Origin of the sequence: Streptomyces sp. TG1A-60, assembly GCF_037201975.1 — a bacterium.
Classification (GTDB): Bacteria; Actinomycetota; Actinomycetes; order Streptomycetales; family Streptomycetaceae; genus Streptomyces.
Window position 1 is genome coordinate 7,586,743 of the sequence record NZ_CP147520.1, and the last position, 57,671, is coordinate 7,644,413.

43 protein-coding genes and 4 pseudogenes (2 of these 47 only partly in view) are annotated in these 57,671 nt (G+C 71.6%); 41 read left to right on the forward strand and 6 right to left on the reverse strand.

Annotation, left to right across the window (positions count from 1 at the left end; translation table 11 throughout):
- Positions 1-1,067, forward strand: the 3' portion of a protein-coding gene (locus tag WBG99_RS33460; RefSeq protein ID WP_338899941.1) for an FAD-dependent oxidoreductase. Its footprint begins 160 nt before the window's first position; only the last 1,067 of its 1,227 coding nucleotides appear in the window; its start codon lies beyond the left edge, outside the window; the stop codon is at positions 1,065-1,067.
- Positions 1,068-1,271: 204 nt separating this feature from the next.
- On the opposite strand, the gene WBG99_RS33465 is transcribed toward WBG99_RS33460, so the two are convergent.
- Complete coding sequence (locus tag WBG99_RS33465) at positions 1,272-2,495, reverse strand: IS110 family transposase (RefSeq protein WP_338899330.1); 1,224 nt, start codon at positions 2,493-2,495, stop codon at positions 1,272-1,274.
- A 573-nt stretch (positions 2,496-3,068) separates the two neighbouring features.
- Between WBG99_RS33465 and WBG99_RS33470 the strand changes: the two genes are divergently transcribed.
- From WBG99_RS33470 to WBG99_RS33585, 24 genes are all read left to right on the forward strand, one after another.
- On the forward strand, positions 3,069-3,635 hold the full coding sequence (locus WBG99_RS33470) for a 3-phenylpropionate/cinnamic acid dioxygenase subunit beta (RefSeq protein ID WP_338899942.1): 567 nt from the start codon (positions 3,069-3,071) through the stop codon (positions 3,633-3,635).
- Positions 3,636-3,689: 54 nt separating this feature from the next.
- The gene (locus tag WBG99_RS33475) at positions 3,690-4,556 is read left to right on the forward strand and encodes an alpha/beta fold hydrolase (protein ID WP_338899943.1); all 867 of its coding nucleotides are present in this window, start codon (positions 3,690-3,692) and stop codon (positions 4,554-4,556) included.
- A complete protein-coding gene (locus WBG99_RS33480) occupies positions 4,553-5,416 on the forward strand; it encodes an SDR family NAD(P)-dependent oxidoreductase (RefSeq protein WP_338899944.1) in 864 nt (287 codons plus the stop codon). The genes WBG99_RS33475 and WBG99_RS33480 overlap by 4 nt, the downstream gene beginning before the upstream one ends.
- 49 nt (positions 5,417-5,465) lie before the next feature.
- A complete protein-coding gene (locus WBG99_RS33485; RefSeq protein ID WP_338899946.1) occupies positions 5,466-7,052 on the forward strand; it encodes a long-chain fatty acid--CoA ligase in 1,587 nt (528 codons plus the stop codon).
- Between the two features lie 24 nt (positions 7,053-7,076).
- Positions 7,077-7,610, forward strand: a complete 534-nt coding sequence (locus tag WBG99_RS33490) for a hypothetical protein (RefSeq protein ID WP_338899947.1) — start codon at positions 7,077-7,079, stop codon at positions 7,608-7,610.
- Between the two features lie 178 nt (positions 7,611-7,788).
- Positions 7,789-8,790 (forward strand): zinc-binding dehydrogenase, encoded by a 1,002-nt coding sequence (locus WBG99_RS33495; RefSeq protein WP_338899948.1) that lies wholly within the window; start codon positions 7,789-7,791, stop codon positions 8,788-8,790.
- A 9-nt stretch (positions 8,791-8,799) separates the two neighbouring features.
- Entirely contained in the window at positions 8,800-9,738 is a 939-nt protein-coding gene (locus WBG99_RS33500; RefSeq protein ID WP_338899949.1) for a 3-carboxyethylcatechol 2,3-dioxygenase, read from the forward strand.
- Positions 9,739-9,743: 5 nt separating this feature from the next.
- Entirely contained in the window at positions 9,744-9,893 is a 150-nt protein-coding gene (locus tag WBG99_RS33505) for a hypothetical protein (protein ID WP_338899950.1), read from the forward strand.
- 5 nt (positions 9,894-9,898) lie between these two features.
- Positions 9,899-10,720 (forward strand): fumarylacetoacetate hydrolase family protein, encoded by an 822-nt coding sequence (locus WBG99_RS33510; protein ID WP_338899951.1) that lies wholly within the window; start codon positions 9,899-9,901, stop codon positions 10,718-10,720.
- The gene (locus tag WBG99_RS33515; protein ID WP_338899952.1) at positions 10,717-11,667 is read left to right on the forward strand and encodes an acetaldehyde dehydrogenase (acetylating); all 951 of its coding nucleotides are present in this window, start codon (positions 10,717-10,719) and stop codon (positions 11,665-11,667) included. The genes WBG99_RS33510 and WBG99_RS33515 overlap by 4 nt, the downstream gene beginning before the upstream one ends.
- A complete protein-coding gene (gene dmpG / locus WBG99_RS33520; RefSeq protein WP_338899953.1) occupies positions 11,664-12,686 on the forward strand; it encodes a 4-hydroxy-2-oxovalerate aldolase in 1,023 nt (340 codons plus the stop codon). The genes WBG99_RS33515 and dmpG overlap by 4 nt, the downstream gene beginning before the upstream one ends.
- A gap of 239 nt (positions 12,687-12,925) precedes the next feature.
- The gene (locus tag WBG99_RS33525) at positions 12,926-14,269 is read left to right on the forward strand and encodes an MFS transporter (protein WP_338899954.1); all 1,344 of its coding nucleotides are present in this window, start codon (positions 12,926-12,928) and stop codon (positions 14,267-14,269) included.
- A 774-nt stretch (positions 14,270-15,043) separates the two neighbouring features.
- Positions 15,044-15,838, forward strand: a complete 795-nt coding sequence (locus WBG99_RS33530) for an aminotransferase class IV (RefSeq protein ID WP_338899955.1) — start codon at positions 15,044-15,046, stop codon at positions 15,836-15,838.
- Between the two features lie 106 nt (positions 15,839-15,944).
- The gene (locus WBG99_RS33535) at positions 15,945-17,744 is read left to right on the forward strand and encodes a class I adenylate-forming enzyme family protein (RefSeq protein ID WP_338899956.1); all 1,800 of its coding nucleotides are present in this window, start codon (positions 15,945-15,947) and stop codon (positions 17,742-17,744) included.
- A 107-nt stretch (positions 17,745-17,851) separates the two neighbouring features.
- Positions 17,852-18,541, forward strand: a complete 690-nt coding sequence (locus tag WBG99_RS33540; RefSeq protein ID WP_338899957.1) for a hypothetical protein — start codon at positions 17,852-17,854, stop codon at positions 18,539-18,541.
- Positions 18,542-18,853: 312 nt separating this feature from the next.
- The gene (locus tag WBG99_RS33545; RefSeq protein WP_338899959.1) at positions 18,854-20,230 is read left to right on the forward strand and encodes a nitrate/nitrite transporter; all 1,377 of its coding nucleotides are present in this window, start codon (positions 18,854-18,856) and stop codon (positions 20,228-20,230) included.
- Between the two features lie 45 nt (positions 20,231-20,275).
- Positions 20,276-21,370 (forward strand): phenazine antibiotic biosynthesis protein, encoded by a 1,095-nt coding sequence (locus WBG99_RS33550; RefSeq protein WP_338899961.1) that lies wholly within the window; start codon positions 20,276-20,278, stop codon positions 21,368-21,370.
- A complete protein-coding gene (locus tag WBG99_RS33555) occupies positions 21,370-22,779 on the forward strand; it encodes an aldehyde dehydrogenase family protein (protein WP_338899962.1) in 1,410 nt (469 codons plus the stop codon). Before WBG99_RS33550 ends, WBG99_RS33555 begins: the two co-directional genes overlap by 1 nt.
- Positions 22,776-23,426 (forward strand): NAD(P)H-dependent oxidoreductase, encoded by a 651-nt coding sequence (locus WBG99_RS33560; RefSeq protein WP_338899964.1) that lies wholly within the window; start codon positions 22,776-22,778, stop codon positions 23,424-23,426. Before WBG99_RS33555 ends, WBG99_RS33560 begins: the two co-directional genes overlap by 4 nt.
- Positions 23,427-23,509: 83 nt before the next feature.
- On the forward strand, positions 23,510-24,931 hold the full coding sequence (locus tag WBG99_RS33565; RefSeq protein ID WP_338899966.1) for a 3-deoxy-7-phosphoheptulonate synthase: 1,422 nt from the start codon (positions 23,510-23,512) through the stop codon (positions 24,929-24,931).
- A 73-nt stretch (positions 24,932-25,004) separates the two neighbouring features.
- Entirely contained in the window at positions 25,005-27,188 is a 2,184-nt protein-coding gene (gene pabB / locus WBG99_RS33570; RefSeq protein ID WP_338899968.1) for an aminodeoxychorismate synthase component I, read from the forward strand.
- On the forward strand, positions 27,185-29,335 hold the full coding sequence (locus tag WBG99_RS33575; protein ID WP_338899969.1) for a molybdopterin oxidoreductase family protein: 2,151 nt from the start codon (positions 27,185-27,187) through the stop codon (positions 29,333-29,335). The genes pabB and WBG99_RS33575 overlap by 4 nt, the downstream gene beginning before the upstream one ends.
- 27 nt (positions 29,336-29,362) lie before the next feature.
- On the forward strand, positions 29,363-30,844 hold the full coding sequence (locus tag WBG99_RS33580) for an FAD-dependent oxidoreductase (RefSeq protein ID WP_338899970.1): 1,482 nt from the start codon (positions 29,363-29,365) through the stop codon (positions 30,842-30,844).
- Entirely contained in the window at positions 30,841-32,373 is a 1,533-nt protein-coding gene (locus WBG99_RS33585; protein ID WP_338899971.1) for an FAD-dependent oxidoreductase, read from the forward strand. The genes WBG99_RS33580 and WBG99_RS33585 overlap by 4 nt, the downstream gene beginning before the upstream one ends.
- 289 nt (positions 32,374-32,662) lie before the next feature.
- Here the strand turns inward: WBG99_RS33585 and WBG99_RS33590 are convergent, their stop codons facing one another.
- Entirely contained in the window at positions 32,663-34,153 is a 1,491-nt protein-coding gene (locus WBG99_RS33590) for a PLP-dependent aminotransferase family protein (protein WP_338899972.1), read from the reverse strand.
- Positions 34,154-34,940: 787 nt separating this feature from the next.
- Here WBG99_RS33590 and WBG99_RS33595 point away from each other — a divergent pair.
- Complete coding sequence (locus WBG99_RS33595; RefSeq protein WP_338899974.1) at positions 34,941-35,408, forward strand: integrase core domain-containing protein; 468 nt, start codon at positions 34,941-34,943, stop codon at positions 35,406-35,408.
- 51 nt (positions 35,409-35,459) lie between these two features.
- Here WBG99_RS33595 and WBG99_RS33600 read toward each other — a convergent pair whose 3' ends face one another.
- Complete coding sequence (locus WBG99_RS33600) at positions 35,460-36,869, reverse strand: IS4 family transposase (RefSeq protein WP_338895810.1); 1,410 nt, start codon at positions 36,867-36,869, stop codon at positions 35,460-35,462.
- 114 nt (positions 36,870-36,983) lie between these two features.
- Between WBG99_RS33600 and WBG99_RS33605 the strand changes: the two are divergent.
- From WBG99_RS33605 to WBG99_RS33635, 7 genes and pseudogenes are all read left to right on the forward strand, one after another.
- Positions 36,984-37,187 (forward strand): annotated as a pseudogene (locus WBG99_RS33605) (DUF2236 domain-containing protein); the annotation flags it as partial.
- Positions 37,188-37,248: 61 nt separating this feature from the next.
- Positions 37,249-39,576, forward strand: a complete 2,328-nt coding sequence (locus WBG99_RS33610; RefSeq protein WP_338899975.1) for a tetratricopeptide repeat protein — start codon at positions 37,249-37,251, stop codon at positions 39,574-39,576.
- A 95-nt stretch (positions 39,577-39,671) separates the two neighbouring features.
- Positions 39,672-41,276, forward strand: coding sequence for an NAD(P)/FAD-dependent oxidoreductase (locus tag WBG99_RS33615; protein WP_338899976.1), 1,605 nt, complete (start codon positions 39,672-39,674; stop codon positions 41,274-41,276).
- A 173-nt stretch (positions 41,277-41,449) separates the two neighbouring features.
- Complete coding sequence (locus WBG99_RS33620; RefSeq protein WP_338899977.1) at positions 41,450-42,562, forward strand: nitronate monooxygenase family protein; 1,113 nt, start codon at positions 41,450-41,452, stop codon at positions 42,560-42,562.
- Entirely contained in the window at positions 42,559-44,109 is a 1,551-nt protein-coding gene (locus WBG99_RS33625) for an acyl-CoA synthetase (RefSeq protein ID WP_338899978.1), read from the forward strand. Before WBG99_RS33620 ends, WBG99_RS33625 begins: the two co-directional genes overlap by 4 nt.
- A 388-nt stretch (positions 44,110-44,497) precedes the next feature.
- Positions 44,498-45,997, forward strand: coding sequence for an acyl-CoA synthetase (locus WBG99_RS33630; protein ID WP_338899979.1), 1,500 nt, complete (start codon positions 44,498-44,500; stop codon positions 45,995-45,997).
- Between the two features lie 62 nt (positions 45,998-46,059).
- A pseudogene (locus WBG99_RS33635) lies at positions 46,060-46,586 on the forward strand (alpha/beta fold hydrolase); the annotation flags it as partial.
- Between the two features lie 78 nt (positions 46,587-46,664).
- Here WBG99_RS33635 and WBG99_RS33640 read toward each other — a convergent pair.
- Positions 46,665-48,283, reverse strand: a pseudogene (locus WBG99_RS33640) (acyl-CoA synthetase).
- Positions 48,284-48,496: 213 nt separating this feature from the next.
- On the opposite strand from WBG99_RS33640, the gene WBG99_RS33645 reads away from it, so the two are divergent.
- From WBG99_RS33645 to WBG99_RS33665, 5 genes are all read left to right on the forward strand, one after another.
- A complete protein-coding gene (locus WBG99_RS33645) occupies positions 48,497-49,297 on the forward strand; it encodes a crotonase/enoyl-CoA hydratase family protein (protein ID WP_338899981.1) in 801 nt (266 codons plus the stop codon).
- A gap of 136 nt (positions 49,298-49,433) precedes the next feature.
- Complete coding sequence (locus WBG99_RS33650; RefSeq protein WP_338899982.1) at positions 49,434-50,375, forward strand: OB-fold domain-containing protein; 942 nt, start codon at positions 49,434-49,436, stop codon at positions 50,373-50,375.
- Positions 50,372-51,448 (forward strand): thiolase domain-containing protein, encoded by a 1,077-nt coding sequence (locus WBG99_RS33655; protein ID WP_338899983.1) that lies wholly within the window; start codon positions 50,372-50,374, stop codon positions 51,446-51,448. The genes WBG99_RS33650 and WBG99_RS33655 overlap by 4 nt, the downstream gene beginning before the upstream one ends.
- Entirely contained in the window at positions 51,445-52,611 is a 1,167-nt protein-coding gene (locus tag WBG99_RS33660) for a thiolase domain-containing protein (RefSeq protein WP_338899984.1), read from the forward strand. The genes WBG99_RS33655 and WBG99_RS33660 overlap by 4 nt, the downstream gene beginning before the upstream one ends.
- An 82-nt stretch (positions 52,612-52,693) precedes the next feature.
- Positions 52,694-52,939 carry a DUF397 domain-containing protein gene (locus WBG99_RS33665; protein WP_338899985.1) on the forward strand — a complete coding sequence of 82 codons (246 nt, stop codon included), beginning with the start codon at positions 52,694-52,696 and terminating at the stop codon, positions 52,937-52,939.
- Positions 52,940-53,023: 84 nt separating this feature from the next.
- Here the strand turns inward: WBG99_RS33665 and WBG99_RS33670 are convergent.
- Positions 53,024-53,701, reverse strand: a pseudogene (locus WBG99_RS33670) (transglutaminase-like domain-containing protein); the annotation flags it as partial.
- Positions 53,702-53,704: 3 nt separating this feature from the next.
- On the opposite strand from WBG99_RS33670, the gene WBG99_RS33675 reads away from it, so the two are divergent.
- Positions 53,705-54,193, forward strand: a complete 489-nt coding sequence (locus tag WBG99_RS33675) for a CGNR zinc finger domain-containing protein (RefSeq protein ID WP_338900576.1) — start codon at positions 53,705-53,707, stop codon at positions 54,191-54,193.
- A 336-nt stretch (positions 54,194-54,529) separates the two neighbouring features.
- Complete coding sequence (locus WBG99_RS33680) at positions 54,530-55,027, forward strand: hypothetical protein (RefSeq protein WP_338899986.1); 498 nt, start codon at positions 54,530-54,532, stop codon at positions 55,025-55,027.
- Between the two features lie 285 nt (positions 55,028-55,312).
- Here WBG99_RS33680 and WBG99_RS33685 read toward each other — a convergent pair whose 3' ends face one another.
- Positions 55,313-56,455, reverse strand: coding sequence for an aminoglycoside phosphotransferase family protein (locus WBG99_RS33685; protein ID WP_338899987.1), 1,143 nt, complete (start codon positions 56,453-56,455; stop codon positions 55,313-55,315).
- A 235-nt stretch (positions 56,456-56,690) separates the two neighbouring features.
- Here WBG99_RS33685 and WBG99_RS33690 point away from each other — a divergent pair, with 235 nt between their 5' ends.
- Positions 56,691-57,671, forward strand: partial view of a hypothetical protein gene (locus WBG99_RS33690; RefSeq protein WP_338899988.1) — the 5' portion only. The gene runs 513 nt beyond the window's last position; 981 of the gene's 1,494 nt are visible here — the first part of the coding sequence; the start codon lies at positions 56,691-56,693; the stop codon falls past the right edge of the window.

The window sequence follows — 57,671 nt, forward strand, 5'->3', positions numbered from 1 at the left end:
AGGACGTCCTGCTCGGCAAGGCCCGGCGCGAGGACGTTTTACTGCGGCCCGCACAGTGGTACGAGGAGCGGCGTGTCCAGTTGCGTGAGGGCGCCCGGGTCTGCGCGATCCGCCCCCAGTCGGGCGGCGTGGAACTGGCCGACGGCACGGTCGCCGCAGCCGACCGGGTCGTGCTGGCCACGGGAGGCACGCCGCGCCTGCTCCCGGTGCCGGGCGGCGACGACCCGGCGGTCCGTCTGCTACGTACGTGGGAGGACGCGGAACGCCTCCGGGAACGGCTGCTGCCCGGCACCCGGGTGATCGTCGTCGGCGCCGGACTGATCGGCGCCGAGACCGCCGCCGTCGCCGTGGCCCTGGGCTGCCGGGTCACCCTCGTCGACCCCGTGCCGGTGCCGCTGGCCGCGGCCGTCGGCGGTGACATCGCGGGCGCGCTGCACCGCAGACACACCGCGGAGGGCATCGAGGTGGTCAACGCCGGGGTCGCGAGCGTCGAGCGGAGCCCTGGGGGGCTCCTCGTACGCCTCGCCGGGTACGGCGGCACCCTGGCCGCCGACACGCTGGTGGCTGGCATCGGCATCCACCCGGCCACCGAAGCGGCCGAGGCTGCCGGGTTGCGCGTCGACAACGGCGTCGTCGTCCACTCCGGGCAGCGCACGTCCCACCCGAACGTCTTCGCCGTCGGTGACGTGGCCCGCCCGGACGGCCACCGCGTACGGCACGAGCACTGGGAGGCCGCCCAGCGGGACGGCGAGGCCGCCGCCCTGGGCATCCTGGGCCGTCCGGTGCCGGACGCGGGCGCGCCCTGGTTCTGGTCCGACCGGTACGGCTCGCGCCTGGAGGCGGTCGGCACCATGGCGGACGCCGGGCGGCACGTACTGCGCGGCGACCCGGACAGCGGTGCCTTCACCGCCTTCGGCCTGCTCGGCGACCGCCTGGTCGCGGCAGCCGCCATCGACCGCGCCCGGGACGTCAAGGCCGCCCGGCGTCTCATCGACCGAGGGGTCCCCCTGTCCTCCACGGAACTGACCGACGAGCACACCGACCTACGGGCCCTTCTGAAGCGATGACCCCGGGGGGTGCCCCTATCTGTTTCGTCAACCCCGGTGGGGTCGACTTGTAGGGGGTGATCCTGGTTTTCGGGAACGTCCCGCGAAGCGGGATGTTCCCGGCGGATCGGGTGGCTGATGGGCAGCCCGGTGGCCGGCAGGGCGGGAGTGGCCGTGCCGGTGCGCGGGCGTGATGGGGCCTGGAGGGCAGGGGCGGTGGAGTCGTCAGGCGGCAAGGTCGACGTTGCCCGGGGTGCGTGTTTCGTAGAGGGCCCCGGTGCGGATCATCGCGTGGATGACGTTCACGCGCTGGCGGGCCAGGCGGAGGATCGCCTGGGTGTGGGTCTTGCCGCGTGCGCGTTGACGGTCGTAGTAGATCCGGGAGGACGGGTCGGCTTTGCAGCCGATCGCGGCGAACGCGGCCTGGAACAGGGCGCGTTTGAGGAGCCGGTTGCCGCGTTGGGGTGCGTGCTCGCCGCGGATGGAGGTGCCCGAGGACTTCGTGGCGGGCGCGAGCCCGGCGTAGGAGGCGAGGTGCCCGGCGGTGGGGAAGCCGGTGCCGTCACCGATCGCGACGATCACGGCCGCTGTGGTCCTGACGCCCAGGCCGGGCAGGGAGGTCAGGAGGTGGAAAAGAGGGAGGGCCTCCAGCAGGGCGGCGATCTCCTGCTCGGCCTGGCGGCGCTGGCTGTGGGCGGCGGCGAGCTGGGCGGCGAGTCCCGGCACGATCAGCGCGGATGCCTCGGTGCCCGGAACGACCAGGGTCTGCTCGGCGAGTGCGTCGAAGATCTCTGCGGTCAGGTGGTGGGCCTTGCGCGAACCGTGCACCTTGAGCAGGGCCTCGCAGCGGGCCCGGCCCAGTTTCCTCAGTCTCGCCGGGGAGCCGTGTCGCTGAAGGAGGGCCTGGATGTAGGGGTAGGCCAGGCGGGGGCCGAGGACACGTTCGAGGGAGGGGTGGATCTGGGAGAGCAGGCCGCGCAGCCGGTTGGTGGTGCGGTTGACCTCGCCGGCCAGGTCGTTGTCGTAGCCGGTGAGCATGGTCAGCTCGGCCAGCACCTCGTCGTCGCGGTCCACCGCCCGCAGGGTGTGCGGCATGGTGCGGGCGGTCTCAGCGATCACGTAAGCGTCGCGGGCGTCGGTCTTGGCCTCGCCCGGGTGCAGATCGGCGGCCCGCCGCATCGACAAGCCGGGCAGGTAGGCCACCCGGCAGCCCGCCGCGCGGGCCACCGTCAGCGGCAGCGCACCGATGTTGGCGACCTGGTCCACGATCACCAGGACAGTGCCGAACTTCGCCACCAGCCTGGTGAACAGCTCCAGCAGTTTCGGCTCGGTGTTGGGCAGCCGCTTGTCGTGCACGGTTCTGCCGTCCCCCGTCCGGCCGTGGGCATGGTGGAACTCCTTGCCCAGGTCCAGGCCGAGGAAGAGATCTATCGCGGTCGTGTCGACCATGTGCGCGTGCCCCTCGCCACTCGTCTCCTCAGACTCCCGGCCGTCCCTGCGGCACCACACGCCGGCAACCACGTTACGCAGACATGCCGCCCGTGAAGCGGCCCGGCATTGCGCCGGACCAGGCGGTCGTCAGGCCCCTCATCAGCGGTCAAGCGGTGCCCCGAAGCCCGGCGGCAACACCCCCCAGGTCATCCGCACGACAGGGGGCACACAGCCATACCGGGCCCGGGGGCCAGGCGCCCCATTGCGGGGCCACGAAAAAGGTAACGGGGCACCCTCCTGGCGTCCCCTCACCGAGGGCTGCCCGCCGGGCCCGGACGACCGAGCCGGAGTTTGCCAGGTGGGCTTCGGCGCCTCTGCCGGGGGTTGGCCGACTGGCTTCGGGCGACGTGCTGCGGCTCGTCTGTCGGGCCCCGGCCGACGCGCTGTGGTATGGCCGTTGGGCCTCGGTGTCTGCGCAGGGTTTGTCGGATCACCCCGTGGCCGTGCCGCCCCACGGCACACGCGCTCCCCGTGTCCCGTACTCCGCGCTGGAATGCCTGCAAGCAGCGAGGCCCGCAGGAGGAACCACCGATGAGTGTGCACGCACCGGAGCCGGCGGTCGCCGGGACGGAGACGGTGTCCGATCCCGATATCCGGCTGCATTTCGAAGTGCAGCGGTTGTACGCCCGTGAGGCGCAGTTGCTCGACCGGCACCGCTACGCGGACTGGCTGGAGCTGTTCGCGGAGGATCTGCACTACTGGGCGCCGGTGCGCACCAACCGGCTGCGGCGGCAGCAGGCGCTGGCCGACGGGGCGCCCGGTGAGGTGGCGATCTTCGACGAGACCAAGGCGAGTCTGGCCTGGCGGATCCGCCGCTTCGACTCGGGCATGGCCTGGGCCGAGGACCCGCCGTCCAGGTCCCGGCACCTGATCACCAACGTCATGGTCTGGGCCGCCGAGGAGCCGGGGGAGTACGTCGCCGAGTCGGCCTTCCTCTGCTACCGCAACCGCCTGGAACGAGAGGTCGACCTCTATGCCGGTGGCCGTACCGACCTGCTGCGCCGCGACCCGGACGACGGGCGGCTGCTGATCGCCCGCCGCACGATCCTGCTCGACCAGAACGTCCTGCTCGCCAAGAACATCAGCACTTTCCTCTGACCGGACGGCCGAATGAACCAACGGCCGAACGAACGAACGACCGGGAGACCTCTCGTGACCACAGACCAGACCGAAGAGCCGAAGCTCGTCGAGCACACCGTGCGGACCACGCTCGGGCCCGTCGCGGTCGGCGAGACCGGCGAAGGACCGGCGCTGGTGATGCTGCACGGCGGCGGCCCCGGTGCGAGCGCGATCGCCAACTACCACCAGAACCTGCCCGCCCTCGCCCCCCACTTCCGCGTGGTCCTGCCCGACCAGCCGGGCTTCGGCGGCAGCTACCGGCCCACCAAGGCGGACCTGGACGCCCGCAGCATCACCGAGATCACCGTCGACGCGCTGCTGCAGACCCTGGACGCCCTCGACATCGACCGCTTCCACCTGCTCGGCAACAGCCTCGGCGGCGCCGCCGCCATCGCCACCGCGCTCGAAGTCCCGGAGCGGGTCGAGAAGCTGGTGCTGATGGCACCCGGCGGCGGCTGGCTGCCCTTCGGGCCCACTCCGACCGAGGGGCAGAAGGCCATGTTCCGTTACTACAACGGCGAGGGGCCGACGCCGAAGAAGATGCGGGACTTCATCGGCGTGATGACCGCGGAGCCCAAGCGCTGGGCGGACACCGTCCAGGCCCGCTACGAGGCCTCGCTCGACGAGTCCCACATCGCCTTCTACCACGCCTACAACGCGGCCTTCGCCAAACGGCACGGCATGGACCCGCTCTGGCAGCGCGTCCACCGGATCAAGGCGTCCACCCTCCTGCTCTGGGGCCGGGACGACCGCACCATCACCCTGGACGGCGCACAGCTCATGCTCAAGCAGATCCGTGACGTCCAGCTGCATGTGTTCGGAGGCTGCGGCCACTGGGTACAGCTGGAGCGGCAGGCCGAGTTCGAGCGCCTGGTCACCGACTTCCTCAAGGAGGCATGACCATGGGCAGGGGTTGGCTGGAGAACGAGGTCGCGCTGATCACCGGCGGGGGCTCCGGCATCGGCCGCGCCGTCGCCCTGCGCTACCTCGCCGAGGGCGCGCGCGTCGCGGTCCTCGGCCGTACGGTCGCGCAGCTGGAGGAGGTGGTGAGCGCCGCTGGCGAGCTGGGCGACCGGGTGCTGCCCCTCACCGGCGACGTACGAAGCCCGGACGATCTGCACCGGGCGGTGGAGACCACCGTCGAACGGTTCGGCAAGCTCGACATCCTCGTCCCGAACGCCGGAATCTGGGACTACCACCGCAGTGTGACCCGGCTGTCGGGCAAGGAACTGGCCGAGGCCTTCGACGAGATCTTCGCGATCAACGTCAAGGGGTACGTGCTGGCCGTGGAGGCCGCCTGGCGAGAGCTGGTCGCCACACGCGGCAGCATCGTGATGACCCTGTCGAACGCCTCCCTCCACACCGACGGCGGCGGCTCCCTCTACACCGCCAGCAAGCACGCCTGCCTCGGCCTGCTGCGCCAGTTCGCCTTCGAACTGGCGCCCAGGGTCCGCGTCAACGGCGTCGCCGTCGGCGGCATGCGTACCCAGTTGCGCGGCCCCGAGAGCCTCGGCCTGCACCACCGTACGCTCGCCGCGTCCTTCGCCAGGAACGAGGAGGCCCAGGCCCTCTCCGGCGAGAAACCGCCGCGGCTGATCCCGTTGTACGACTCCAGCGTTGAACCGGAGGACTTCACCGGACCGTACGTACTGCTGGCCTCCCGCACCGACAGCGGCACCGTCACCGGTGCCGTGATCCCCGCCGACGGCGGCATCGCCGTACGCGGTTTCCGCGCACCTGCCGGCGGCGCGGGCCTCTGACCCACACCCACGAGTGCCTCCCCCGACAGCCCTTGAAGGAGCCGCCGTCATGGCCGCCGTCGACATCAGTCCCGCCGCTGCGCTGCACCGCAGAGCTCTGCATCCCACGGCAACCGCCGTCGTCTACGAGGGCCGCGAGATCTCCGCGGCGGAACTCAGCGGCACGGTGGGGGAGTTCGCCGCCGGGCTGTCCGAGCACGGGCTGCGCCGGGGGGACCGGATCGCCTACCTCGGCTTCAACAGCGTGACCTTCCTGGAGGCGCTGTTCGCCGCGGCCCGTCTCGGCGCGGTCTTCGTCCCCCTCAACTTCCGCCTCGCGGCCGACGAGGTCCGCCACATCCTGAACGACTGCGGCGCCCACACCGTCGTCGTCGAGGAGGGCCACCGCGAGCTGGCGGAGTCGATCCTGGCCGACGTACCCGCCCGCTGCCGTCTGCTGGTCGACACCGACCCCGCGTGCCCCGCGACGGACGTGCCCGCGTCCGCCTGGACGCCGCTGTCCGCGCTGCGCGGCCCGCAACGCCCCGTACGGGAACCCGTCGCGCTGTACGACGACGACCTCGCGGCCCTGATGTACACCTCCGGTACCACCGGCCGGCCCAAAGGTGTCATGCTCACCCACGGCAACCTCTGGTGGAACGCGGTCAACGTCGACGCCGTCGTGGACACCCGCGCCGACGACGTGAACCTGGCCCTCGCCCCGCTGTTCCACATCGGCGGGCTCAACGCCCTCACCCTGCGCACCCTGGTGCGCGGCGGCACCGTGGTGCTGCGCCGGGCCTTCGATCCGGCCCAGTGCCTTCAGGACCTCGTCGACCACCGCGTAAACACCTTCTTCGCGGTCCCCGCCATGTACGCGGCCCTCGCCCGGGTGCCCGGCTTCGCGGACGCCGACCTCGGTGCCCTGCGGTCCGCGATCGTCGCGGGAGCTCCCGTACCGCCACAGCTGATCAGGGACTACGGCGAGGCGGGCCTGCTGCTCCAGCAGGCCTGGGGGCTGACCGAGACGGCCCCGTTCGCCACCTATCTGCCGGCCCGGCTGACCCTGGAGAAGACCGGATCGGCCGGCGTCGCGATGCCGTACACCGAGATCCGGTTGACGCACCCGGGCACCGGGGCCGGGATCGACGGACCGGACACCCAGGGCGAGATCTGCGTACGCGGCCCCAACGTGACCTCCGGTTACTGGGACAACCCGGACGCCACCCGGGCCGCCTTCGACGACATGGGCTGGTTCCACACCGGGGACATCGCCTACCGGGACAAGGACGGCTTCTACTACATCGTGGACCGCCTCAAGGAGATGATCATCAGCGGCGGCGAGAACGTGTACCCCGCCGAGGTGGAGCGCGTCCTCGTGGAGTTTCCCGGAATCCTGGAGGCCGCCGTCATCGGCGTACCGGACGCCAAGTGGGGCGAGACCGTCCTGGCCGTCCTGAGCTGCGCGTCCGGTACGGAGCCCACGGTGGAGGAGGTACGGGCGTTCGCGGACCGGTATCTGGCCCGCTACAAGCTCCCCACCGACGTCGTGGTCATCGACCGGCTGCCCCGCAACGCCAGCGGCAAACTGGACAAGATCGAGCTGCGCCGGTGGGTGACGGCGCGGCGGAGTGCGCCGAGCACGCCCACGGCCTGACCCACCATCCAGGGAGCACGAGTCGTGGCCACACTTCCCCACACCGCACCGGAGACCGCCCTCGGGGGTGGCTGGTCCCTGCGGCCGCTCGACGGACCGCTCGGCGCTTCTCGGTCGGCCGCGCGCGGCTACGCGGCCTCGTACGGTGACGGTGACGGGGGTGGACCGGAGGAGTTCCTCGTCCGGGTCCAGCGAGTCCGGCACCACCCGTTGCGGGCCTGTTATCCCTTCGGCGCGCACGACCTCGTCGTATGGCTCGGCGACGACGGCGACGACACCGGTGCCGACTGCGACGACCGTGCGGCGCGCGTGCCTGAGGAGGCCGCCTCGGGCCTGTTGCGCGTGCTCGCCCCCGCGCTCTTCGCCGCCGACGCGCGCTGCCGCCGCGTCATCGCCGCGCCGGACGAACACGACGTCCACGCCCAGCGAATCCTGGCGGCCGGGGGCTTCCGCAGGATCACCGAGGCGGACCTGCCCGACTGCTCCGTCGTCCTGTTCGCCGTCGAACCGCCGGACATCGCCGAGCTGTCCACCGCCCTGGACGACATGCCCCACTGAAAGGGGCGACCGAGCGGGCTCACTTGCGCCGTCGGCCGCGCCGGGGGTCGGGACGATCCCGACCGCGGCGCGGCTGTGGCGTGCTCGCGTACGTATCGCTGGTGGGTACGCGGAACCCCGTGCTGCTCAGCGGCACACGGGCTAGGGCAGGTAGGCCGGTCGGAGCGACCGTGGCCGCGTGCTTGCTGCAACCGCCATTTCCCAGAGCGCCGCCGACCCGCTGTCGGGGCTGGTGCTGCGCGATGTCCCCGAACCCGCCCCTCGCCCGGGGTGGTCACGCGTCCGCGTGATGGCCTCCTCGCTGAACATGCATGACGTGTGGACGCTGAGGGGAGTGGGGCATCCCCCCGACCGGCTGCCGATCACCCTCGGGTGCGACGCGGCCGGCTACGACGAGGACGGCAACGAGGTCATCGTCCATCCGGTGATCGGCGACCCGGACGCGGGCCGGGGCGACGAGACGCTGGACCCCAACCGCGCGCTGCTGTCCGAGCGGCACGACGGGGCGTTCGCGGAGTATCTGACCGTTCCCGCCCGCAATCTGGTCCCGAAGCCGGACTGGCTCTCCTTCGACGAGGCCGCCTGTCTGCCGGTCGCCTGGACCACGGCCTACCGCATGCTGTTCACCCAGGCCGGGATCACCGCCGGCGATCGGGTGCTCGTGCAGGGCGCGGGCGGCGGTGTCGCCTCCGCGGCCATCGGGCTCGCGGTGGCCGCGGGTGCCGTCGTCTACGCCACGAGTCGGAGCGCGGACAAGCGCGCCGAGGCCGTGTCCTGGGGCGCCCGCGCCGCCGTGGCCCCCGGCGAGCGGCTGCCCGAACGGGTGGACGTGGTGATCGAGACGGTCGGTGAAGCGACCTGGTCGCACTCGCTGAAGTCGCTGCGCCCCGGCGGCACGGTCGTCATCGCCGGCGCGACGAGCGGGATGAACCCGCCTGCCGACCTCGGGCGGATCTTCTACCTCCAGCAGCGCGTCCTCGGCTCCACCGGCTGCACCCGCGTCGAACTGGTCGCGATGCTGCGGCTGATGGAAGCCACCGGTGTCCGGCCGGTCATCGACCGGACACTTCCGCTCGCCGAGATCCACAAGGGCTTCCAGCTCATGATCGACGGCGGTCTCACCGGAAAGCTCGTCGTCAACCCGCCGTGCCCGGCCCGCCCCCGCACTTCCCAGCAGTAAGGAACCGCCATGACCGCAGCAGCCGTCGGGCTGTCCCACTCGCCCCTCATCGGCAAGAACGACCCGGACCCCGAGGTCCTGGCCAGGGTCGACCAGGCCGTCGAGGGCGCCCGGGAGTTCATCCGCGCGTACGACCCGGAGCTGGTCGTCCTCTACGCGCCCGACCACTACAACGGCTTCTTCTACAAGGAGATGCCGCCCTTCTGCCTGGCCACCGAGGCCCACGCGGTGGGCGACTTCGGCACGTCGGCGGGCCGGCTGTCGGTCGACACCGCCGCCGCGAAGGCGCTGGCCCGGGGCGTGCTCGACCGGGGCGTCGATCTGACCGTCTCGGCCCGGATGACCGTCGACCACGGCTTCGCGCAGCCCCTGGAGGTGCTCTTCGGCGGGATCGACCGGGTGCCCGTGGTGCCGGTGTTCGTCAACGGCGTGGCCACTCCGCTCGGCCCGGTCGCTCGGGTCCGGGCGCTCGGCACTGCGATCGGGCGGGCCGCGACCGAACTCAACCGGAGGGTGCTGTTCCTGGCCTCCGGCGGCCTCTCCCACGACCCGCCCGTGCCGGTCCTGGACGGGGCACCCCCCAGGGTCGCCGACGCCCTCATCGAGGGCCGCCCGCCCACCCCCGAGCAGCGCGCCAAGGGCGAGCAGCGGGTCGTCCAGGCGGGCCGCGACTACGCCGCCGGCTCGACCGCGATGATCCCGATCAACCCTGCCTGGGACAACCGGCTCCTCGACCGCCTCGAAAACGGCGAGCTGGCGGAGTTCGACACCTGGACCGCCGAGGCCATGGCGAAGGAGGGCGGCAACTCCGCCCACGAGGTCCGCGCCTGGATCGCCGCCTTCGCCTCCCTCGCCGCCACCGGCCCGTACGACCTGACGTCCCGCTTCTACGAGGCCATCCCCGCCTGGATCGCCGGTTTCGCCGTAGCCACGGCGAGGGGGCGGTGACCGGTATGGCGAGGGACAGGTACGAGGCGCCGCGGGCCGCCGCCCGTTTTGCGGGGGCGGTGGACGACGGCCGTCCCGTCGCTCCGGTCCGGGATCCGTTGGGCGCGTGGGGCGTCGTCGGCGTCTGCGCCGTGGCGTTGGCGAAGGGGTGGTGACCGGTATGGCTACCGACATGGACGCGGTGGCGCGAGCCGCCGCGCGGCTGGCGGGTGCGATGGACGACGGGCGTCCTGTCGCCCCGGTTCGCGATCTGCTGGGTGAGCAGGACATCGCTGCCGCCTATGCCGTGCAGCAGGAGCTGACGCGGCGCAGGCTGGCCGGCGGCGCGGTCGTCGTCGGGCGAAAGATCGGGCTCACCTCTCCGGCTGTGCAGAAGCAACTCGGTGTCGACCAGCCAGACTTCGGGGTGCTGTTCGCCGACATGGACGTCTCGGCCGAGCCGGAGGTCCCCTCGGAGCGGCTGCTCCAGCCGAAGGCCGAGGCTGAGATCGCCTTCGTACTGGGAGAGGACATGGTCGACGGAGACCTCGACGCCGCTCGGGTCCGGGGCGCCGTGGAGTACGCCGTCGCGGCCCTCGAGATCGTCGACAGCCGTATCGCCGCCTGGGACATCCGCCTCACCGACACCATCGCGGACAACGCCTCCAGCGGCCTGTTCGTGCTGGCCGAACACCGGGTCACGCTCGACGCGTTCGAGCCGCGCGAGACCATCATGCGAATGTACGCGGAGGACGAGCTGGTCTCGGAGGGCGACGGCGCCGCCTGCCTGGGCGACCCGTTGAACGCGCTCGCCTGGCTGGCCCGTACGGCCCAGGCGTACGGCGAGCCGCTGCGGGCCGGACAGGTCGTCCTGTCGGGGGCCCTGGGCCCGATGGTCCCGGCGCCGTCCGGCACCCGGATCCGGGCCGAGATCGGGCCGCTGGGCACGGTCACCGCCACGTTCTCCGAGAAGTCCGACAAGCACAAGGAGGAGGGGGCGTGAAGACAACTAAGGTCGCCATCATCGGGTCCGGCAACATCGGCACCGACCTGATGATCAAGGTCCTGCGCCTGTCGGACACGCTGGAGATGGGCGCCATGGTCGGCATCGATCCGGCCTCCGACGGGCTCGCCCGCGCCGCCCGGCTGAATGTGCCCACCACCCACGAGGGCGTCGACGGCCTGATCGCGCTGCCCGGCTTCGACGACATCGACATCGTCTTCGACGCCACCTCGGCCAAGGCCCACCTCGCCAACGCCGCCCGGCTGGCGCCGTACGGCAAGCGGCTCATCGACCTCACCCCCGCCGCGATCGGTCCGTTCGTCGTGCCGCCGGTCAACGGGGACACCCAGTTGGACGCCGAGAACGTGAACATGGTGACGTGCGGCGGCCAGGCCACCATCCCCGTGGTCGCGGCGATCTCCGCGGTGACGCCGGTCCACTACGCGGAGATCGTGGCCTCCATCGCCTCAAAGTCGGCGGGGCCGGGCACCCGCGCCAACATCGACGAGTTCACCGAGACCACGTCCCACGCGATCGAGTCCGTCGGCGGCGCCTCCCGGGGTAAGGCGATCATCGTCCTCAACCCGGCGGAACCACCGCTCATCATGCGGGACACGGTGTTCTGCCTCATCGGGGAGGCCGATCACGACGCCCTACGCGCGTCGGTCGCGGCCATGGTCGAGCGGGTCACCCAGTACGTTCCAGGCTACCGCCTCAAGCAGGAGGTGCAGTTCACCCCGGTGGACGGCGCCGAACCGGTGCACACACTGGTACCGCCGGGCGCCGGGCCGGTGACCACCCGGGTGTCGGTGTTCCTCGAAGTCGAGGGCGCCGCCCACTACCTGCCCGCCTACGCCGGAAACCTCGACATCATGACGTCCGCCGCCCTGCGGGTCGCCGAGTCGATTGCCCGGCGCGACGCCGTTCCCGCGGAGGCTCGCCCATGACGCGCAAGCTGTACATCCAGGACGTCACCCTGCGGGACGGCATGCACGCCATCCGGCACCGCATCGAGCCCGACGACGTGGGGCGGATCGTCGCAGCGCTCGACGCCGCCGGGGTCGACGCGATCGAGGTCGCCCACGGCGACGGCCTGGCAGGCGGCTCGCTCAACTACGGGCCGGGCAGCCACACCGACTGGGAGTGGATCGAGGCGGCGGCCGAGCACCTCACCGACGCCGTCCTCACCACCCTCCTCCTCCCCGGCATCGGCACCATCGCCGAACTGGAACGCGCCCACGCCCTCGGCATCCGCTCGGTGCGCGTCGCCACCCACTGCACCGAGGCCGACATCTCCGCGCAGCACATCGCCAAGGCCCGTGGCCTCGGCATGGACGTCGCCGGGTTCCTGATGATGAGTCACATGGCTCCCGCCGCCGAACTCGCTGCCCAGGCAAGACTGATGGAGTCGTACGGGGCGCACTGTGTGTACGTCACCGACTCCGGCGGTCGGCTCACCATGAACGGCGTACGCGAACGGGTCCGCGCCTACCGCGACGCGCTGGACCCGGCCACCGAGATCGGCATCCACGCACACGAGAACCTCTCCCTCTCGGTCGCCAACAGTGTGGTCGCCGTGGAAGAGGGCGTCACCCGGGTCGACGCGTCCCTCGCCGGCCAGGGCGCCGGCGCCGGAAACTGCCCGATCGAGGCGTTCGTCGCGGTCGCGAACCTCCAGGACTGGAAGCACGGCTGCGACCTGTTCGCCCTCCAGGACGCCGCCGACGACCTGGTACGACCGCTGCGGGACCGCCCGGTCCAGGTCGACCGGGAGACGCTCACCCTCGGTTACGCGGGCGCGTACTCCTCGTTCCTGCGCCACGCCGAGGCCGCCGCCACCCGCTACGGGGTCGACGCCCGCGCGCTGCTCCTGGAGGTGGGCCGCCGGGGGCTCGTCGGCGGACAGGAGGACATGATCGTCGACATCGCGCTCGACCTGGCGTCGACCGGGGAAGGGGCCCGCTGACGTCCCCGTCCCGGCGCCTCACCCATTTCACCCATCTCCGAGAGAGGTGGGTGAAATGCCAGGGTGAACATGCATATTGCAGGAGCTCGAACGCGTGTATCGCAGACGGTCGACTGCCGTTCCGCAGGGCGGCACAGGCGTGCGCCAGCAGGTCACCGGCCTCCTACAGTCCACGGCACCAGTCCCCACTGTGGCTCGGATCACTTCATGACCTGGGCCTGTCGGAGGTGAACCGCTCCATGTCCGAGACCAGCAGCGACGCAGCAGCAGTCGGTACCGCCACACAGCCCGCCCCACCGCCCGCGGCCAAGGAGAACGTCTCGCGCGTTGCCGTCGCCAGCCTCGTCGGCACCACGATCGAGTACTACGACTTCGCCGTGTACGGCACGGCAGCCGCGCTCGTCCTGGGCCCGGCCTTCTTCCCGTCCGGCAGCGCCACGGTCTCGACCCTTGCGGCCTTCCTCACCTTCGCCGCCGCGTTCCTCGCCCGCCCCATCGGCGTCGTCCTGTTCGGGACGATCGGCGACCGGCTCGGCCGCAAGCGTGCCCTGGTGACCTCCCTGGTGCTGATGGGCATCGCCACGGTCGGTGTCGGCCTGCTGCCGACGTACGAGACCGTGGGCGTCCTCGCCCCGGTGCTCCTGGTAGCCCTCCGGCTGCTGCAAGGCGTGAGCATGGGCGGCGAGTGGGGCGGCGCGGTGCTGCTGGCCGCCGAGCACGCTCCGCCGGGGCGGCGGGCGGTGTACGCGTCCATTCCCCAGATCGGCGCGCTGCTGGGTTTCCTGTTGTCGAGCGCCGTGATCCTGCCGACGATCGCCGTCGCCGGCCGGGACGGTTTCGCCGACGGGGCATGGCGGGTGCCGTTCCTGCTGAGCACGCTGCTCATCGTCGTCGGGTTCTGGGTGCGTGCCCGGGTCAGCGAGTCACCGGTGTTCAGCAGCCAGTCCCCGGCCGACCGCCCCGCCGCTCCCCGGTTCCCGCTGGGCGCCCTGGTCAAGGAGTACCCGGGACAGCTGCTGCTCGGCATCGGCGCGGCGGCCGGCGGCTCGGCCGTCTACTACCTGACGATCGTCTACAGCCTGTCGTACGGGCCGAAGGCGCTCGGCATCGCGCAGAACACGATGCTGGCCGCGACGAGCGTCGCCGCCGGCGTCACGGCCGCCGCGGTGATACCGGTCGCCCGGCTGGCCGACCGGGTGGGACGACGGCCGGTGATCATAGCCGGGGCGATCGGGTGCGCGGTGTGGGCGCTGCCCATGTTCGGCTCCCTGCAGACCGGCAACGGGCTGGTCATCACCGGGGCGTTCACCGTGGGACTGGTGCTGTTCATTCTGATGTTCGCGCCGATCGCGGCCTTCCTGCCGGAGCTGTTCCCGGCCCGGCTGCGCTACACGGGAGCCTCGGCGACCTTCATCCTGGCCAACACTCTCGGCGGCGGGTTCGCCCCGCTGGTCGCGACCTGGCTGAACTCCCAGTGGAAGTCGCCGCTCGTCCTCGGTGTCTACGCGGGCGGGCTGTGCCTGGTCAGTCTGCTGTGCGTGCTGGCGCTGCCGGAGACGCGTGACCGCGACTTCGCGGCCTGACGCGCCACCGTCGCGCGACTGAGCGCGGTGGCCCCGAACGGGGCCACCGCGCTCAGTCGCGCGAGTCGCACGCACCGGCAGAGGTGCGCCTGGTGCTCGGTGATCTTTACCGTGGACAGGGGGATGTCGCGGACCTGACGCCGCTCGAAGCCGACGCTGTCGCCCTGCTCCAGTGTGTTTCCGCAGCCGGTACAGGCCGCTTGGACATGATCTTCGGTGGCGTCGGGCTTCTCTGTCATGGCCAGACCCGACCCGCCGGTGCCGGGCTGGCGGCCTCGCTTGCGTCCGCTCTGGGGCTTCGGCTTCTTCTCCGGCCTCCCGAAGGCGTCCGAGGAGGGCGGCATCGAGGAGTTGCCCGAGTTCCGGCAAGACGCCGCTCCAGCTCCGCCACCCGAGCGGTCAACCGTTCGTTGGCCACCGCGAGTGCCGCTGCCCGCGCCGCTGCCGCCTCAGCCCGCGCCTCTGCGGCCGCCACCTGCCGCTGGAGCAGCCCGATCAGAGTGAGTAGATCCTCACGCGACGCAGACTCCAGAGCGGACGACATGACCACGGATCCTGCCGAACCCATCCCGCACCCGTCACATCGTCAGGGGGCGGACGCACGACCGACCCTCTGAATGCTTACGTTTCGCATGCGTCTTCGTATCCGTCGGGATTGGCCCCCTCGTTACGGCCCGTACATGGCTCTGTTGCTCCATTCCCGCCTTCATTACCTTCATGGAAAGCGGAACTTCGAAGCCGGAGTTAGCCGCCCGGATGAGGAGGGCAACCGTCATGCGTTCTGAAATCGGCAGCCAGTCCTTTCTCGTATGGAGTTCCAGCGGTGGTTTCACCGCCGAGGGGAATGACCAGGGAATGGTCATAGCCGATTCCTGGCTGGTTCAAGACGGCCGGATTAGGGGTTACGAAATACACTGGGACCGGTTCTCGAACGCCGTCGGCTCCCATGGCGTCGACCGTGCCGAGATCGCGGAGTTCCGCGCCGCGGTCACCGCGGAACTGCCGCGGACCGGAGCCTGGTTCCCCCGGGTCGAACTGCTTGCCGGCCCGTCGCCCAGGCTCGCGCTGCGGCTGCGCCCCGCCCCCCAACTCCAGGACACCGCCCGGGTCTGGGTCTCGGACTGCGTAGACCCGCGCACCCGTCCCATGTACAAGGGCCCCGACTTCGCCGCCCAGGGCAGGCTCCGCAAGCAGGCCAGGCTGCACGGCGCCGACGAGGCGATCCTGCTCGACGAGGACGGCCACGCGGTCGAGGGAGCCTTCAGCAGCCTGCTGTGGTGGGACGGCGGCGACCTGTGCACCGCGCCGGACGACGGCCGGATCCTGCCCGGCGTCACCCGGAGGCTGCTGCTCGACCGAGCCGCCCGCCTCGGGGTGACGGTGCGGCACACGCGGGTCAGCCCCGCCCGCCTCGCGCGGTGTGAGGTGTGGATCACCAGTGCCCTGCACGGCATCCGGGTCGTGACGGGCTGGGAGCCGGGCGGCGAACCGGCGCCGCCCGCCCCCTTCGCCGGCGGCCTGTGGCAGGCCCACCTGGACTCGCTCCTGGCGCCGCTGCCCGCGAGGTGAGAACCCCCGTGGAGCCGCGGGGTCCCCCGGCTCGACGCTTCCGCTCCCAGTTCACCGACGAACCGCGCGCCCCCACCAGTTCAGCACAGAGTCAAGGAGAGTCGAGATGAAGATCCGATCCCTGCAGCGGCATCTGACGTCCGTCCGCCGAATGAAACTGGGCCCTTCGCACCGCGGCCTGCGCGCGCGGCTGGAGCTGGTGTCCGAGCGCTCCCTCGGTGTGGGGACCTTCCTCTGGCACACCCTCGACCGGGCGGCCGACCTGGACGCCCCGCTGCTTTACCACCTGCCGCGCGGAGGTGGCGAGAAGGACCTCCGTGCCTACTCCCTGGCGGATCTGCGGGACGCGACCGAGCATTACGCGCGCTGGTTCCACGCCGCCGGAGTGGGACGTGGTGACCGGGTCGGCATCTACAGCGGCGACGGCATCGCCAACTTCGTCCACTTCATGGCCCTGAACAGCATCGGCGCCATTCCCGCCCCGGTGAATCCGAACATGGCGCCCCAGACCGCGGCGCGCTATCTGAAGCGACTGGAGCCGCGTGGGGTCGTCGCCGACGCCGACCGGCTGGAGGCCCTGCTGGAGGCCGCCGACAGCCCGGAGGGGTTCGGCTTCACGGTCGCGCAGGAGGAAGTGGACTCGGCGGGCCGCATGGGCCCGCTGCCCGTCGGCTATCCGTACATGCACGGTGACCACGACCCGGTGCTGATCGCGCACTCCTCGGGCACCACGGGCATGCCCAAGGCGCCGATCCTCGGTCACCGCCAGTTCTTCGCGGGCAAACGCCCCCGCATCCTCACGATGCCCTCCGGCGTCGACGACAAGAACCTGCTGGTGTTCCCGCCGTCCCACGGCTCCGGCCTCAGTTACATGATGATGGCCACCCTGACCGGGGTGCCCACCCTGGTGATGGAGGAACAGCGGGGACCGGCGGTGGCCGAGGTCATGCGCTGGTGGAAGCCGACGGTGGTCATCGCCTTCCCCGTCACCTTCGGCGAGTTGGCGGCGCTGGGCGTGGAGCCGTCGGCTGCCTCACGGGTGACCACCTGGCTCAGCACGGCCGACGCCTCGCACGAGGCCCACGTCCGTGAGCTGGTACGGCTGGGCAGGCATCGCGCGGGCGGCAAGTGGCGGCAGGGCTCGCGGTACATCGACGGACTCGCCTCGACCGAGGTGGGCATGGCCGTGTTCCAGAACATCCACGGCCCGGACACCGACGCCTACAAGCGGTGCGTGGGCTACCCGGAGCCCATCGTCGAAGAAGCCACCGTCTACGACGAGCACGGCAAACGGCTGGGCCCGAACGAGATCGGGTTCATCGCGGTCAAGACCCCGACCGAGACGCTGGGCTACTGGAACGACCCCGATCTGACGCACCGTTCGAAGCACGACGGCTTCTGGCTCACCGGTGACATCGGGTACTACGACGAGCAGGGGCGCTTCTACCAGTACGACCGTGCCACCGACGTCATCCACACCGCCCGCGGGCCCGTCTACAGCCTGCCCACGGAAGAGATCCTCCTGAAGGCCTGCCGCCAGGCCGTGGACTGTGTCGTGGCCGCCGCCATCAGCCCCGCCGACGAGGAGCTGTCCGAACCGGTCGCCGTGGTCCGGCTGGCCGAGCGCTGCGAACTGACCTCGCGGGAAGTGCTGACGCAGCTCAACGGGGCGCTGCGCAAGGCCGGCATGCACGAGGTCTCCGCGGTCGTGCTGGTCAAGGGCGAGAACGACATCCCGCTCGGCGTGACCGGCAAGGTGCTCAAGCGCGAGGTGCGCACGACCTACGAGAAGGTGCTCCTCTCCGACGACGACCACGGGCTCGACATCGCCCGCACCCGTTCGGCGCGCACCGCGCCGAGCAGCCTGGGACCGACCTCCCGGCGCCGACAGGCCAAGTCCGCCTGACCGTCCCGCCGCCTCCGCGGACGTCCCGGCGCACACCCGTCCGGGACGTCCGCGGGGCGGGGGCGGGACCGGGTGGGTACCAGCACGTGAGAAGGAGCTCCTGACACATGATCAGCGTTCTGCCGGGCACCGTGGCGGTCTACGCGGACCTCGCCTGCCCCTGGGCGCACGTCGCCGTCCAGCGGCTGTGGCGCATCCGCGCCGAGCTGGACCTGGCCGAGGCCGTACGGTTCGACCACCGCGCCGTCCTGCTGGAGGTGGTCAACCGGGGCACACTGCCCAAGCCGATCATCGACGCCGAGATCCCGGTCGCGGCGGAGATGGAGCCCGACGCGGGGTGGCGGCCCTGGGCGGAGCCCGACTGGCGCTGGCCGGTGAGCAGGCTGCTCGCGGCGGAGGCGGTGCAGGCGGCCAAGGAACAGGGTCTGGCGGCGAGCGAAGCCCTCGACCGGGCGCTGCGCAGGGCGTTCTTCGCCGACAGTGCCTGCATCACGATGCGTCATGTGGTGCTCGACGTCGCCGGGTCGGTGCCCGAGGTGGACGCCGGGGCCCTGGGCGAAGCGCTGGACGCCGGTCGCGCGCGTACCGCCACACTCGCCCACGTCGCCGACTTCGCCCCCGGCGGCGCGACCACGAGCCCGCACCTCTTCACTCCGGACGGCGGCTCCTGGCCCAACCCCGGGGTCGACTATCACTGGGCGGGCCCACCCGGCGACAGTGCCGTCGCCCTGAAGTCCGACGACCCCTCGATCTACCGCCAGATCCTGACGAGAGCGGCGGAACCCGCCCAAGGATGAGCGCGGTCACGACACCGCCACGGCTGCGGCTCGACGCGGTCGGCCGGCGGGCGTCGTGCACGGGGGCGCCGACCGGCCGGCGTCACGTACGGGCGGCGTCGGCCGGCGCCGCACCGGGCCGGTGCGAAATCGCTCCGCTTGCTCTGCCGCCGGTGTGTTCCGCCACCCGGCTCGATGCGTCGCCCGGCTCGCTCCACTGCCCCAAGTCCCTCCCTCGCCCAGCCCGTTTCGTCGTTCTGGTCCGCCCGTCCTTCTCTCGTGCGCCGCTCTCTCTCGCGGCGTGGCATGTCCGATTGCTTCAGGAGGTTGTTGATGAGCGCCGTGGTGAAGAGCGGCTCGCGCGGAATTCGGTACTGGGATCCGGAGGACGAGAAGTTCTGGCGGCGTACGGGGCGGCGGGTCGCGATGCGGAATCTGGCGTTCTCGATCCTCGCCGAGCACGTCGGGTTCTCCGTCTGGAGCCTGTGGTCCGTGCTGGTGCTGTTCCTGGGGCCGGAGTACGGGCTGTCCCCGGCGGACAAGTTCCTGCTCGTCTCCACGCCGACGCTGGTCGGAGCCGTACTGCGGATTCCGTACACGCTTGCGGTGGGATGGTTCGGCGGACGTACCTGGACCGTCCTCAGCGCGGCTGTGCTGCTGGTACCCACACTGCTGGCTGCGGTGTACCTGCACCCCGGCACCTCGCTGGGCACGCTGCTGCTGGTGTCCGCCGTGGCCGGTCTCGGTGGCGGCAACTTCGCCTCGTCCATGGCGAACATCAACGCCTTCTTCCCGCAGCGCCACAAGGGCTGGGCGCTCGGCCTGAACGCGGGCGGCGGCAATCTGGGCGTCGCCGTGACACAGTTGGCCGCCCTCGCGGTGCTGGGCACGGTGGGCGCGGCCGAACCCCGGCTGCTGCTGGGGGTCTTCGTCCCGGCGATCGTCGTCGCCGCTGTGTGCGCCGCGCTCTTCATGGACGACCTGCCCGACAACCGCAACGACACCGACGCCCTCGGGGACGTCCTGCGGGACGCCCACTGCTGGGTGATGTCCCTGCTCTACCTCGGCACGTTCGGTTCGTTCATCGGCTACTGCTTCGCGTTCGGCCTGGTGCTGCAGACGCAGTTCGACCGTACGCCGCTCCAGGCCGCGTCGTTCACGTTCCTCGGGCCGCTGCTCGGCTCGCTGACCAGGCCGGGCGGCGGCTGGCTGGCCGACCGGATCGGCGGTGCCAGGGTCACCTTCGCCGTGTTCGTGGCGCTGATGCTCTGCACCGGAGTCGCCGTCGTGGCGTCGCGCACGGACTCGCTCGGTCTGTTCGTCGCCGACTTCATCGTGCTCCTCGCACTGGCCGGGGCGGGCAACGGATCGACGTACAAGATGATCCCGGCGATCTTCCGGGCGAAGGCGCTCCAGGGCGGTGGAGGCGACGAGGGCGGCGCGAGCACGCAGGCCCGACTGTCGCGGGCCCGACGGCTGTCGGGCGCGCTCATCGGGGTCACCGGCGCCCTCGGCGCGCTCGGAGGTGTCCTCATCAACCTGGCGTTCCGCGCGTCCTTCGCCGGCTGGGGCAGCGGGATCCCGGCGTTCACCGGATTCCTGGTCTTCTACGCCGCCTGCGCCGTGGTCACCTGGGCGGTCTACCTCCGGCGCCGCCCCCGCCCACGGACCGCCCACGATTCCCGTCCCGACGTCGTCCTCTCGGTCTGAACCCCGGTCCGTGCTCCGGTCCGCACCCGGTTTGAAGGAGAAAACATGGCAGTCGCCTCCGACCCCGTCCTCACCTTTCCCCTGGACCAGGTCCCCGATCCGGAGGAGTTCATCCAGGCCGCCATGCGGTGGCACTTCAGCCCCGAGACGGGCTCGCCGTACTGGCTCCGGAGGGCGCGGACCCTGGACTTCGACCCGCGTCGGGACGTCCGCACCTTCGACGACCTCCAACTGTTCCCCAACATCGTCAACGAACTGCGCGACGTGCCCGCCCGGGACCTCGTCCCCCGGGGTTACGGCTCGTCGACCGAGGTGATCGGCGTCTACGAGAGCGGCGGCACGACCGGCGCCCCCAAGCGGGTCGCCTACCTCGCCGACTGGATGGACCGGTACGTGACCTGGTCCACCCGGCGGATGGACGAACGCGGTCACCCCCACGGCGCCCACTGGCTGGCCATGATCCCCAGCGGCCCCCATCTGTGGGGTGAGGTCGTGGCCCGGCAGGCGCGGCGACGGGGCGGCTTCACCTCCACCATCGACCTCGATCCGCGCTGGGTGAAGAAATGCATCGCCGAGGGGCGCGGCGACGAGGCCGGCCGCTATGTCGAGCACCTCCTGGCGCAGGGCGAGTTCCTGCTGGAGACCCAGGACATCGGCGTACTGGTCATCACGCCCCCGCTGCTGGAGCGGCTCGCGCAGCACGAACACCTCGTCAAGCTGGTGAACGAGAAGGTCCAGGTCATCATCTGGAGCGGGGCCCACATGGACGCCGACAGCCGGCACCTGTTCCGGACCGAGGTCTTCCCCGACGTCCAGCTGTTCGGGAACTACGGCAGCACCATGATCCTCTGCGGGGCCGTCGAGCGCGCCGGCAGCGAGGACGAGTGCGTCTTCGATCCCTTCGCGCCCCACATCTCATTCTCGGTCGTCGACCCCGAGACGGGGCAGCCGGTTCCCTACGGCGCACGTGGCCAAGTCGTCATGAACCACATCAGCCGCAGCGCCCTGCTCCCCAACAACCTGGAACGCGACGTCGCCACCCGGATCCGCCCCGGGGCCGGCCAACTCGGCGACTCGGTGGCCGATGTCAGCCCCGTCCAGACCTTCGACGACGAGGTCGTCATCGAAGGGGTCTACTGATGGGCGGCCTGACGGGCGGACCGATGGACGCACCGGCGGGCTGTCCGATCCAGCTCGACGCCCTCGGCCCACGCGGTGCCTTCCGGGCGCGGAACCGGCTGACCGTGGCCGATGTCACCGGGCGGCCGGTCGCCGAACTCAGTCAGGTCCCACGGCTGTTCGTCCAGCGCGGCCTGTCCGCGCTGCGCGCCGCCCGCCCGGCGGGCTCCGGTGAACTGGCCGAGGTCATCGCCCGAGCGGGGTACGCGTTCGCGAACGGCACGGTGGGCGGCCTGTCGGCCCCGGACTACCAGCGCCTCGTGAGCCGGGTCTCCGGTGTGCCGGTCGCGGTGGTGAGGTCCGCCACCGCCCGGATCGAGCGCGCGGCGGCCGAGGTGGACCGCACCGTGCGATGCGCCCGCCCCACAGCGACGGTCGACCACTGGCGGGACCCGCTGACTCGGGGCGGCGGCGCGGTCTGGGCCCGGCGAGGTGACGTCTTCGCTGTGCACGCCGCCGGCAACCACCCCGGCGTGCACAGCCTGTGGCTCGAAGCGCTGGCGCTGGGGTACCGGGTCGCGGTACGGCCCTCCGGTCGGGAGCCCTTCACCCCGCACCGGCTGGTGACGGCGTTGCGCGAGGCGGGGATCGGCGACGACCGGCTCCTGCTGCTGCCCACCGACCACCAGGTGGCCGACGACGTCGTCCGGGGCGCCGACCGGTCCCTCGTGTACGGCGGCGACGCGGTGGTGGAGAAGTACCGGGCGCATCCGAGCGTACTGACTCAGGGCCCCGGGCGGTCCAAGATCCTGCTGGCGGACGTGGACACGGGCCTGTCGTCCGCGCTCGACACGATGGTCGCCTCGATCCGGGACGAGGGCGGAGTCGCCTGCGTCAACGCCACCGCCGTCTTCGTGGCCGGCGACCCGGCGCCGGTTGCCGAGGCCATCGCCGAGCGGCTGGCCGGGCTGCCCAGCCTGCCGCCGGAGCACGACAAGGCGGTCCTCCCCGTCCAGCCAACCGCCGACGCGCGCAGGCTGGAGAAGTACCTGCTCGGCCACGCGGACGGCGCGACCCTGCGGCTGGGCGGCGACGGGATCGTCGACGAACTGGGCGACGGCAGCGCCGTACTGCGCCCCGCCGTGATCCAGTTGGACCGGCCGGACGCGCCGCAGCTCGGCACCGAACTCCCCTTCCCCTGTGTCTGGGTGGCCCCCTGGTCACCGGAGGACGGCGTGGGACCGCTGCGGAACACCCTGGTGCTCACCGTGATCGGCCGGGACGAACAGCTCGTCGAGCGGCTGGTCGACGAACCGAGCATCAGCAACGTCCATGTCGGTGACCACCCCACGCACTGGATGGCGCCGGGCGTCCCGCACGACGGCTATCTCGCGGAGTTCCTCATGCGCTCCAAGGCGGTCATCAGGTGAACTCGAACGCACACACGGACGTCACGCGTCTGCTGCACGTCGCCGCCTCGCCCATGGGCGAGCGCTCACAGTCCAGGGCCATCGCCGAGACCCTCGTCGCCGCCTACCGCCATACCCGTCCCGGCGCGACGACCGACGTCCTCGACCTCTGGCGGGATCGGCTTCCCGATTTCGGAGCGGCGGCGGTCGAGGCCAAGCGGGCGGAGGCGTCCGGGGGACGGGCCGAGGGGGAGGGCGCCGGGGCCTGGGAGGCGGTCCGGCGCACCTTCGAGCACTTCGACAGCTACGACAGATATGTGTTCAGTGTCCCCATGTGGAATTTCGGAATTCCCTATGTCCTCAAGCACTTCATCGACGTGGTGAGCCAGGCCGGAATGCTTTTCTCCTTCGACCGGGACTCGGGCTACACCGGTCTGCTCAAGGGAAAGAAAGCGGTGGTCATTTACACCAGCTCGATCTACAAGCCGGGTCTGCCGCCCGCGTTCGGTGACGACCACCAGATGCCGGCTTTCGACGGCTGGTTGCGGTGGGCAGGGGTCACCGACATTTCCACGATCCAGTTGAGATCGCATCAGATCACCGAGGACGCCGATCTCCTGCGCCGCAACGCACATGCCCGGGCACAGGAGCTCGGCAAGAAATTCTGAGCCGCAGGTACACCTCGCACCTCTCCCTGTTTCGCTTCTTCCACGACGCCACGCCGTTCCCGATCCGCAACAGGAGCACCCGCATGCCCGTTCCGCCTCTGCTCGAACCGGTCGGCCCGGCCGACCACGCCCCCGACACCCAGGAAAGTGAGGAGTTCGAGGCAGGTCTCAGTACGCCGTCCTGGCACCCGCCGGCCTGGCGAGGACTGCCGATACGCCAGCAGCCGCAGTGGCCGGATCCCGACGAGGTGGCCGCCGTCACCGACCGTCTCGCCCTGCTGCCGGCCCTCACCACGCCCAGCGACGTCCGCAGCGTTCTCGCGGCCCTGGCCCGGGTGCAGAACCGGGAGGCGTTCGTGCTCCAGGCCGGCGACTGCGCCGAGCCGCTCGGCCCGGCGGCCGTCACCGGTGCCCGGGACAAGCACCGGGTGCTGGGCGCCGTGGCGGAACGCGTCAGCACACGCCTGGACCTGCCCGTGGTCACCGTCGGCCGACTGGCAGGGCAGTTCGCCAAGCCCCGCTCCGCGGCCGTCGAGGAGGTGGCCGGTCGACAGCTGCCGGTGTTCCGGGGGCTCACGGTCAACGGGACGGAGCCGCACGAGGACGACCGCAGGCCCGACCCGTACCGGATGCTGTCCGGCTACTACACGGCGAGGAACGTCCTGCATGAACTTGCCACCCTCGCGCATGAGACGGCGAGTTCGTTCGCCCCGCAGGCCTGGGATCCCGTGGCCGCCCGTGAGGTGCTGTGGAACCGGCGCGAGGAAGCCGCCCCCGACGGCTCACTGCGCTCACTCGTCCAGGGATACGGGCAGACCCGCTGGACCGAAGACGGGGGCTGGCGCCACACCGGGCTGTGGACCAGCCACGAGGCGCTGCTCCTGGACTACGAGAGCCCGCTGATCCGCCAGGATCCCGTCACCGGTGAATGGTATCTGCTGTCCACGCACCTGCCGTGGATCGGCGACCGCACCCGGCACATCGGCGACGCCCATGTGGAGTTCCTGGCGGGCATCGCCAATCCGGTCGCCGTCAAGATCGGCCCCGGCGCGGAGCCTGCCGAGATCGTGCGCCTGTGCGGGCGGCTCGATCCGTACCGCAGGCCGGGCCGGCTCACCCTGATCTGCCGGTTCGGCGCCCGCGAGCTGCGCGGACGGCTCCCGGCTGTCGTCACCGCCGTACGCCGGGCGGGCCACCCCGTGGTCTGGATGTCGGACCCCATGCACGGCAACACCACGGTGACCGGCACCGGCGTCAAGACCCGCCACCTCAAGGACATGCTGGACGAGGTCACGGACTTCTTCGACGTCCTGCGCGGCATCGGCGAGTGGCCCGGCGGGGTGCATCTGGAGGCTGCCGCCGCCGATGTGACCGAGTGCGTGGGCGGTACCCGGGTGACCTGCGAATCCGATCTGGGCGACGCCTACGAGTCGTTGTGCGACCCCCGGCTCAACAACGAGCAGCTCATGGCCATGGCGGACATGGTCGCCAAGCTCGCCGTGTGACCCGCACCTCGAGACAACCCCGGCAGCCGAGCCCTCGGTGAGGGCCGCGTCGTGCCATTCCAAGGAGGTCGCCATGCGAACCCTGCTCGTCGACAACTACGACTCGTACACCTACAACCTCTTCCAGCTGATCGCGCAGGTGAACGGGGTCGAGCCCGTGGTCCTGCACAACGACTCACCGGACTGCGCGAAGCTCGACCTGAACGGCTTCGACAACGTGGTGATCTCTCCCGGGCCGGGCGATCCCACCCGGCCGAAGGACTTCGGCGCCTGCGCGCCGATCGTCGAATCCGCCCGCCTGCCCGTGCTCGGCGTGTGTCTGGGCCACCAGGGCATCGCCGCCGGGTCGGGCGCGGAGATCGTACGGGCGCCCGCGGCCAGGCACGGGCACCTCACCGCCGTGCGCCACGACGGTCGGGAGCTCTTCCACGGCCTTCCGCAGGACTTCACCGCCGTGCGCTACCACTCGCTGTGCGTGCGGGAGCCGCTGCCACCGGAGCTGGAGGCGACCGCGTGGGCGGAGGACGGAGTGCTGATGGGCCTTCGGCACCGTACGCGCCCGCTGTGGGGCGTGCAGTTCCACCCCGAGTCCGTCGCCACGGAGTTCGGGTACGAGCTGCTCGGCAACTTCCGCGACCTCACGGAGCGGTTCCACCAGGAGCGCGGTTCCTCGCGCCGCCGGGCGCCGGTCCGCTCCGGGGCCCACCTGTTACCCGCGGAGACCGGCTCGCAGCCCGTACCCCGGCCCGTCGAGCCACGCCCCTACCGCCTGCACTCCCGGATCATGGAGTCCGCCGTCGAGACCGAGGCCGCCTTCACCCGGCTCTTCGCCGACTCCTCGCACGCCTTCTGGCTCGACAGCTCCCTGATCGACCCGCGGCTGTCCCGCTTCTCCTTCCTCGGCGACGCGTCCGGTCCGCTCTCCGAAATCGTCCGCTACCGCGTCGGCGACGGCGCCGTCGAGGTCACGGCGGCGGGCGGGGAGACCCAACGGGTCGACGGCAACGTCTTCGACTACCTGCAGACAGCGCTGCGGGCCCGCCGCGTCGAGAACCCCGCCCTGCCCGTCGACTTCTCCTGCGGCTACGTCGGCTACTTCGGCTACGAGCTGAAGGCCGACTGTGGTGGCACCGCGAAGCACACCTCGCCCACCCCGGACGCGATCTGGATCTTCGCCGACAGGCTGATTGCGGTCGACCACCAGCAGGGCGCCACCTATCTGCTGGCCCTCAGCGACGGCAGCCCGCGCTCCGACCGCGACGCGACGGTGTGGCTGGAGAAGACCGCCGCCGTGCTCGCCGCGCTGCCCCGCCCCCGGCCGACCCCCGTACCCGACCAGCAGGCCGTCGACAACACGCTGCTGGAAACGGCGCTCGTGCGCGACCGCGCCCAGTACCTCGCCGACATAGACGCCTGCAAACAGGAATTGCTCGCCGGGGAGAGCTACGAGATCTGCCTGACCAACGCCGTCCAGGCCGCCCGCCCCGCCGACGGGCTGCGCTTCTACCAGGCCCTCAGGCGCTCCAACCCCGCCCCGTACGCCGCCTATCTGCGCCTGGACGGGATGGAGATCGCCTGCTCCTCCCCGGAGCGGTTCCTGCGCATCACCCGCGACGGCATGGTCGAGACCAAGCCCATCAAGGGCACCGCCCGGCGCGGCGCGGACGAGGCGGAGGACGCGAGGTTGCGCCGGGAACTGACAACGAGCGCCAAGGTCCGGGCGGAGAACCTCATGATCGTCGACCTGCTCCGCAACGATCTCGGCCGTGTGTGCGAGGTCGGCAGCGTCACCGTTCCCCGGCTGATGCGCACGGAGACCTACGCCACCGTGCACCAGCTCGTGTCCACCATCCGCGGCCGGCTCCGCGCCGAGGTGGACGCCCTGGACTGCGTACGTGCCTGCTTCCCCGGCGGCTCGATGACGGGTGCGCCGAAACTGCGGACGCTGGACATCATCGACTCCCTGGAGACCCGGGCACGCGGCGTCTACTCGGGTGCCATCGGCTTCCTCTCCTGCAACGGCACGGCCGATCTGAACATCGTCATCCGGACCGCCGTACTGGCGGAGGAGGGTCTGCACGCCGGCGCCGGTGGCGCCATCGTGCTCGACTCCGATCTCGTCGAGGAGTACGAGGAGATGCTGCTGAAAGCGGCCACACCGCTGCGGGTGCTGCTCGCGGGCACGTCCGGCCAGGACGCCGCGCCCACGACCGACCGCGTGGTACCGAAGCGGGCTGCGGAGAGCGGGCTCCGATGAGCGAGCCGGCCGGCGACGTCCGTACGCACTGCCCGTACTGCGCCCTGCAGTGCGGGATGGCGCTGCGGCCCGACCAGGGCGGGGCGGCGCCTCTCGCGGTCGTCGGGTGGCCGGAGTTCCCGGTCAGCCAGGGGGCGCTGTGCGGCAAGGGGCAGAACGCCATCGACCTGCTGGGCCCGGTGGCCCGGCTCGGTACACCGCTGGTCCGCGACGGTCGGGGCGCGGCGCTGCGGCCCGCCACCTGGGACGAGGCGCTTCAGCGTGTGGTCTCGGGCATCCGGTCGGCGCAGACCGCGTACGGCCGGGACGCCGTCGGGGTGTTCGGCGGTGGCGGGCTGACCAATGAGAAGGCGTATCTGCTGGGCAAGTTCGCCCGGGTCGCGCTCCGTACGTCGGCGATCGACTACAACGGCCGTTTCTGCATGTCGTCGGCGGCGGCCGCCGTCAACCGGGCCTTCGGCCTCGACCGGGGGCTGCCGTTCCCGCTCGCCGACGTCGCCGGGACCGACTGCGTCCTGCTGGTCGGAAGCAACCCGGCCGACACGATGCCGCCCGCCCTGCGCTACCTCACCCGACTGGCCGACCGCGGTGGGCGGTTGATCGTGGTGGACCCGCGCCGCACCCGCACCGCCGCGCGGGCCGACCTGCACGTGCGCCCCGTGCCCGGCACCGACCTGGCCCTGGCCCTCGGCATGCTGCACATCGCCCTCGCCGAGGGCCATGTCGACGAGGACTTCGTCGCCGCCCGGACCACGGGATTCGAGGCCGTGCGCGCCACCGCGATGGAGTACTGGCCCGCCCGGGTCGAGGGGCTGACCGGTGTGCCCGCCCATCAGATACGCGAAGCCGTACGGATGTTCGCCCAGGCGCCCACCGGAATGGTGCTCACGGCCCGAGGCAGCGAACAGCACAGCAAGGGCACCGACACCGTGCACGGCTGGATCAACCTCTGTCTGGCCCTGGGGAAGGCGGGCCGGCCGTACAGCGGATACGGCTGCCTGACCGGTCAGGGCAACGGGCAGGGCGGACGCGAGCACGGGCAGAAGGCCGACCAGCTGCCCGGCTACCGCAGCCTGACCGACCCGGCGGCGCGGGAACACATCGCCCGCCTCTGGGGCGTCACCCCCGGGGAACTGCCCGGCCCCGGCACCTCGGCCTACGAGATGCTCGACACCGCGGGCACGCCCGACGGCGTCCGGGCCATGCTGGTTCTCGGCTCCAACCCGGTCGTGTCGGCGCCGCACGCGGACCACGTGGAGCGGCGGCTGCGAGCGCTGGACCTGCTGGTGGTCGTGGACGTCGTACGGTCCGAGACGGCCGAACTCGCCGATGTCGTCCTGCCGTCGGCCCAGTGGGCGGAGGAGACCGGCACCCTGACCAATCTGGAGGGCAGGGTGATCCTGCGCCGCAAGGCCGTCGAGCCGCCCGCCCAGGTGCGCACCGATCTGGAGATCCTGTCCGCCCTCGCGGCCCGGCTGGGCCGTACCGAGGGCTTCCCAGCCGATCCGCGCCTGGTCTTCGACGAGCTGCGGGCCGCGTCGGCCGGCGGCCGGGCCGACTACGCGGGGATCAGCTACGAACGGATCAGCGAGGAGAACGGGGTGTTCTGGCCGTGCCCGGCGGACGGACACCCCGGGACGCCCCGACTGTTCCTGGAGTCCTTCGCGACGCCCGACGGCCGGGCCCGCATGGTGCCGGTCCACCACCGACCGGCGGCCGAGACCACCGACGAGCGGTATCCGCTGTACCTGGTCACCGGGCGGGTGCTGGCCCAGTACCAGAGCGGCGCGCAGACCCGTCGGGTGGCCGCGTCACGGGCCGCCGCGCCGGAGCCGTACGTCGAGATCCACCCCTCCACGGCCGGTCGCCTCGGCGTGGTGGACGGCGAGCCGGTGACGGTGACCAGCAGGCGGGGGACGGCTGTCGCCCCGGCCAGGCTGAGCACGGACATCCGCCCGGACGTGGTGTTCATGCCCTTCCACTGGTTCGGGCCGGGACGGGCCAACACGGTCACCAACCCCGCGCTCGACCCGGTCTCGCGCATGCCCGAGTTCAAGGTGTGCGCCGTACGCGTGGCACCGGTGGCCGCGCTCCGTTCCCGCCCGCCGGGGCGGCCGTGTGCGGCGACCGCCGTACAAGCCCTGTGATCGGTCGATCGGTCCCTGGAGGTACCCGTGGGAAGAGAAGACGGCGCCGCGCGCCGCGTTCTCGTGGTCGGCTGCGGTATGGCGGGAGCGCGTTTCGTCCGCCGGCTGACGGCCTTGAATCCCGACGTCCGGATCGTCGTCTTCGACGGCGAACACCGCCCCGCCTACAACCGCCCGCTCCTGACCGGCGTCCTGGCCGGTCACCACCGCCCTGAGGACATCGCCCTGCCGCTGCCGCCCGGCATCGACCTGCGGGCCGGCGTCCGCGTCGTCGCCGTGCGCCGGGCCACCCGCACGGTCATCGACTCCACCGGCACCGAGCACGCCTACGACGCACTGGTCCTGGCGACCGGCAGCCGCGCCCACCACCCCTGGCCACAGACACACCCGGCCTCGGGCGAACACCACCTCCACACCCTCGCCGACTGCCGACACCTGACCGCCGACTGTGCCGACGCCCGCACCCCCGCGGTCATCGGCGGCGGTCTCCTGGGCGTGGAAACCGCCCTCGCCCTCGCCGCCCGCACCCTCCCGGTGACCCTCATCCACCGGGGCCCCCACCTGCTCCACCGCCACCTGGACACGAGGGCCGGAGCCCTGCTCCGCAGCGTCCTGGCGGACGCGGGCATCACGGCAAGGACGGGAACGCCCGCGTTGGGCCTGGTCGACGGTCACGGGGGCGGGGCCCGGGCGGCAGCGGCTCGGGCCGGAGGCCCGCGGGATGCCGGGGTGTCCGCGCCGGGTTCGGCAGGTGGTTCGCGAAGCGAGGCACCTGCGGCAGCGGCTCATGCCGTTTCATCCGCAGGCCCTGGGGCGGCCCCGGACGGGCCAACCGGGTTGCCCGGGCGTGCTGATGAGTCTGCGTCGGGTTTGGCCGGAGGGCCCGGGGACGCTGAGGTGCCGGGGTCTGCCGGGCGTCACGAGGGCCGTGGGGTGCTGCTCGGAGACGGGGACGTGGTCGGCGCCGATCTTGTCGTGGTCGCGTGCGGTACGAGGCCGCGGGTCGGGCTCGCGCGGGCGGCGGGGCTCCTGGTGAAGGCGGGAGTAGTGGTCGATGACACGTTGGCCAGTGTCGGCGATCCGGAGGTGTACGCCATCGGGGACTGTGCGGAGCATCGCGGGGTCGTGCACGACACGGCCGTGTCGGCCTGGCAGCAGGCCGAGGTGCTCGCGGCAAGGCTGTCCGGGCACGATCGGCACGCGCGGTTCACGGAGGCCCGCACGCTCACCCGGCTCATCGCGGGGGAGGTCGACCTGGCGGTGTTCGGCGAGGCCACCACCGGTGTCGGGAGTGGCGTCCGGGGCGGGGCCAGGACCGATGTGCTCTCTGTCTCGGACGACCGGCGGCGCGTCTACAAAAAGATCGTCACCCGTGACGACCGCGTGGTGGGCGGCATCCTGCTCGGCGACCTGTCCACCGTCGACACGGTGCGCCGGGCCTACGAGGCGACCGAACCGCTGCCACCGGACCGCCTCCACCTGGTCTCGGCACTCGGAGGGGACGGATGAGCGGCCGCCTGGTCCTGGTCGGCTACGGAATGGTCGGCCACGCCCTGCTGACGGCCTTGGACGCCCGGGGCGCGCTGCGGGACTGGCAGGTCACGGTGGTCGCCGAGGAGGACGTACCGCCCTACGACCGCATCCACCTGTCCCGGTACTTCCAGGAGTCCGAGCCGGAGGGCCGGCTGTTCCGACGGACCGGACCGGCGGGCCTGCTCCTCGGCGAGCCCGGCTTCGGCGACCGTACGGGCATCCGGGCCCGCCTCGGGGACCCGGCCGTTGCGGTCGACCGTCGGCGCCGCCGGGTGACCACGGCCGCCGGCCGCGTCATCGACTACGACGTCCTGGCCCTCGCCACCGGCGCGCGCTCCTTCGTCCCGCCCGTACCCGGAGCCGACGCCACCGGCTGCTTCGCCTACCGGACGGCCCAGGACGTACGGGCCATCCGGGCGCACTGCGAAGCGGGCGGTGCGGGCGGTGCGGGCGCGGGCGTGGGCGCGGTGATCGGCGGCGGGCTGCTGGGCCTGGAGGCTGCGGGCGCGCTACGGGCCCTCGGGCTGACGATCCATGTCGTCGAATTCTCCCCCTGGCTGATGCCACGTCAGCTGGATGAGTACGGAGGCTGGACGCTGCGCCGCCACATCGAGGACCTGGACATCGTCGTACACACGGGCACCCGCCTCACCGCCGTCGAGACCGACGCGCGCCACCGGGCCACCGGCGTGCGGCTCCAGCCGCCCGACGGCGCGCAGCCCGTCCACGTCGGCGCCGACGTGGTCGTGTTCGCAGCGGGGGTACGCCCCCGCGACGAACTCGCCCGGTCCTGCGGGATCGCCGTGGGGGAGCGGGGCGGCATCGTCGTCGACGAGACCTGCCGCACGGAGGACGAGCACGTCTACGCGATCGGGGACTGCGCACTCACCCCCGACGGACGCACGCACGGACTGCTGGCCCCGGGCAACGCCATGGCCCAGGTGGTCGCCGACCGACTGGCCGGCGGCACGGAGACCTTCACCGGCTGGGACACAGCGACCCGGCTGAAGCTGCTCGGCGTGGTGGTCGCCTGCTTCGGCGACCAGCCGGAGGCGGCGCCTGGCGCATTCGAGGCGACCCACCTCGACACCCGGGCCGGGGTGTACCGCAGCCTGCGCGTCTCGGGCGAGGGGGGGCTGCTCGGCGGGATGTTCGTGGGGGACACGTCCGGCTACGCGGCGCTGCGCCCCCTCGTGAGCAGCGGTCGGCCGCTGCCCGCCCCCGTCGAGGAGCTCGTCGTGCCCGGACCGCTGCCGGGGCGGACGACGGCCGTCGGACCACTGCCGGACGAGACGACGATCTGCCACTGCCACAACGTCCCGGCGGGCACGGTCCGCTCCGCCGTCCGGGGCGGCTGCGCCGACCTGGCGGCGGTACGGCACCGCACCCGCGCCGGCAGCGGGTGCGGTAGCTGCGCGGAGACCGTGGCCGCACTGCTCGACGAAGGGCTCTCCGCCCCCGGCATCGGCACGGCCGCGACAACGGTGACAGGGAGCCCCGTATGACTACCGTGCAGGCGCTGTCCGCGGCCCTGTCCACCGGCGCCCCCGACCCTGGACCAGGTCCGTGGCCTCTCTTCGATCGTCATGGTTCCCGCATCGGTGTCGCCCCGGACCAGCGTGGGCGTGCCGGAGGGGCCCGCCGCCCCGCGGTCCCTCGCCGCCGCAGCCCTGCGGCTCGGGGTCGACCCACACCGCCGGCGGCGCAGGTGCCGACGGGATGGGAGAGGCTGTTCAGCACGGGCCGGGCGAGCCGCAGGATGGCGCGCATCGGCATGGCAGGGTCATGGGACGGTCATTCCGCCGCGCGGGTGGACTGCTCGAACGCGGCAGCGATCCGGCGCACACCGAGGACCGCCTGCTCGGGTGGGGTGGCGCCATAGCCGAGGACAAGCGCCGGAACGGGGCTCGTGCCGATGGAGTGGTAGGAGGCGAGCGGGTAGATGACGGCCCCCGAACGGCCGCTGAGCCGGGCCAGCCGGTGCTCGTCCGTACCCGGCGGGAACCTGGCGACCAGATGCGTGCCGGCCGTCGCAGGCATGATCCGCACCAGGCTGCCGAACTGGTCGTACAGCGCGTGGACGCAGGCCTCCCGCCGCTCCTGGTAGGCCTGGCGCATCCGGCGGATGTGGCGGGCGAAGTGATGGTCCGCCATGAAGTCGCGCACGACCGCCTGTTCGAGCACCGGTGGCGCCCCGTACGCGAAGTGCTGGGCGGCGGCGACGACGTCGACGAGATCGGGCGGGACCACGGCGTAGGCGAGCCGCAGCGCGGGGAACAGCACCTTGTTCAGGGTGCCCAGGTAGATGACCCGGTCCGAGGTGTCCATCTGCTGGAGCGGCGGGAACGGACTGCCCAAGGAGAACTCCCCGTCGTAGTCGTCCTCGATGACCCAGCCGTCCGACCGCGCAGCCCAGTCGAGCAGTCGGCCGCGCCTGAAATCCGTCATACGGCAGCCCGTCGGGAACTGGTTGTTGGGGGTCACGAGAGCCATGCGTGCCGAGGGGTAACGGTTCTCGCCCGAGGAGATGCACAACCCCTCGTGATCGACGTCCACCGGGCATGGGACGACACCGGCGGCCACGAGCGCGGCCCGGGCACCGGGAAACCCCGGGTTCTCGACCAGCACCTGCTCCCCGGGCTCCAGCAGGACGCGGGCCAGCAGATGAGTCATGGTCCGCGTACTGCTCGTGATCACCACCTGTTCCGCCGTGCAGGACACCCCGCGCGCCAGGCCCAGATAGGTGGCCAGCTCCTTGCGTAAGGGCCAGTAGCCGAGCGCGTCCTGAGCGTGCATCAGGGAGTTCGGCAGCCGGGCGGCACGGCGCGAGACGACGCGGGACCAGAGTTTGGCCGGGAAGAGGTCCAGTGCCGGCACGCCGAGGACGAAGGGCTGCGCGGCGGCGGTCTGCGAGGCCGGGTACCGTCCGTCGAACGTGCGTGTGGCCTGGAGCATCAGCCGTGCGGTCCCGGAAATCCGGGACGTCCGCCCCGGCTCCTCGGGCGGAGTCGTTGGCCGGCGCACCCTCGGCGTCCCCCCGTTCCCCCGTCCCTCACCGTTGTGGACGGCCACATGGGTGCCCGACCCCACCTGTCCGGTGGCGAACCGTTCGGTGACGAGTCGTTCGTAGGCGACCAGCACGGTGTTCCTGGAAACCTGGAGTTCCCGGGCGAGCGTCCGGGTGGCGGGCAGCCGTACACCGGGTCGGAGTTGCCCGCTGCAGATCGAGTCCCTGAGCCTTTCGTAGAAGCTGCTGGTAGAGAGGCTCGGGCAGGTTGCGGTCAAGGGCGAATCCGCCTGGCGGCAGCGCTGTGGACTCTCTCGGCACGGCCCGTGCACCTCCTGGATCGCGTGGGAAGGGCTGGTGGCGCTGTACCTGGTCGGGACCACCATCTGGAGCGGCGGGTTCCACGCCAGGAGACGTGAGCACGGACGGAGCGTGCCAGTTACCGTTCCGGAGTGCGGGACACGTGAGCCGGGGCCGCGTGAGAAAGCGTCGATGGCAGGCCTGAAGAGCCGTGCCGGCTCGGCCCTTCGGCGCATGGCGTGTGAGAGGACGAGGCGGGAGGTGGCGTTGAGTTCGCGGTAGGGGTCTCGACTGCGCGGGGGCTGGGGGAGTGAACCGCAACGCCCACCACAAACGCCGGCAGGCACCCTCGGCCCGCACCGTCCGCGACACCGAGCTGAAGATCCTGATTCAGGAGGCATACGACGCCAACTACCGTGTCTACGGCGCGAGGAACATCTGGCGGCACCCGAACCGCCAGGGCCAGACCGTGGCCCGCTGCACCGTCGAACGTCTCATGCGCGAGCTGGGGATCACCGGCGCAGTCCGCGGCAGGAAGGTGATCACCACAATCCCTGACCCCACCGCGCCACGGGCACCGGACCTGGTCGACCGCGACCTCGTCGCCGCGGCCCCCAATCGGTGCTGGGTCGCCGATTTCACTCACGTCGCCACGTTCTCGGGCGTCGTCTACGTCGCCTTCGTCGTGGACCCTTCTCCCGCCGGATCGTTGGCTGGTCCGCCTCGGCCGCGAAGCAGACCCGGCTCGTCCCGGACGCCCTGGACATGGGACTGTGGCAACGCGACCGTGACCAACGCCCGCCCCTGCCGGGGGAGTTGGTCCACCACTCGGACGCGGGCTCGCAATATACGTCCTTTGCGCCGGCCGAGCACTTGGAGAAGGCCGGCATCGCCGCCTCGATCGGATCGGTCGGCGACGCGTATGACAACGCGCTGATGGAGTCCACGATCGGCCTCCTCGAAACCGAGGTGATCAAGCCGCAGAGGCCCTGGCGATCCCTCGCCCAGGTCGAGCTGGCCACTGCCGAATGGGCCGACTGGTACAACCACACCCGGCTCCACGAGATCGGCACCCGCTTCTGGCCCGACCGCGCGACCGCCCGCGCCGGCATCTTCGACTTCATCGAGGCCTTCTACAACAGACGCCGCCTGCGCAAGCACGTCCGCTGGGGCTACCTCACACCCCACGAGACACGCCTGCGCTACCAGCAGGACCAGGCCCTCGCGGCGTAACGACGACGTGTCCAAGATCACGGGGAGACTTCACTGCCAACGCCGTTGCGTTTATGTCCGTGAGCGGTTCGCAAGTCCGTGCTCGAAGAACGTGATGGCGGTTCGGATGGTGTAGTTCTGGCTGGTCGTGGGCTGTTGTCCGGCGTTCGGTCCGTACTTGCTGGTGGGGTTCTTGCGGGTGCGGGCCTTGACGCGGTGCTGGTGGCGGGCGGGGTGCAGGGCGTCGAGGACGGTCCGGCCGATGGTGCCGAGGAGTTCGGCGGGTCCCGCCGGGGGCAGGATTCCGGTCGCGGTGGTGACGGTGTCGGCAGCGGTGGTCTGCAGGACGGTGAAGCTGATGCGGTCCATGTCCAGGCCGGGCCGGGTGCAGGCGGTGTCGGCGGCGGCGCGGATCAGGGCCTGGTAGGTGGTGAGCAGGGCGTAGACCTCCTGGTCGAGGCCGGTCAGGCTGCGGGAGCGCAGGACGCGGCCATCCAGCATGGTCGCCTTGATCGAGAAGTACGTCGTCTCCGACTGCCACCGCTCGTGGTAGAGATCCACGAGTCCGGCGGCCGGGTGGGCGGCCGGGTCGAGGAGGCTGGTGAGCAGGCGCCACTGCTCGGTGCGGACGGTGCCGTCGGCCAGCGTGACGGTCACGGATGCCTCGATGACGCGGACGGTCAGCAGGACGGGCAGGACGCCGTAGCCGATCCGGGCCAGGTAGGAGCCGTCGCCCAGGCGCCGGAAGGGGGTGGGTATCCGGCGGGCGGAGGAGCGCACCAGGAACTGGGCGCCGGTGGCCTGGACGTCCCGGGCGAACTCGGCTCCATCGAAGCCGGCATCGGCCAGCAGGAGCATCGTGCGGTCCAGCACACTCAACAGGCGGCCTGCGTAGGTGAGTTCGCCGTCACTCTCGGGACCGAACGCGGCGGCCAACACGGCACGGGTGCCACACTCGACCAGGACCACGAGTCGCAGCAGCGGGTAGCCGAACTCCACGCTCTCGCCCGCTCGCTTGGGATAGCGCCAGGTGAGCGCCTCCTCATCGGGCACGTGCAGCAGGGTGCCGTCCACGGCCACGGTCCGCAGCCCTCGATAGAACGAACCGGCCTGCCCGATGTGGGCGACGGGCCCGGCGATGATCTCGAACAGCCGTCGCAGCGGTGCTGCTCCTATTCGCCGTCGGGCCCTGGACAGCGAGGAGACCGCCGGACGCACCAACGGCAGTCCCTCCAGCCCTGCCGTCAGCTTGCCCCACACGCCCCGATAGGAGCAGTCCTCGAACAGGGCCAGCGCGAGGACGAAGTAGACCACAACCCGGGACGGCAGCAGTCGCAGCCGTTTCTCACGTGACCTGGTCTCCTCGATCACCGTGTCCACCAGTACGAAGTCCACGATCTGGGTCAACTCGCCCAAGTGACCGGGCGCGTACACACCCCCGGCCGCCTCGACCGTGCGCGTGATGACAGACTTCTCCTGCAACGGGACTCCCGATGATCTTCTTGCTCGACACAAGCTGATCTATCAGGACGTCCCGTTGCGTCATTCACCAGGGCTTGACCTGCGACTCAAGACTCAAACGCAACGGCGTTGACTTCACTGCCGCCGTACGCCCATGAGTTGTACGGCAGACCGGGCCCCGCACCGGCCGTGGTCACCCGCCGCCTGCGCCGCACCGGCACCCTCCTGTGCTGTGTTCCCGCACGTCTGCGCTGGCAGCTCCCGCCCAAACACATCCTCCGCGCCATGTCACGCCTCGGCCCCGGCTCCCGCCCGGCACCGTGCAGAGTCATGAGATAGGCCGCCATACTGGACAGGCCAGGGGAGAGCGGGTCCGTACGGACGGGGGCGATCGTCGGCGATGGCGGACACCAGGCTGATCCAGGGCCGGTACCGGCTGCTCGATATGATCGGGCGCGGCGGGATGGGTGAGGTATGGCGGGCGAGGGACGAGTCGCTGGGCCGACAGGTCGCGGTCAAGTGCCTCAAGTCCGTCACCACCCAGCCCGACCAGTCCTCCACCCGGGTCCTGCGGGAACGCTTCCGGCGCGAGGCGCGCGTGGTGGGCGCCCTCCAGCACCGTGGCGTGACCGTCGTCCACGACTTCGGCGAGTTCGACGGAGTGCTCTTCCTCGTCATGGAACTGCTGGAGGGCCGCAACCTCAGCCAGCTCCTGGAGGACAACAAACACCATCCGCTGCCTGTCGCCGACGTCGTCGAGGTGGCCCACCAGGTGGCCGCCGCTCTCGCCTATACCCATCAACAGGGCGTCGTGCACCGGGACTTGAAGCCCGCGAACATCATGCGGCTCACCGACGGCACGGTGAAGATCTGCGACTTCGGCATTGCCCGCCTCGGCCGGGACGCCACCTTCACCTCCCGTCTCACCGGCACCGGCATCGCGATGGGCACCCCGCACTACATGTCGCCGGAACAGATCAGCGGCGACCAGGTCGACCAGCGCAGCGACCTGTACTCCTTCGGCTGTGTGCTCTACGAGATCGCCACCGGGGTGCCGCCGTTCGACCTCGACGACGCCTGGGCGGTCCTCATGGGCCACCGCGAGACCGCCCCGCGACCCCCGCGCAGCCACCGTGGCGATGTCCCCGCATACCTCGACCGGATCATCCTGGACCTGCTGGCCAAGGAGCCCGGGGAACGCCCGCACGACGCCCGTGAGTTGGGCCGCCGCATCGGAGAGGGCCGTACGGCGGGTGTCTCGACGCCCGTCGTGACCCCCGCCAGGATGCCCGCGGTCACCCCGGCGCCGGCCGTGCCCCCCGCCAGGATGCCCGTCCCGGTGCCCACGATCATGTCGCCCCCAGCGGGGCCCAGCGCCCGCCTCCACCCCGGACCGCCCGCGTCGCGCGAGCGCCGGCTGCCCTCCTGGACGCGTGGCATGACCACCGGTCACAAGGCCACCGGCGCCGGCCCGGGCCTCTCCCCGCCGGACGCCTCCGCCGGGCTCACCGGAGAGTGGACCGCCCGCCCGGCGACCGGCCGCGCCGAGCACCCCGTAGGCAGTGCACGGCCCACCCCCTCACCGGAGTCGCTCACCACCCTGGCCGGTCGGCACAACGCAGGCCTGAGCCTGGGGCGTCTCGGCCGCTGGACGGAGGCCGGCGAGGTGCACCGCGCGGTCGCCGTCGAACGCGCGCACGTCCTCGGCCCCGACCACCCCGACACCCTGTCCAGCCGCTACGAGGTCGGGTTCACCCTCAGCCGCACCGCCCGCCCCGCCGACGCTCTGCGCGAGTTCGCCCACGTCGCCCGCGCCCGCGCGCACGTCCTCGGCCCCGACCACCCCGACACCCTCACCGCCCGGCAGGAAATGGCCTACGTCCTGGGCCAGTTGGGCCGCCACTTCGAAGCCCACCAGGCGTACCTGTCCGTCCTCGCCGCCCGTGAACACCGCGTGGGGCCCGACCACCCGGACACCCTGCGCTGCCGCCACAACCTGGCCTTCAACCTCAGCAGGCTGGGCCGCCTGGAGGACTCGTACCGCATGGCGGGCGAGGTCGCCGCCGCTCGCACCCGCGTGCTGGGCGCCAACCATCCCGACACCCTCGTCACCCGGTGCGAAGTCGCCCACGCACTCGGCCAGCTGGGTCGCTGGACCGAGGCACTGCAGACCTACCGGGAGGTGGCCGAGTCCCGCGCACAGGCCCTCGGCCCGGACCACCCCGACACCCTCGCGGCCCGCCACGAGGTCGGCATCAGCCTCGGTCGGCTCGGCCGCGGCACCGAAGCCCTGACCCTCTTCAGCAACCTGGCCGACGACCGTGCCCGTGTGCACGGACCCGCCCACAGCGAGACGTTGCGCGCCCGCCACGGCCTCTGCGTCAACCTCGGCCGCCTCGGCCGCTGGGAGGAGGCTCTCGCCGAGTCACGCGACGTGTGCGCCCAGCGCGAGCGCGTCCTCGGCCCGGACCACCCCGACACCCTCGTCAGCCGCCGCGAGGTCGCCGTCGGCCTCGGCTGGCTCGGCCGCTGGACCGACGCCCTCACCGAGTACCGGAGCGTCGCCGACGCCCGCGAACGGGTTCTCGGCGCAGACCACCCCGACGCCCTCGCCAGCCGCAACGACGAGGCCCACTGCCTGGAGCAGCTCGGCCGCGGCCAGGAGGCGGTGGAGCTGTACCGGAGAGTGGCTGCGTTACGGCACCGGCGGCCGACCGGGGGGCACTGACCTCCACCCCGCCGGTCCGGCGGCGGACGCTCAGGCGCTGATCCACCTGGCACACAGCCCTGGCCGACCTCGATCATCGCGTGTTACGAAGAGCCATGCCCGCCACCCCCGCACCCGCAGCCCAGCCCGGACGCCCGGCCGGACCCCGGCCGCACGACTCCTACGACGCCGTGATCGTCGGCGGTGGCCACAACGGCCTGGTCGCCGCCGCCTACCTCGCCCGCGCCGGGCGCTCCGTGCTCGTGCTGGAACGGCTGGACCACACCGGCGGCGCCGCCGTGTCCACCCGGCCGTTCGCCGGCGTCGACGCCCGGCTGTCCCGCTACTCGTACCTGGTCAGCCTGCTGCCCCGGAAGATCGTGCGGGACCTCGACCTCGACTTCCGGGTCCGTGGTCGCACGATCTCCTCGTACACCCCCGTCGAACGCGACGGACAGCCCACCGGCCTGCTCGTCGGCGGCGGCGAGCGCCGCACCCGCGAGGCGTTCGCGCGCCTGACCGGTTCGGGCCGCGAGTACGAGGCCTGGCAGCGGTTCTACGGGATGACGGGCCGGGTCGCCGAGCGGGTGTTCCCGACGCTCACCGAGCCCCTGCCCACCCGGGACGGACTGCGCCGACGGATCGACGACGAGGAGGCATGGCGGACGCTCTTCGAGGAGCCGATCGGTACGGCCGTCGAGTCCACGTTCGGCGACGACCTCGTCCGCGGTGTCGTCCTCACCGACGCCCTCATCGGCACCTTCGCGGACGCCCACGACCCCTCCCTCCGCCAGAACCGTTGCTTCCTCTACCACGTGATCGGCGGCGGCACGGGCTCCTGGGACGTGCCCGTAGGTGGCATGGGCGCGCTCACGGACGCCCTGGCCACGGCCGCGCGCGAGGCCGGTGCGGTGATCGCCGCGGGCCACGAGGCACGGCGGATCGCGACGGACGGACGGTCCGCCGAGATCACCTACCGGACGGCCGACACGGAGGGCACCGTCGCCGCCCGGCACGTACTGGTCAACGCCTCACCCCGGGAACTGGCCGCCCTGACCGGCGACGAACCGCCCGCCCCCGCCGAGGGTGCCCAACTGAAGGTGAACATGCTGCTCAGGCGGCTGCCGAGGCTCCGCGACGAGGCCGTCGACCCGCGCGAGGCGTTCGCCGGGACCTTCCACATCGCCGAGGGGTACGGCCAACTGGCGACCGCCTACGCACAGGCCGCCTCCGGCACGCTGCCCGAGGCACCGCCCTGCGAGGTCTACTGCCACTCTCTCACCGACCCGACCATCCTCGGCCCGGAGCTGGTCGAGGAGGGCTACCAGACGCTCACCCTGTTCGGTCTGCACACGCCCGCGCGGCTCTTCGAGGCCCACAACGACGCCGTACGGGAGGAGCTGCTGAAGTCGACCCTCGCCCAGCTGGACGCCCACCTCGCCGAGCCCCTCGCCGACTGCCTGGCCACCGACGCCGACGGCCGCCCCTGCATCGAGGCCAGAGGCCCCCTCGACCTCGAACGCGACCTGGGCCTGCCTGGCGGCAACATCTTCCACCGCGACCTCGCCTGGCCCCACACCCAGGAAGGGACCGGCCGCTGGGGCGTCGAGACCCGCCACCCCAACGTCCTGCTGTGCGGCGCGGGCGCGGTGCGTGGCGGCGGGGTCAGCGGGGTGCCGGGACACAACGCGGCGATGGCGGTCCTGGAGACCGCCTTCTGACCGCTGCACAAAGCTGTCATCACTGCCCCGAAGCCGACAAGAACCCGCACCCGTCCAAGAACCCGCTCCCGTCCAACCGCCTTACCCTCCACCGCCGTCAGGTGCCCAGCCAAATCTGACGGAGCATCAGAGAATCCCTTCCCTCGTCCGGAGGACTACGGCATCCTGCGCCCATGCAGACGGAGCTGAGCAACAGACTCGGAGTCCGGTACGCCGTGTTCGGCTTCACGCCGTTCCCCGCCGTCGCCGCGGCCATCAGCCGGGCCGGCGGCTTCGGGGTGCTCGGCGCGGTCCGCTACACGGCCCCCGACGACCTCAAACGGGACCTCGACTGGATCGAGGCGCACGTCGACGGCAATCCGTACGGCCTGGACGTCGTCATGCCGGCCAAGAAGGTCGAGGGCGTGACGGAGGCCGACGTCGAGGCGATGATCCCCGAGAGCCACCGCCAGTTCGTGAAGGACACCCTCGCCAGATACGGCGTACCCGAACTCGCCGAGGGGGAGGCCTCCGGCTGGCGTATCACCGGCTGGATGGAGCAGGTCGCCCGCAATCAGCTCGACGTCGCCTTCGACTACCCGATCCGGCTGCTCGCCAACGCCCTCGGCTCGCCGCCCGCCGACGTCATCCGACGCGCCCACGAACAGGACGTGCTCGTCGCCGCGCTCGCCGGCAGCGCCCGGCACGCCCGCAAGCACGCCGAGGCCGGTATCGACATCGTCGTCGCCCAGGGCTACGAGGCCGGCGGTCACACCGGCGAGATCGCCTCCATGGTGCTGACCCCCGAAGTCGTCGACGCCGTCGACCCGTTGCCCGTCCTGGCCGCCGGCGGCATCGGCAGCGGACGGCAGGTGGCCGCCGCCCTCGCGCTCGGCGCCCAGGGCGTCTGGCTCGGCTCGCTCTGGCTGACCACCACCGAGGCCGAACTGCCCTCGCCCCGGCTGATCGAGAAGCTGCTCGCCGCCGGTTCCGGAGACACCGTCCGCTCCCGCGCCCTCACCGGCAAACCCGCACGCCAGCTCCGTACCGAATGGACCGACGCCTGGGACGACCCCGCCGGACCCGGCACCCTCCCCATGCCCCTCCAGGGGCTGTTGGTCGCCGAGGCGGTCTCCCGCATCCAGAAGTACGAGGTGGAGCCCCTGCTCGGCACCCCGGTCGGGCAGATCGTGGGCCGGATGAACAGCGAGCGCAGCGTCCAGGCCGTCTTCGACGACCTCACCCGCGGCTTCGAGGAGGCCGTGAACCGCGTCAACCGCATCGCCGGAAGGAGCGAGGAACAGTGACCCAAGCGCCCCAGGGCTTCTGGGCCCAGGCCACCGCCGATCCCGACCGCACGGTGATGATCGCCCCCGACGGGGAGGAATGGACCGCCGGACGCCTGCACGCCGCGACCAACCGTCTTGTGCACGGGCTGCGCGCCGTCGGACTCGAACGCGGCGACGCCTTCGCGGTCGTCCTGCCCAACAGCGTCGAGTTCCTCACCGCGTACCTCGCCGCCACCCAGGCCGGCTTCTACCTCGTCCCCGTCAACCACCATCTCGTGGGGCCCGAGATCGCCTGGATCGTCTCCGACTCCGGCGCCAAGGTGCTCATCGCGCACGAACGGTTCGCCGACGCCGCCCGGCACGCCGCCGACGAAGCCCGGCTTCCCGGGCGCCACCGGTACGCGGTCGGCACGGTCGAGGGTTTCCGTCCGTACGCCGAACTCCTCGACGGGCAGCCCGAGTCGACGCCCGCGGGCCGCACCCTCGGCTGGGTCATGAACTACACCTCCGGCACCACCGGCCGCCCCCGAGGCATCCGCCGCCCACTGCCCGGAAAGCTCCCGGAGGAGTCCTACCTCGGCGGCTTCCTCGGCATCTTCGGCATCCAGCCGTTCGACGGCAACGTCCACCTGGTGTGCTCGCCGCTCTACCACACGGCCGTCCTGCAGTTCGCGGGCGCGTCCCTGCACATCGGGCACCGGATCGTCCTCATGGACAAGTGGACGCCCGAGGGGATGCTGCGCGCCATCGACGCGCACCGCTGCACGCACACCCACATGGTTCCCACACAGTTCCACCGGCTCCTCGCCCTTCCCCGGGAGGCGCGCGCCCGCTACGACGTGTCGTCCATGCGGCACGCCATCCACGGGGCCGCGCCCTGCCCCGACCATGTGAAGCGGGCCATGATCGAGTGGTGGGGCGAGTGCGTCGAGGAGTACTACGCGGCCAGTGAGGGCGGCGGTGCCTTCGCGACCGCCGAGGACTGGCTGAAGAGGCCCGGCACGGTCGGCAGAGCCTGGCCCATCAGCGAACTCGCCGTCTTCGACGACGACGGCAACCGGCTGCCACCCGGCGAACTCGGCACCGTCTACATGAAGATGAGCACCGGCGGTTTCTCGTACCACAAGGACGAGGGCAAGACGCGGAAGAACCGTATCGGCGACTTCTTCACCGTCGGCGACCTCGGCCTCATCGACGAGGACGGCTACCTCTTCCTCCGTGACCGCAAGATCGACCTCATCATCTCGGGCGGCGTCAACATCTACCCCGCCGAGATCGAGGCCGCCCTCCTCACCCACCCCGCCGTCGCCGACGCCGCCGCCTTCGGCATCCCGCACGACGACTGGGGCGAGGAGGTCAAGGCCGTGGTCGAACCCGCCCCCGGCTTCACCCCGGGACCGGCGCTGGCCGAGGAGATCCTCGCCCACTGCGCCCGTCGACTCGCCGGATACAAGCGGCCGAAGAGCGTCGACTTCACCGAGGCGATGCCCCGTGACCCCAACGGAAAGCTCTACAAACGGCGGTTGCGGGAGCCGTACTGGGAGGGCCGCGAGCGGACCGTGTGACGGGCCCCGACGCGGACAGAGTGCGGCACCGTGGTGTCGATGCCGAGGCGGGGTGCCGTCCGGCGTGTGCCCGGTGGTGACCGGGTCCGCAGCCGAGAAGGGCACCTTCCACAACCGCGCGCGGCACCACGCGTTCAGCCGCCGCCAGAACCGGTCGAAGGGCAGCGCGCCCCGGGGCAGTGAGGGAGGGACGGTTGAGCGTGTCGGAACGTAAGCGCGTAGTCCATACAAGTGATTGATCTTCCCTCTGGCTGACTCGCGCCGGGGCGAGGTTGAGCCACTTCCCGCCATGTGCGCCGGATCGGCGGACATGCGGGTCGTGCGCTTGACCTCGCTCGTGCGACCGGCCGAGGATCGCCTCACAACCGTGGACGAAGGAGCGGACATCATGACGGCTGGTCGCAGCGTGACGGTCGACGGGACGCTGCGACGCAGCGCCCGGCGCACCCCCGCCCGCGTCGCGATCCACTACGGCGAACGGTCCTGGACCTACGCCGAGTTGGACGACGCCGTCTCCCGCGCCGCCCGCGCCCTGCGTGACACCGGACTCCGGCCGGGCGACCGGGTCGCCGCCTACGGTCACAACTCGGACGCCTACCTCATCGCCTTCCTGGCCGCCGCCCGCGCCGGCCTGGTCCACGTACCGGTCAACCAGAACCTCACCGGCGACGACCTGTCGTACCTCCTCGACCAGTCCGGCAGCACGCTCGTCCTGACCGACCCGGACCTCGCCGGGAACCTCCCCGACGGCCCCCGCACCCTGCCGCTGCGCGACGCGGACGACTCGCTCCTCGGGCGCATTCGCGCCACGGAGCCGTACGACGGGGAGGAGCCCGCCGCCGAGGACCTGGTCCAGCTCCTCTACACCTCCGGCACCACCGCGCTGCCCAAGGGCGCGATGATGACGCACCGCGCCCTGGTGCACGAGTACCTCAGCGCGATCACCGCCCTCGACCTCCAGGCGGGCGACCTGCCGGTGCACTCCCTGCCGCTCTACCACTCCGCGCAGCTGCACGTCTTCCTGGTGCCGTACCTCGCGGTCGGCGCCACGAACACCATCCTCGACGCACCCGACGGCGACCGGATCTTCGACCTGGTGGAGGAGGGCCGCGCCGACAGCCTCTTCGCGCCTCCCACGGTCTGGATCGGCCTGGCCGACCGCCCCGACTTCGACACCCGAGACCTCGGCGGGCTGCGCAAGGCGTACTACGGTGCGTCGATCATGCCGGTGCCCGTCCTCGAACGGCTCAAGGAGCGCCTGCCCAGGCTCGCCTTCCACAACTGCTTCGGCCAGAGCGAGATCGGCCCGCTGTCCATGGTCCTCGGGCCCTACGAGCACAAGGGCCGCATGGACTCCTGCGGACGCCCCGTCATGTTCGTCGAGGCCCGGGTCGTCGACGAGGAGGGCGAGGAGGTGCCCGACGGCACTCCCGGTGAGATCGTCTACCGGTCGCCGCAACTGTGTGAGGGCTACTGGCAGAAGCCGGAGGAGACCGCCGAGGCCTTCCGCGACGGCTGGTTCCACTCCGGTGACCTCGCCGTGCGCGACGCCGACGGGTTCTTCACCATCGTCGACCGGGTGAAGGACGTCATCAACTCCGGTGGTGTGCTGATCGCCTCGCGCCAGGTCGAGGACGCACTCCACACCCACGACCAGGTCGCCGAGGTCGCGGTGATCGGCCTGCCCGACGACCGCTGGATCGAGGCCGTCACCGCCGTCGTCGTCCGACGGGGCGAGGCCACGGAGGACGAACTCGTCGCCCACGCCCGCGAGAAGCTGCCGCACTTCAAGGCACCGAAGAAGGTTCTCTTCGTGGACGAGCTGCCGCGCAACGCGAGCGGGAAGATCCTCAAGCGGGAGCTGCGGGACCGTTTCGCGGAAGCCTGACCTCCGCGCTCGCCGGCCAGCTGCGTTGCGGTGGGGGACGCCCGGACATGAGGATCGACGCCATGCCGATCCTCACCGCACCCGACGGAACCGAACTCGCCTTCCACCTGCGCGGCGAGGGGGACCCCCTGATCGTCCTCCCCGGCGGAGCCATGCGCGCCTCCGCCTATCTGGGCGATCTGGGCGGTCTCGCCGCCCACCGGCGCCTGGTGCTGCTCGACCTCAGGGGCACGGGCGACTCCGCCCTGCCCGCCGATCCGGCGACCTACCGGTGCGACCGGCAGGTCGACGACGTGGAGGCACTCCGCGTCCGGCTGGGCCTGAGCGCATGGACCTGCTCGCCCACTCGGCCGGCGGCAACCTCGCCATGCTCTACGCGGCCCGGTACCCGCACCGGGTGTCCCGCCTGGCGCTGATCGCCGCGACCCCCTGGGCCGCAGGACTTCCGGTGACCGTGGAGGACCGCCTCGCCGCCGCCCGCCTCCGCGAGGACGAACCGTGGTTCGCCGAGGCGTACCCGGCCTACGAGGCGGCATGGACCGGGCGGGGCCCCTTCCACGACGACATGATGCCCTTCTTCTACGGCCGCTGAGACGACCCCGCTCGATCCGGTGGCCGAGGCGGACCACCACCCGATCCGGGAGGCCGCCTCGGCCGCGGGACGCTCTCAGCGATCCGCCGCCACCGCCACCGACCGCGCCCACCGGTAGTCCGCCTTGCCGCTGGGCGAGCGCTGGATGGTGTCGGCGAGGACCAGCTGACGGGGATCTTGTACCCGGCCAGGCGGGTACGGCAGTGGGTCTGGATGTCCTCCAGGGACGGCCGCGCGGCGCCCTCGCGCAGCTGCACCACGGCCGCGACATGGCTGCCCCAACGGGCGTCCGGCACTCCGGCGACCAGCGCGTCGTACACGTCCGGATGGGCCTTGAGCGCCTGCTCGACCTCCTCCGGGTACACTTTCTCGCCGCCGGTGTTGATGCACTGCGAGCCCCGGCCGAGGACCGTGACGACGCCCTGCTCGTCGACGGTTGCCATGTCACCGAGCAGCACCCAGCGCTCACCGTCCCGCTCGAAGAAGGTCTCGGCGGTCTTCTTCGGGTCGTTGTAGTAGCCGAGGGGGACATGGCCGCGCTGGGCGACCCGGCCCGGCACGCCGGCCGGGACGGGCTCGTACGTCGCCGGATCCACGACCTGCGTACGGGAGTGGACGCGGATACGGAAACCGTCGCCCGCGCCCGAGACCTCCGTCGCCGTGCCGTTGAAGCCGGACTCCGACGAACCGAAGTTGTTCAGCAGCATCGCGTTCGGCACCAGCGCCTGGAACTGCCGCCGGACCGTCTCCGACATGATCGCGCCGGAGGACGACACGCTGAACAGGGACGAGCAGTCCGTGCCCCTCATCGGGCCGTTCAGCGCGTCGATGAGCGGGCGCAGCATCGCGTCGCCCACCAGCGACACACTGGTGACCTTCTCCCTCTCGATGGTCCGCAGGGCCTCCTCGGGCACGAACTTGCGGTGGATCACGACCCGTTGGCCGAAGTTGAACCCGATGAACGCCGTGAGCGTGGATGTGCCGTGCATCAGCGGGGCCGTGGGGAAGAAGGTGATCCCGTCACCACCGGCCACGACCCGCTCGGCCAGCTCCTCCGGCGCCATCACCGGCTCCCCGGTCGGCGCGCCGCCGCCCAACCCGGAGAAGAACAGGTCTTCCTGACGCCACATCACCCCTTTGGGCATGCCCGTGGTGCCGCCGGTGTAGATGATGAACTGGTCGTCACCCGAGCGTGCCGGGAAGCCCCGCCCGGCGGATCCGGAGGCCTCGGCCTCGGCGAAGTCCACGACGGGGAGCGCGGGCACGTCGGGCGAGAGGGTCCCCACCCGCACCAGATGCCGCAGCTTCTCCGCCCGCGGCCGTGCCTTCGCCACCCGCTCGGTGAACTCCGCGTCGAAGACGAGACCCACCAGATCCGCGTCCCGGTAGAGATAGACCAACTCCTCCTCCACGTAGCGGTAGTTGACGTTGACCGGCACGATCCGCGCCTTGAGGCACCCGAGCACCGTCTGCAGATACTCGACGCCGTTGTAGAGGTGCAGTCCCACATGCTCACCGGGCTTGATCCCGCTGCCGAGGAGATGGTGCCCGATCCGGTTCGCCGCCGCGTCCAGCTCCGCATAGGAGAGCCGGCGCTCGGCGCCCGAACCGGGGATGTCCAGGCAGGCCAGCGCCGCCCGGTCGGGAACCGCGTCGACGACCGACTCGAACAGGTCGGCAAGGTTGTACTCCACCGTGCTCCTCCTGACCCCGGGCGTGCCCCACAGGTGCCTCGTGACGGTCGGCTCGCCGGTCATCAGAGCAAAGGGCGGCGTGACTGTGAAGGGTTCGCGCCGAAGAAATCTGACTGTGTGTCAGAAAAGCCTTGTACTGGCCCCTCGCCTCCTGCAACCTGTTCTCGTTCCGGTGACGGAACCCGTGCTCGCTCTGCCGGACGGGAGGAAGCGATGGGTGGTACGGAACACCTGACCGTGCGGCGCGAAGGCGCCACACTGGTGCTCACGCTCAACAGGCCCGAGGCCAAGAACGCGCTCTCGCTGCCGATGCTCGTCGGTCTCCACGACGGCTGGGCCGAGGCCGACGAGGACGACACGGTCCGCTCGATCGTCCTCACGGGAGCCGGCGGTGCCTTCTGCGCCGGAATGGACCTCAAGTCCCTCGCGGGCAAGGGCATGGAGGGGCAGCGGTACCGGGACCGGCTCAAGGCCGACCCCGATCTGCACTGGAAGGCGATGCTCCGCCACCACCGGCCGCGCAAACCGGTGATCGCGGCAGTCGAAGGACACTGCGTCGCGGGCGGCACAGAGATCCTCCAGGGCACCGACATCCGGGTCGCGGCCGAGTCGGCGACGTTCGGTCTCTTCGAGGTCAAACGCGGCCTCTTCCCGATCGGCGGCTCCACGGTCCGTCTCCAGCGGCAGATCCCGCGCACCCACGCCCTGGAGATGCTGCTCACCGGGCGGCCGTACCCCGCGCGCGAGGCCGCCGGCATCGGGCTGATCGGCCATGTCGTACCGGACGGCACGGCCTTGACGAAGGCGTTGGAGATCGCCGAGCGGATCAACGCCTGCGGGCCGCTGGCCGTGGAGGCCGTGAAGGCGTCCGTGTACGAGACGGCCGAGATGACCGAATCGGATGGCCTGGCCGCCGAACTCAGGCGGGGGTGGCCGATCTTCGACACCGATGATGCCAAGGAAGGGGCTCGTGCCTTCGCCGAGAAGCGGCCCCCCGTCTACAAGCGCGCGTAGGAGGCCCGCCGGGCTGTCGCGGTGGCCGCGGGCCGTTCGCGGCTGGTCGCGCCCACGCGACGGAGCCGCACCGTGACGCGGCCCCGAGCCCCTGACGGGGCGCACCCGGCGCCCCCTGTGAAGGAGGAAGACCTCGATGTCCGCAGTCCTCAAGGCACCCCTCACCGTTGAGTTTCCCTTTACCCGTTCCGTCGGGCCTGTCCAGAGCGCCTTCCTCACCGGGCTGCGCGAGCGTGTCGTCCTCGGTGTTCGCGCCGGGGACGGGCGGGTGCTCGTGCCGCCCGCCGAGTACGACCCCGTCACCGCCGAGGAGATCCGCGACCTGGTGGAGGTCGCGCCCACCGGCAGCGTCACCACCTGGGCCTGGAACCACGAGCCACGCCGGGGCCAGCCGCTCGCCACCCCCTTCGCCTGGGTTCTGGTGCGGCTCGACGGCGCCGACACGGCCCTGCTCCACGCCCTCGACGCCCCCGGCCCGGACGCCGTACACACCGGCATGCGGGTGCGTGTCCGCTGGGCGGAAGAACGCGAGGGTGCCATCACGGACATCGCCTGCTTCGAGCCGTACGCCGGAGAAGCCGCGCAACTGGCGGGCAGCGACGGTGAGTTCGAGAACCCGGTCACCGGAATCGTCGCCCCCGCCCGCCTCGACTACACCTACTCGCCCGGCCGCGCCCAGACCGGCTACATCAACGCCCTCGCCGAGCGCCGCAACGTCGGCGAGCGCTGCCCGTCCTGCCGCAAGGTGTACGTACCGCCGAGGGGCGCCTGTCCCACCTGCGGGGTGGCGACGGCCGAGCAGGTGGAGGTCGGGCCGGGCGGCACGGTCACCACGTTCTGCATCGTCAACATCAAGGCGAAGAACCTGGACATAGAAGTTCCCTACGTCTACGCCCACATCGCCCTCGACGGCGCCGGCCTCGCCCTGCACGGCCGTATCGCCGGCATCCCCTACGACCAGGTGCGCATGGGACTTCGCGTGGAGCCGGTGTGGACGGAGGGAGGCCGATATCCGGACCACTACCGGCCCACCGGCGAACCCGACGCGGACTACGACACCTACAAGGAGCTGCTGTGACGCGCGAGGATCCACGAGCCGCGGGCGTACGTGACATCGCCGTCGTCGCCTTCGCCCAGACCGACCACCGGCGCACCAGCGACGAGTCCTCCGAGGTGGAGATGCTCATGCCGGTGCTCCACGCGGTCCTGGACCGGACCGGGCTCAAGACCGCCGACATCGGTTTCACCTGCTCCGGCTCCAGCGACTACCTCGCCGGCCGGGCCTTCTCCTTCACCCTCGCCCTCGACGGCGTGGGCGCCTGGCCGCCGATCTCCGAGTCGCACGTCGAGATGGACGGGGCGTGGGCGCTGTACGAGGCCTGGGTGAAGCTCCGGACCGGGGACGCCGACACCGCGCTCGTCTACTCGTACGGCAAGTCCTCGCCGGGCTCGGTACGCGATGTCCTGACCCGGCAGCTCGACCCGTACTACGTGGCGCCGTTGTGGCCCGACTCCGTCGCCCTCGCCGCCCTCCAGGCCCAGGCGCTCATCGACGCCGGCAGGGCGGACGAGTCGGCGCTGGCGGCGGTCGGGGCGCGCAGCCGCGCGGACGCCGTCGCCAACCCCCATGCGCAGCTGAGAGGTTCGGTGCCGCAGGGCGAGTACCTCGTACGGCCGTTGCGCACCGGGGACTGCCCGCCCATCGGTGACGGGGCCGCCGCCGTGGTCCTCGCGGCGGGGGAGCGGGCCCGGGAACTGTGTGAGCGGCCCGCGTGGATCCGGGGCATCGACCACCGCATCGAGGCGCATGGCATCGGCGTACGCGATCTGACCGACTCGCCGTCCGCCCGACTCGCCGCCGAGCGGGCCGGGGCCTTCGAACGGCCCGTGGACACGGCCGAGTTGCATGCCCCGTTCAGCTCCCAGGAGGTGATCCTGCGTGAGGTGCTGGGGCTCGACGACGGCGTGTGCGTCAACCCGTCGGGCGGGGCCCTGGCCGCCAACCCGGTCATGGCCGCCGGGCTCCTCAGGATCGGTGAGGCCGCCGCCCGCATCCACCGGGGCGAGTCCGACCGGGCGCTCGCCCACGCCACGTCCGGGCCCTGTATGCAACAGAACCTGGTCGCCGTACTCGAAGGGGATCCACGATGAGCAAGGAGCCCGTGGCCGTCGTAGGAGTCGGCCAGACCAAGCACGTGGCGGCCCGCCGGGACGTGTCGATCGCCGGGCTCGTCCGCGAGGCCGCCCGACGGGCCCTCGACGACGCCGAGTTGACGTGGGCCGACATCGAGGCCGTCGTCATCGGCAAGGCGCCCGACTTCTTCGAGGGCGTCATGATGCCCGAGCTGTACCTCGCGGACGCGCTCGGCGCGGTCGGCAAGCCCATGATGCGGGTGCACACGGCGGGCTCGGTCGGCGGATCGACCGCGCTGGTGGCCGCGAGCCTGGTCGCCGCCCGCGTCCACGGCACCGTGCTGACCCTGGCGTTCGAGAAGCAGTCCGAGTCGAACGCCATGTGGGGCCTTTCCCTGCCGATCCCCTTCCAGCAGCCGCTGCTGGCCGGCGCGGGCGGCTTCTTCGCCCCGCACGTCCGGGCGTACATGCGGCGCAGCGGCGCACCCGACACGGTCGGTTCCCTGGTGGCGTACAAGAACCGCCGCAACGCGCTGAAGAACCCCTACGCCCACCTGCACGAGCACGACATCACCCTGGAGAAGGTCCAGGCCTCGCCCATGCTGTGGGACCCGATCCGCTACTCGGAGACCTGCCCGTCCTCCGACGGGGCCGTCGCGATGGTCCTCACCGACCGTGCGGGCGCGGCGCGAGCGCCCCGCCCCGCCGCGTGGATGCACGGCGGCGCGATGCGCAGTGAACCGACGCTGTTCGCCGGCAAGGACAGCGTCTCGCCGCGCGCGGGCCGGGACTGCGCGGCCGACGTGTACCGGCAGGCGGGCATCGCCGACCCGCGCCGGGAGATCGACGCGGTGGAGATGTACGTGCCGTTCTCCTGGTACGAGCCGATGTGGCTGGAGAACCTCGGCTTCGCCGACGAGGGCGGGGGCTGGAAACTCACCGAGTCGGGCGTCACCGAGCTGGACGGGGATCTTCCGGTCGACATGTCCGGCGGAGTGCTGTCCACCAACCCCATCGGCGCGTCCGGCATGATCCGTTTCGCGGAGGCGGCGCTCCAGGTGCGGGGGCTCGCGGGAGAGCACCAGGTCGACGGCGCCCGCCGGGTGCTCGGGCACGCCTACGGCGGCGGATCGCAGTTCTTCTCGATGTGGCTCGTGGGCGCCGAGCCGCCCACCTCCTGAACCTCCCGCTCACGTGGCCTGTCGGCGGTGGTGGTCGATCGCTAGTCTGGCGGGCGGACGACGAACCGGGAGGAGCACGGACGTGGCCGAGAGCACCATGGAGCAGCGATCGCTCGACGGCTGGCACAAGCCGGCGGAACTGGACCTCAGCAACGCGGACTGGAGGTCCAGCAGCCAGGGACGGGGAGATGTCCAGATCGCCTTCGTCGAGGGCTTCATCGCCATGCGCAACAGCGGCAGCCCCGAGAGCCCCTCACTGATCTTCACTCCCGCCGAGTGGGGCGCCTTCGTGTCGGGGGCCCGCGAGGGCGAGTTCGACCTGACCTGAGCGGGCCGCACGGGTCCCGCCGGTGGACGGCCGGAGCAGCCCACCGGCAAGGAGGGAGAAGGACGGCACGGCGCGACGGGGCCGTCAGCGGAGAGTGACCTCTCGCGGGCCGTTGTACGGAGCCCGGGACAACACGGTCCTCGGCGTCCGCAGCCCTTCGTGACCCGCGAACAACGCGCGGGCCGCGGCGAAGTCCACCTCGTCGCCCGCCACCGACGCGACCTGGTCGTACAGCTCGCGGACCGGGTCCACGAGTTGCTGGCCTGCCTCGGTCTCCGTTCCCCAGATGTCCCACAGCAGCGTCTCGACCTTGTTCAGGTCCGCGAGGTCGAGCCGGACGTTGCCCGCCACGAACCACTCCCCGTACATCGGCCCCTCCCGCGGCGGGTGCAGGCCGAACGTCCTGGGGTCCGCCTCACCGGCCCGGATGGCACGCCAGGCCTCGCCCGCGACGAGGAAGCGGTCGCGCGGCACGTCCATCGGATCGAAGTCGATCTTCCAGGCGTCGACGATCAAGGGCTCCAGCAGCTGCGCGTCGGCGAACAGCCAGCCCCGTCCCGGGTCCCAGTACTCGGTGACGACGTGGTCGCAGTGGAATCCGTCGTCCCCGAAATAGGCGGCGAATCCGGACCGCAGTCGGGCGGGCACTCCCAGGTGGCGCAGGAGCGAGCAGTGCAGCAGCGCGAAGTCGCGGCACACACCGACGAAACGGTCCCCGGGCTCGCGGCGCTGTGACAGTGGCGCGTCGTTCCGCTCGACGACGTCCTGCGGACCGCCGACGGCTTCCTCGCCGACGAGGCCGCGCTCGCCGCCGTCCGTGATCTCCGCGCCGCCGTTCGCGCCCTGTTCGCCCGCGCCGTCGGCCCCGGCGAGCCCAGCCCGGCCGACGCCGCCCGGTTGCTGCCGGTCCCCGAGGCCCTGGAGCGGCTCAACCGGGCCGCCGCCCTGGTCCCGACCGGCCCGGTGCTCTCCTGGAGTCCCGGCGCCGAGCCCGTCGTACGCCACGAGCCCGCCACCGGCGAGGACCCGCTGACCGCCGTCCTCGCCCGCGCCGCCCTCGCCTTCCTCGCGAGCCCCGAACGTCAACGGCTGCGGGCCTGCCACGCACCGCGCTGCGTGCGCTACTTCCTCAAGGAGCACCCCCGCCAGGAATGGTGCAAGCCCTCCTGCGGCAACCGTGCCCGCGTCGCCCGCCACCACGAACGGCGCAGGAAGGCCGTCGGTCAGCCGCCCGCCCGACAGGCCGGCCGCTGACCGCCGACCGAGCCCCGCCGGGCTCGCCACGAGCGACGGAGCGAACCGACGCCGGTCGACGCGGCGTCGCGTGCCTGGTGCGGACTGCACTTCGCCCTCGGCCGGTGAGTTCACACCACCGTCCGCGCTCAAGATTCCTGGCAGATATCGCCGCGGACCGCGCGTCGACGAGCACAACGGGACCCCTCCCTCCAGGGGATTCACGGGTAGGCCGGCACGGACACCGCCACCGGGCGAACGGCGGCCGAACAGGTGGCCGCACCGCCCACCGGACCGGCCCCCGCAAGAGCCTCGCCCACCCGACACCGAGCCCCTTCCGGCACGTACCATGGCGGCATGTCCTTCCTCCGCCGCCGCAGTGCCACCCCCGCCGGGCCCGACTTCGACGTACTGGCCATGGACCCGGGTGACTGGCCGGGCAATCTCGGCGCCGGTCTGCTGCCCGCCCCCGACGGCAGCTGCCAGGGTGTCTTCCTGCGGTACGACCTCTACGGCGGTCGCGGCCCCGCGATGATCATCGGCAATCTCCCGGAGGGCTCCCCGGCACGCGAGGTCGCCGAGGGCGAGATCCCCTTCGAGGTGGCCCAGATGCTGATCGCGCTGGAGAACGAGGAGGACATCACCGTCGTCGGGTCCGAGGACGTCCCGGTGATGCAGGGCGACAACCTCCTGATCGTCCGCCGCCTCAAGCTCTCCGAGTCCCGGATCTCCTGCGTCCAGTTCGACCGCAGCGACAACGTCCTGGTGACCATCGCAGCCTGGGACCGCCCCATCACCGACGACCTGTACACCTTGCTCAAGCCGCTCCCGGCGGAGCTGTTCCAGCAGGGCTGAGGGAACGACTGAGGGAACAAAGGACACCAGGGCCGGGCGCGAACCCGGCCCTCGCGCTTGTCGCGGCGGCCCTCACACAGCCGGCAGCCCCCGCACGTCCGCAGCTCTCACGAACGCCACCCGGTGGCCGAACTGGATCTGGTGGTACAGGACGGCGCCGACCACGACCTTGTGTCCGCTTTCCCCAGGTGTACTGCCCGCCTCTGTCATCGCGAAGGTCGGCTGCCACGCCGAAGGTCCGCGCCGCGCCCCTGTCCAGGGCACACCGCGAACCTCCGTCTCCCCTCAGCGAGTGCCGACCGCCGCCCGTACGGCCTTGCGGGCCAGCTGGCAGTCGTCGTGCAGCCGCCTGAGCAGCAGCCGTTGTTCCTCGCCGGACGGCGCAGTAGCCGGGTGGGCCGGGCCCGGTGCCGCCGGGGTCGCCTCGTGCATCGAACGCTGCACGGCTGTCTCGTAGGTACGGATCTCACGGGTCAGTACGAGCATCAGGTTCACCAGGAACGCGTCCCGCGAGGCCGGTCCCGCCGACTGCGCCAGCTGACTGATCTGGCGCCGCGCCACCGGGGCGTCCCCCAGCACCGCCCACAGTGTCGCCAGGTCGTACCCCGGCAGATACCAGCCCGCGTGTTCCCAGTCCACCAGCACTGGGCCGGCCGGTGAGAGCAGGATGTTCGACAGCAGGGCGTCGCCGTGACAGAACTGGCCCATGCCCTGGCGGCCCGACGCGTGCGCGATGCCGTGCAGGAGCTTCTGCAGATCGCCCATGTCCCGGTCGGTCAGCAGACCGAGCTCATGGAAACGGGAGATCCGCTCCGCGTAGTTCAGCGGGGCGTCGAAGGTACCCGCCGGTGGCCGCCACGCGTTCAGCCGGCAGATCGCACCGAGCGCCGCCCGGATGTCGGCGCGCGGCGGCGCCTCCACCGGATGCCGCTGCAGGGCGGCCACCCGGCCCGGCATCCGCTCGATGACCAAGGTGCAGTTGTCCGGGTCCGCCGCGATCAGTCTCGGCGCCCGCACCGGCGGGCGGTGCCGGACGAACGAGCGGTATGCGGCTATTTCGTGCCGCAGCCGCTCCTCCCAGATGGGGGAATGATCCAGCAGACACTTGGCGACGGCCGTGCTGCGCCCTGTCGTACCGACGAGCAGCACCGATCGGCCGCTGCGGCGCAGCACCTGGACCGGAGAGAACTCCGGACAGATGCGATGGACCGAAGCGATCGCCGTGCGCAGCTGCGCGCCCTGAGGGCCGGACAAGTCGAGTCTCCCGCTGAGCGGCTGGGTGCCGAGCCCCGGAGCGCGCCGGGGCCGGCCGGCACCGAGTAACGGAGCCGCTGTGCGCGTGGGGTCGAGATAGGGGCCGCCGCTGCCCGGCTGGCGGGGGTGCAGCGACCGGGGTGGGGCGGACACGGAGGACGATGCTGCGTACATGGGGGAAGACAGATCCCTTCGTGTGCCTGTGATGTCACGCGCTGCCCGCCCCGGCTGTCCGGGGGACACCCTGGGGAGTGCCCGTCGGGCGACCGGGTCGGGGTGGCGCTTTCCTACCTGACACCGGATGAGCCATGGCACACCATGTAGCGCACCCTGGCGAAGCCTGGCGAATAGTCCCCGAGCAACTGACAGCGGGCTACATTCAACTCAGCCGAGAACCTGGGGGCTTGACGTGAGCGGACAACCCAACACCCGACTCGCAGACCTGTTCGGCCTGGCCGGCTGGTCGAAGGGAGAGCTCGCGAGGCTGGTCAACCGGCAGGCGGCGGCCATGGGCCACCCCCAGCTGGCGACCGACACCTCACGGGTGCGGCGCTGGATCGACATGGGAGAGATCCCGCGCGATCCCGTGCCGCGGGTGCTGGCGGCGCTGTTCACCGAGCGTCTCGGCCGTGTCGTGACCATCGAGGACCTCGGGCTGGTCCGGCACGGGCGTACGGGGAAACGGCAGGGCGGCGGGAATGTGGAACATCCCGACGGTGTGCCGTGGGCGCCCGAACGGACTGCCGCGGTCCTCACCGAATTCACGGGAATGGACCTCATGCTCAACCGACGCGGCTTGGTGGGTGCGGGCGTCGCGCTCACCGCGGGACCAGCACTCAGCAGTGCCATGCACGACTGGCTGCACACCGATCCGGCCCTCGCGGCCGACGCTCCCCACCTCGACGACCCCCTGGACGCCGACCCCGCCGGATTCGACCGCTACGAGGCCGCCCCCATCGGGTGGCAGGAGATCGAGGAACTGGAGCGCTCGGTCGAGGTGTTCCGGGCCTGGGACGCGGCCCGCGGCGGCGGGCTGCAACGCAAGGCGGTCGTGGGCCAGCTCAACGAGGTGGGAGGCATGCTCTCCTACCGCCATCCCGAACCTCTCCAGCGGCGCCTGTGGGGCGTCGCCGCCAACCTCGCCGTCCTCGCCGGCTGGATGTCGCACGACGTCGGCCTCGAACCCACCGCCCAGAAGTACTTCATCATCGCCGCCCACGCCGCCAGGGAGGGCGGTGACCGGCCCCGCGCCGGCGAAGCCCTCTCCCGGGCGGCCAGACAACTGGTGCACCTCGGCAAACCGGACGAGGCTCTCGACCTCATGAAGCTCGCCCAGTCCGGCTCCGGCGAGCAGGTGCTGCCACGGACCAAGGCCATGCTCTACACCGTC

Bases quoted from the DNA above. Each gene is read 5' to 3' on its own strand.
- WBG99_RS33465 (WP_338899330.1), bottom strand. From the start codon at position 2,495: ATGGTCGACACGACCGCGATAGATCTCTTCCTCGGCCTGGACCTGGGC.
- WBG99_RS33530 (WP_338899955.1), top strand. From the start codon at position 15,044: ATGCGTTCTGAAATCGGCAGCCAGTCCTTTCTCGTATGGAGTTCCAGC.
- WBG99_RS33585 (WP_338899971.1), top strand. From the start codon at position 30,841: ATGAGCGGCCGCCTGGTCCTGGTCGGCTACGGAATGGTCGGCCACGCC.
- WBG99_RS33555 (WP_338899962.1), top strand. From the start codon at position 21,370: ATGGGCGGCCTGACGGGCGGACCGATGGACGCACCGGCGGGCTGTCCG.
- pabB (WP_338899968.1), top strand. From the start codon at position 25,005: ATGCGAACCCTGCTCGTCGACAACTACGACTCGTACACCTACAACCTC.
- WBG99_RS33540 (WP_338899957.1), top strand. From the start codon at position 17,852: ATGATCAGCGTTCTGCCGGGCACCGTGGCGGTCTACGCGGACCTCGCC.
- WBG99_RS33480 (WP_338899944.1), top strand. From the start codon at position 4,553: ATGACCATGGGCAGGGGTTGGCTGGAGAACGAGGTCGCGCTGATCACC.
- dmpG (WP_338899953.1), top strand. From the start codon at position 11,664: ATGACGCGCAAGCTGTACATCCAGGACGTCACCCTGCGGGACGGCATG.
- WBG99_RS33550 (WP_338899961.1), top strand. From the start codon at position 20,276: ATGGCAGTCGCCTCCGACCCCGTCCTCACCTTTCCCCTGGACCAGGTC.
- WBG99_RS33595 (WP_338899974.1), top strand. From the start codon at position 34,941: ATGGGACTGTGGCAACGCGACCGTGACCAACGCCCGCCCCTGCCGGGG.
- WBG99_RS33505 (WP_338899950.1), top strand. From the start codon at position 9,744: ATGGCGAGGGACAGGTACGAGGCGCCGCGGGCCGCCGCCCGTTTTGCG.
- WBG99_RS33680 (WP_338899986.1), top strand. From the start codon at position 54,530: ATGTCCTTCCTCCGCCGCCGCAGTGCCACCCCCGCCGGGCCCGACTTC.
- WBG99_RS33610 (WP_338899975.1), top strand. From the start codon at position 37,249: ATGGCGGACACCAGGCTGATCCAGGGCCGGTACCGGCTGCTCGATATG.
- WBG99_RS33485 (WP_338899946.1), top strand. From the start codon at position 5,466: ATGGCCGCCGTCGACATCAGTCCCGCCGCTGCGCTGCACCGCAGAGCT.
- WBG99_RS33500 (WP_338899949.1), top strand. From the start codon at position 8,800: ATGACCGCAGCAGCCGTCGGGCTGTCCCACTCGCCCCTCATCGGCAAG.
- WBG99_RS33535 (WP_338899956.1), top strand. From the start codon at position 15,945: ATGAAGATCCGATCCCTGCAGCGGCATCTGACGTCCGTCCGCCGAATG.
- WBG99_RS33510 (WP_338899951.1), top strand. From the start codon at position 9,899: ATGGCTACCGACATGGACGCGGTGGCGCGAGCCGCCGCGCGGCTGGCG.
- WBG99_RS33470 (WP_338899942.1), top strand. From the start codon at position 3,069: ATGAGTGTGCACGCACCGGAGCCGGCGGTCGCCGGGACGGAGACGGTG.
- WBG99_RS33525 (WP_338899954.1), top strand. From the start codon at position 12,926: ATGTCCGAGACCAGCAGCGACGCAGCAGCAGTCGGTACCGCCACACAG.
- WBG99_RS33615 (WP_338899976.1), top strand. From the start codon at position 39,672: ATGCCCGCCACCCCCGCACCCGCAGCCCAGCCCGGACGCCCGGCCGGA.
- WBG99_RS33645 (WP_338899981.1), top strand. From the start codon at position 48,497: ATGGGTGGTACGGAACACCTGACCGTGCGGCGCGAAGGCGCCACACTG.
- WBG99_RS33575 (WP_338899969.1), top strand. From the start codon at position 27,185: ATGAGCGAGCCGGCCGGCGACGTCCGTACGCACTGCCCGTACTGCGCC.
- WBG99_RS33565 (WP_338899966.1), top strand. From the start codon at position 23,510: ATGCCCGTTCCGCCTCTGCTCGAACCGGTCGGCCCGGCCGACCACGCC.
- WBG99_RS33620 (WP_338899977.1), top strand. From the start codon at position 41,450: ATGCAGACGGAGCTGAGCAACAGACTCGGAGTCCGGTACGCCGTGTTC.
- WBG99_RS33685 (WP_338899987.1), bottom strand. From the start codon at position 56,455: ATGTACGCAGCATCGTCCTCCGTGTCCGCCCCACCCCGGTCGCTGCAC.
- WBG99_RS33630 (WP_338899979.1), top strand. From the start codon at position 44,498: ATGACGGCTGGTCGCAGCGTGACGGTCGACGGGACGCTGCGACGCAGC.
- WBG99_RS33545 (WP_338899959.1), top strand. From the start codon at position 18,854: ATGAGCGCCGTGGTGAAGAGCGGCTCGCGCGGAATTCGGTACTGGGAT.
- WBG99_RS33660 (WP_338899984.1), top strand. From the start codon at position 51,445: ATGAGCAAGGAGCCCGTGGCCGTCGTAGGAGTCGGCCAGACCAAGCAC.
- WBG99_RS33650 (WP_338899982.1), top strand. From the start codon at position 49,434: ATGTCCGCAGTCCTCAAGGCACCCCTCACCGTTGAGTTTCCCTTTACC.